Annotated in this window: 56 protein-coding genes (2 of these 56 running past the window's edge); 19 read left to right on the top strand and 37 right to left on the bottom strand. The window is 66.3% G+C overall.

All coding sequences use genetic code 11. From position 1 onward, the window contains the following. Positions 1-469, top strand: partial view of a DUF4126 domain-containing protein gene (locus tag VKF82_00865; protein ID HME80605.1) — the 3' portion only. 95 nt of this gene lie to the left of the window's left edge; 469 of the gene's 564 nt are visible here — the last part of the coding sequence; its start codon lies off the left edge, out of view; it ends in the stop codon at positions 467-469. Here the strand turns inward: VKF82_00865 and VKF82_00860 are convergent. From VKF82_00860 to ppk1, 4 genes are read right to left on the bottom strand one after another with little or no spacing between them, the layout of a single operon-like run. Next, positions 456-968, bottom strand: coding sequence for a GNAT family N-acetyltransferase (locus VKF82_00860; protein HME80604.1), 513 nt, complete (start codon positions 966-968; stop codon positions 456-458). The two genes, VKF82_00865 and VKF82_00860, sit on opposite strands and share 14 nt — an antisense overlap. After that, positions 965-1,888 carry an NUDIX hydrolase gene (locus tag VKF82_00855; protein ID HME80603.1) on the bottom strand — a complete coding sequence of 308 codons (924 nt, stop codon included), beginning with the start codon at positions 1,886-1,888 and terminating at the stop codon, positions 965-967. The genes VKF82_00860 and VKF82_00855 overlap by 4 nt, the downstream gene beginning before the upstream one ends. Continuing rightward, positions 1,885-3,369: a CYTH and CHAD domain-containing protein gene (locus tag VKF82_00850; GenBank protein ID HME80602.1), complete on the bottom strand. Its 1,485-nt coding sequence runs from the start codon at positions 3,367-3,369 to the stop codon at positions 1,885-1,887. Before VKF82_00850 ends, VKF82_00855 begins: the two co-directional genes overlap by 4 nt. Then, on the bottom strand, positions 3,362-5,416 hold the full coding sequence (gene ppk1, locus VKF82_00845) for a polyphosphate kinase 1 (protein HME80601.1): 2,055 nt from the start codon (positions 5,414-5,416) through the stop codon (positions 3,362-3,364). Before ppk1 ends, VKF82_00850 begins: the two co-directional genes overlap by 8 nt. Before the next feature lie 191 nt (positions 5,417-5,607). Here ppk1 and VKF82_00840 point away from each other — a divergent pair, with 191 nt between their 5' ends. Further along, entirely contained in the window at positions 5,608-6,354 is a 747-nt protein-coding gene (locus VKF82_00840; GenBank protein ID HME80600.1) for a hypothetical protein, read from the top strand. Positions 6,355-6,474: 120 nt separating this feature from the next. Here the strand turns inward: VKF82_00840 and VKF82_00835 are convergent, their stop codons facing one another. The 5 genes from VKF82_00835 to VKF82_00815 are packed head-to-tail and all read right to left on the bottom strand — an operon-like array spanning position 6,475 to position 9,504. Further along, positions 6,475-7,245: a hypothetical protein gene (locus VKF82_00835; protein ID HME80599.1), complete on the bottom strand. Its 771-nt coding sequence runs from the start codon at positions 7,243-7,245 to the stop codon at positions 6,475-6,477. Positions 7,246-7,255: 10 nt separating this feature from the next. Continuing rightward, the gene (locus VKF82_00830) at positions 7,256-8,032 is read right to left on the bottom strand and encodes a hypothetical protein (protein HME80598.1); all 777 of its coding nucleotides are present in this window, start codon (positions 8,030-8,032) and stop codon (positions 7,256-7,258) included. Between the two features lies 1 nt (position 8,033). After that, a complete protein-coding gene (locus VKF82_00825) occupies positions 8,034-8,960 on the bottom strand; it encodes an ABC transporter ATP-binding protein (GenBank protein ID HME80597.1) in 927 nt (308 codons plus the stop codon). Further along, complete coding sequence (locus VKF82_00820; GenBank protein HME80596.1) at positions 8,957-9,376, bottom strand: GntR family transcriptional regulator; 420 nt, start codon at positions 9,374-9,376, stop codon at positions 8,957-8,959. The genes VKF82_00825 and VKF82_00820 overlap by 4 nt, the downstream gene beginning before the upstream one ends. 5 nt (positions 9,377-9,381) lie before the next feature. Continuing rightward, positions 9,382-9,504 (bottom strand): hypothetical protein, encoded by a 123-nt coding sequence (locus tag VKF82_00815; protein HME80595.1) that lies wholly within the window; start codon positions 9,502-9,504, stop codon positions 9,382-9,384. A 138-nt stretch (positions 9,505-9,642) separates the two neighbouring features. Here VKF82_00815 and VKF82_00810 point away from each other — a divergent pair, with 138 nt between their 5' ends. Further along, on the top strand, positions 9,643-10,449 hold the full coding sequence (locus VKF82_00810; protein ID HME80594.1) for a creatininase family protein: 807 nt from the start codon (positions 9,643-9,645) through the stop codon (positions 10,447-10,449). 7 nt (positions 10,450-10,456) lie between these two features. Then, complete coding sequence (locus tag VKF82_00805; protein HME80593.1) at positions 10,457-12,094, top strand: peptide ABC transporter substrate-binding protein; 1,638 nt, start codon at positions 10,457-10,459, stop codon at positions 12,092-12,094. 4 nt (positions 12,095-12,098) lie between these two features. On the opposite strand, the gene VKF82_00800 is transcribed toward VKF82_00805, so the two are convergent. Next, complete coding sequence (locus tag VKF82_00800; protein HME80592.1) at positions 12,099-13,064, bottom strand: quinone oxidoreductase; 966 nt, start codon at positions 13,062-13,064, stop codon at positions 12,099-12,101. After that, on the bottom strand, positions 13,061-14,863 hold the full coding sequence (locus VKF82_00795) for a hypothetical protein (GenBank protein ID HME80591.1): 1,803 nt from the start codon (positions 14,861-14,863) through the stop codon (positions 13,061-13,063). The genes VKF82_00800 and VKF82_00795 overlap by 4 nt, the downstream gene beginning before the upstream one ends. Positions 14,864-14,975: 112 nt before the next feature. Between VKF82_00795 and VKF82_00790 the strand changes: the two genes are divergently transcribed. After that, complete coding sequence (locus VKF82_00790) at positions 14,976-15,392, top strand: DUF1036 domain-containing protein (protein HME80590.1); 417 nt, start codon at positions 14,976-14,978, stop codon at positions 15,390-15,392. Positions 15,393-15,474: 82 nt separating this feature from the next. Continuing rightward, positions 15,475-16,344: an aldo/keto reductase gene (locus tag VKF82_00785; GenBank protein HME80589.1), complete on the top strand. Its 870-nt coding sequence runs from the start codon at positions 15,475-15,477 to the stop codon at positions 16,342-16,344. 85 nt (positions 16,345-16,429) lie between these two features. Here the strand turns inward: VKF82_00785 and groL are convergent, their stop codons facing one another. Next, on the bottom strand, positions 16,430-18,076 hold the full coding sequence (gene groL / locus VKF82_00780; protein ID HME80588.1) for a chaperonin GroEL: 1,647 nt from the start codon (positions 18,074-18,076) through the stop codon (positions 16,430-16,432). A gap of 19 nt (positions 18,077-18,095) precedes the next feature. Next, complete coding sequence (gene groES / locus VKF82_00775) at positions 18,096-18,407, bottom strand: co-chaperone GroES (GenBank protein ID HME80587.1); 312 nt, start codon at positions 18,405-18,407, stop codon at positions 18,096-18,098. Between the two features lie 216 nt (positions 18,408-18,623). Between groES and alr the strand changes: the two genes are divergently transcribed. Genes alr through VKF82_00755 form a run of 4 tightly spaced genes read left to right on the top strand, consistent with a single transcriptional unit; the run spans position 18,624 to position 21,758 of the window. Further along, positions 18,624-19,742, top strand: a complete 1,119-nt coding sequence (gene alr, locus VKF82_00770) for an alanine racemase (GenBank protein HME80586.1) — start codon at positions 18,624-18,626, stop codon at positions 19,740-19,742. Next, positions 19,739-20,962 (top strand): sodium:proton antiporter, encoded by a 1,224-nt coding sequence (locus VKF82_00765; GenBank protein ID HME80585.1) that lies wholly within the window; start codon positions 19,739-19,741, stop codon positions 20,960-20,962. Before alr ends, VKF82_00765 begins: the two co-directional genes overlap by 4 nt. A gap of 32 nt (positions 20,963-20,994) precedes the next feature. Next, positions 20,995-21,321: a metalloregulator ArsR/SmtB family transcription factor gene (locus VKF82_00760; protein HME80584.1), complete on the top strand. Its 327-nt coding sequence runs from the start codon at positions 20,995-20,997 to the stop codon at positions 21,319-21,321. After that, positions 21,318-21,758 (top strand): SRPBCC domain-containing protein, encoded by a 441-nt coding sequence (locus tag VKF82_00755; GenBank protein ID HME80583.1) that lies wholly within the window; start codon positions 21,318-21,320, stop codon positions 21,756-21,758. The genes VKF82_00760 and VKF82_00755 overlap by 4 nt, the downstream gene beginning before the upstream one ends. Before the next feature lie 72 nt (positions 21,759-21,830). Here VKF82_00755 and VKF82_00750 read toward each other — a convergent pair whose 3' ends face one another. From VKF82_00750 to murC, 5 genes are read right to left on the bottom strand one after another with little or no spacing between them, the layout of a single operon-like run. Further along, positions 21,831-22,556 carry a zinc-ribbon domain-containing transport protein gene (locus tag VKF82_00750; GenBank protein ID HME80582.1) on the bottom strand — a complete coding sequence of 242 codons (726 nt, stop codon included), beginning with the start codon at positions 22,554-22,556 and terminating at the stop codon, positions 21,831-21,833. A 2-nt stretch (positions 22,557-22,558) separates the two neighbouring features. Continuing rightward, complete coding sequence (locus tag VKF82_00745; protein HME80581.1) at positions 22,559-23,263, bottom strand: HAD-IA family hydrolase; 705 nt, start codon at positions 23,261-23,263, stop codon at positions 22,559-22,561. Then, complete coding sequence (locus tag VKF82_00740; protein ID HME80580.1) at positions 23,260-24,189, bottom strand: D-alanine--D-alanine ligase; 930 nt, start codon at positions 24,187-24,189, stop codon at positions 23,260-23,262. Before VKF82_00740 ends, VKF82_00745 begins: the two co-directional genes overlap by 4 nt. A gap of 13 nt (positions 24,190-24,202) precedes the next feature. Further along, positions 24,203-25,099 (bottom strand): UDP-N-acetylmuramate dehydrogenase, encoded by an 897-nt coding sequence (murB, locus tag VKF82_00735; protein ID HME80579.1) that lies wholly within the window; start codon positions 25,097-25,099, stop codon positions 24,203-24,205. Next, entirely contained in the window at positions 25,100-26,518 is a 1,419-nt protein-coding gene (gene murC / locus VKF82_00730; protein ID HME80578.1) for a UDP-N-acetylmuramate--L-alanine ligase, read from the bottom strand. It abuts the gene before it with no gap. A gap of 164 nt (positions 26,519-26,682) precedes the next feature. On the opposite strand from murC, the gene VKF82_00725 reads away from it, so the two are divergent. Continuing rightward, the gene (locus VKF82_00725; GenBank protein HME80577.1) at positions 26,683-27,627 is read left to right on the top strand and encodes a hypothetical protein; all 945 of its coding nucleotides are present in this window, start codon (positions 26,683-26,685) and stop codon (positions 27,625-27,627) included. Here VKF82_00725 and VKF82_00720 read toward each other — a convergent pair. The 12 genes from VKF82_00720 to VKF82_00665 form a co-directional block, all read right to left on the bottom strand. Next, entirely contained in the window at positions 27,624-29,504 is a 1,881-nt protein-coding gene (locus tag VKF82_00720; GenBank protein ID HME80576.1) for a S9 family peptidase, read from the bottom strand. The two genes, VKF82_00725 and VKF82_00720, sit on opposite strands and share 4 nt — an antisense overlap. Before the next feature lie 13 nt (positions 29,505-29,517). Further along, the gene (locus VKF82_00715) at positions 29,518-30,708 is read right to left on the bottom strand and encodes a UDP-N-acetylglucosamine--N-acetylmuramyl-(pentapeptide) pyrophosphoryl-undecaprenol N-acetylglucosamine transferase (GenBank protein ID HME80575.1); all 1,191 of its coding nucleotides are present in this window, start codon (positions 30,706-30,708) and stop codon (positions 29,518-29,520) included. Next, complete coding sequence (ftsW, locus tag VKF82_00710; protein ID HME80574.1) at positions 30,620-31,846, bottom strand: putative lipid II flippase FtsW; 1,227 nt, start codon at positions 31,844-31,846, stop codon at positions 30,620-30,622. Before ftsW ends, VKF82_00715 begins: the two co-directional genes overlap by 89 nt. Further along, positions 31,843-33,258, bottom strand: a complete 1,416-nt coding sequence (gene murD / locus VKF82_00705) for a UDP-N-acetylmuramoyl-L-alanine--D-glutamate ligase (GenBank protein ID HME80573.1) — start codon at positions 33,256-33,258, stop codon at positions 31,843-31,845. Before murD ends, ftsW begins: the two co-directional genes overlap by 4 nt. Before the next feature lie 18 nt (positions 33,259-33,276). After that, positions 33,277-34,242: a phospho-N-acetylmuramoyl-pentapeptide-transferase gene (locus VKF82_00700; GenBank protein HME80572.1), complete on the bottom strand. Its 966-nt coding sequence runs from the start codon at positions 34,240-34,242 to the stop codon at positions 33,277-33,279. After that, a complete protein-coding gene (gene murF, locus VKF82_00695; protein HME80571.1) occupies positions 34,242-36,470 on the bottom strand; it encodes a UDP-N-acetylmuramoyl-tripeptide--D-alanyl-D-alanine ligase in 2,229 nt (742 codons plus the stop codon). The genes VKF82_00700 and murF overlap by 1 nt, the downstream gene beginning before the upstream one ends. After that, positions 36,467-37,942 carry a UDP-N-acetylmuramoyl-L-alanyl-D-glutamate--2,6-diaminopimelate ligase gene (locus VKF82_00690; protein HME80570.1) on the bottom strand — a complete coding sequence of 492 codons (1,476 nt, stop codon included), beginning with the start codon at positions 37,940-37,942 and terminating at the stop codon, positions 36,467-36,469. Before VKF82_00690 ends, murF begins: the two co-directional genes overlap by 4 nt. 8 nt (positions 37,943-37,950) lie before the next feature. After that, on the bottom strand, positions 37,951-39,762 hold the full coding sequence (locus VKF82_00685) for a penicillin-binding protein 2 (protein HME80569.1): 1,812 nt from the start codon (positions 39,760-39,762) through the stop codon (positions 37,951-37,953). A gap of 19 nt (positions 39,763-39,781) precedes the next feature. Further along, positions 39,782-40,222 (bottom strand): hypothetical protein, encoded by a 441-nt coding sequence (locus VKF82_00680; protein ID HME80568.1) that lies wholly within the window; start codon positions 40,220-40,222, stop codon positions 39,782-39,784. A 2-nt stretch (positions 40,223-40,224) separates the two neighbouring features. Next, positions 40,225-41,148 carry a 16S rRNA (cytosine(1402)-N(4))-methyltransferase RsmH gene (rsmH, locus tag VKF82_00675; protein HME80567.1) on the bottom strand — a complete coding sequence of 308 codons (924 nt, stop codon included), beginning with the start codon at positions 41,146-41,148 and terminating at the stop codon, positions 40,225-40,227. After that, on the bottom strand, positions 41,135-41,575 hold the full coding sequence (gene mraZ / locus VKF82_00670) for a division/cell wall cluster transcriptional repressor MraZ (GenBank protein ID HME80566.1): 441 nt from the start codon (positions 41,573-41,575) through the stop codon (positions 41,135-41,137). The genes rsmH and mraZ overlap by 14 nt, the downstream gene beginning before the upstream one ends. 150 nt (positions 41,576-41,725) lie before the next feature. Next, the gene (locus VKF82_00665) at positions 41,726-43,420 is read right to left on the bottom strand and encodes a redoxin domain-containing protein (protein HME80565.1); all 1,695 of its coding nucleotides are present in this window, start codon (positions 43,418-43,420) and stop codon (positions 41,726-41,728) included. Between the two features lie 149 nt (positions 43,421-43,569). Here VKF82_00665 and VKF82_00660 point away from each other — a divergent pair, with 149 nt between their 5' ends. The 4 genes from VKF82_00660 to VKF82_00645 all read left to right on the top strand — a co-directional run bounded on the left by VKF82_00660 (position 43,570) and on the right by VKF82_00645 (position 48,217). Then, positions 43,570-43,869 carry a zinc-ribbon domain containing protein gene (locus tag VKF82_00660; GenBank protein HME80564.1) on the top strand — a complete coding sequence of 100 codons (300 nt, stop codon included), beginning with the start codon at positions 43,570-43,572 and terminating at the stop codon, positions 43,867-43,869. 191 nt (positions 43,870-44,060) lie between these two features. Further along, a complete protein-coding gene (locus VKF82_00655; GenBank protein ID HME80563.1) occupies positions 44,061-44,567 on the top strand; it encodes a lytic transglycosylase domain-containing protein in 507 nt (168 codons plus the stop codon). 13 nt (positions 44,568-44,580) lie between these two features. Continuing rightward, a complete protein-coding gene (locus tag VKF82_00650) occupies positions 44,581-45,810 on the top strand; it encodes an LptF/LptG family permease (GenBank protein ID HME80562.1) in 1,230 nt (409 codons plus the stop codon). A gap of 7 nt (positions 45,811-45,817) precedes the next feature. Further along, complete coding sequence (locus tag VKF82_00645) at positions 45,818-48,217, top strand: hypothetical protein (protein HME80561.1); 2,400 nt, start codon at positions 45,818-45,820, stop codon at positions 48,215-48,217. Here VKF82_00645 and VKF82_00640 read toward each other — a convergent pair. Then, a complete protein-coding gene (locus VKF82_00640; GenBank protein HME80560.1) occupies positions 48,214-48,993 on the bottom strand; it encodes a hypothetical protein in 780 nt (259 codons plus the stop codon). The genes VKF82_00645 and VKF82_00640 overlap by 4 nt on opposite strands. Between VKF82_00640 and lnt the strand changes: the two genes are divergently transcribed. Then, the gene (gene lnt / locus VKF82_00635) at positions 48,975-50,483 is read left to right on the top strand and encodes an apolipoprotein N-acyltransferase (GenBank protein HME80559.1); all 1,509 of its coding nucleotides are present in this window, start codon (positions 48,975-48,977) and stop codon (positions 50,481-50,483) included. The two genes, VKF82_00640 and lnt, sit on opposite strands and share 19 nt — an antisense overlap. Then, positions 50,480-51,088 carry a hypothetical protein gene (locus VKF82_00630; GenBank protein ID HME80558.1) on the top strand — a complete coding sequence of 203 codons (609 nt, stop codon included), beginning with the start codon at positions 50,480-50,482 and terminating at the stop codon, positions 51,086-51,088. Before lnt ends, VKF82_00630 begins: the two co-directional genes overlap by 4 nt. Here VKF82_00630 and VKF82_00625 read toward each other — a convergent pair. Together VKF82_00625 and VKF82_00620 are read right to left on the bottom strand one after the other, a co-directional pair. Next, positions 51,042-52,136, bottom strand: coding sequence for a bifunctional phosphoglucose/phosphomannose isomerase (locus VKF82_00625; protein ID HME80557.1), 1,095 nt, complete (start codon positions 52,134-52,136; stop codon positions 51,042-51,044). The two genes, VKF82_00630 and VKF82_00625, sit on opposite strands and share 47 nt — an antisense overlap. A 73-nt stretch (positions 52,137-52,209) precedes the next feature. Beyond that, positions 52,210-52,509: a hypothetical protein gene (locus tag VKF82_00620; protein ID HME80556.1), complete on the bottom strand. Its 300-nt coding sequence runs from the start codon at positions 52,507-52,509 to the stop codon at positions 52,210-52,212. A gap of 229 nt (positions 52,510-52,738) precedes the next feature. Between VKF82_00620 and VKF82_00615 the strand changes: the two genes are divergently transcribed. Both VKF82_00615 and VKF82_00610 read left to right on the top strand, forming a co-directional pair. Further along, on the top strand, positions 52,739-53,416 hold the full coding sequence (locus VKF82_00615; GenBank protein HME80555.1) for a hypothetical protein: 678 nt from the start codon (positions 52,739-52,741) through the stop codon (positions 53,414-53,416). Continuing rightward, complete coding sequence (locus tag VKF82_00610) at positions 53,416-54,183, top strand: polysaccharide deacetylase family protein (GenBank protein ID HME80554.1); 768 nt, start codon at positions 53,416-53,418, stop codon at positions 54,181-54,183. Before VKF82_00615 ends, VKF82_00610 begins: the two co-directional genes overlap by 1 nt. Positions 54,184-54,191: 8 nt before the next feature. Here the strand turns inward: VKF82_00610 and coaE are convergent, their stop codons facing one another. The 4 genes from coaE to polA form a co-directional block, all read right to left on the bottom strand. After that, complete coding sequence (coaE, locus tag VKF82_00605; protein ID HME80553.1) at positions 54,192-54,779, bottom strand: dephospho-CoA kinase; 588 nt, start codon at positions 54,777-54,779, stop codon at positions 54,192-54,194. Between the two features lie 108 nt (positions 54,780-54,887). After that, positions 54,888-56,051: a S1 RNA-binding domain-containing protein gene (locus tag VKF82_00600; GenBank protein ID HME80552.1), complete on the bottom strand. Its 1,164-nt coding sequence runs from the start codon at positions 56,049-56,051 to the stop codon at positions 54,888-54,890. 66 nt (positions 56,052-56,117) lie between these two features. Further along, positions 56,118-56,918: a bifunctional DNA-formamidopyrimidine glycosylase/DNA-(apurinic or apyrimidinic site) lyase gene (gene mutM / locus VKF82_00595; protein ID HME80551.1), complete on the bottom strand. Its 801-nt coding sequence runs from the start codon at positions 56,916-56,918 to the stop codon at positions 56,118-56,120. A gap of 3 nt (positions 56,919-56,921) precedes the next feature. Further along, a protein-coding gene (gene polA, locus VKF82_00590; protein HME80550.1) for a DNA polymerase I crosses the window boundary here: on the bottom strand, positions 56,922-57,671 show its end. 1,998 nt of this gene lie beyond the right edge of the window; the window shows 750 of its 2,748 coding nt (coding positions 1,999-2,748); its start codon lies beyond the right edge, outside the window; the stop codon is at positions 56,922-56,924.

Here is a 57,671-nt window from a genome sequence, read left to right as displayed (position 1 = left end):
CCATTACCATCTTATCCATCCGAGCGCCGGCTTCATGTGGCTCGGCGCGGACGGCACCGTCATCGTGCTGGGCGTCTTCGCGTTGCTCGAGCTCGCGGCGGACAAGATCCCCGTGGTCGATCATGCGTTGCACGCGGTTTCGTTCGCGGCGCGACCGGTCGCGGCCGCGATCCTCGTCGGAGGCACGGTCAACACGAGCAGCCCCGGCGAGCTGGCGGGCCTGATGGCGGCCGGCGCGCTCAACGCGCTTGTCGTGCACACGTCTTCTGCCACTGCGCGCGCCGCATCATCGGCGACCACCCTTGGTCTGGCGAACCCCGCGTTGAGCGTCGTCGAGGACGTGATCGCTATCGGCGGACTGATCGTGACGTTCGCCGCTCCGATCCTTGCCGCCGTGCTCGCGCTCATCTTGGTGATCTCACTGATCGTGCTCGGACGCAGGGTCTATCGCGGCGTTACAGCCGCTTGATGAAGTGGTACTCGATGCTGTTGCTCAAGTCGTCGAGCTCGCGCGTGTCGGGCAGGCGCGCGTAGCCTAGCCGCTCGTACAGACGATGCGCGTCGAGAAAGCGCGTGTCGCTCCACAGCTCGACGAACGTAGCGCCTCTGCGAGCCGCCTCTTCTTCGACGAGCTTCACGAACGCGGTGCCCAAGCCGGCGCGCCGCACGTTCTTGGAGACGTATAAGTGTTTCAGCTCCGCGCCGGAGGGATCGTGCGCCGGAGCGATGCCGGCGCAGCCCACGACGACGCCGTCGAGTTCCGCCGACCAGAAGCGCCCGCCCAGCGCTGCGAACGCGGTCGCGATGGCCTTCAATTGCGGCATCTCGTGCTCCAGCTCGAGCACGCAGCCGGGATATTCCGAAAACGTCGCATCGATCAACGCGATGAGGCCGGCCGCATCGTCGTCGCGCGCATCGCGTATGCGCGCTTTGGAGCGGTCGAATTCATTCGACCGTGCCTGCGTCACGGGGGCGGCAAGTAGCGGCCGTACAAAAAGGTCTCGCCGTCTGACTCGAGCACCCAGGTCGAGCCCTTCTCCCAACGCAGCTCGCTCTCGGTGGCCAGCCCGTCGTTGACGAGGTTGGTCATGAGATCCGCGATGACGTCACCGTGGCTGCACAGCAGCGCCGGTCTCGAGCCCAGCGTCTTGATGAAGGCGAGCACGTCATCGGCGTCGGTGTTCTCGGCCAATTGGTCCGCGGCTTCGACGGCGAGCTTACGCGCTTTGGCGAGCGGCTCGACCGTCTCTTTGCAGCGCACGTGCGGACTGGTGATCACGCGCGCGAACGAAAAGGCGCTCAACCGCTGCACCAGCTCGTCTGCTTGTCGGCGGCCGGCTTTGGTCAGCGGCCGCTGCTCGTCCACCTCGGTCCACTCGCTGCGGTTGAGCGCCTTGGCATGACGCACGAGGTAGATCGTCGAGCTCATCTGGTTACGCAGCGACGCGCGCCCCTGGCGCTCGCCGCCGGCTTGTACGGCCGCAGCATCGATCTCGTTGGAGAGCCCGCGCAGCAAGGCGCGGTCGTGATTGTAGGTCAGCAGCGCGGAGGCTTGCCGCACCGAGACCCAGCGCAGCTCATCCACTTCGCGGCTCGGCCGGAAATGACCGGCCAGCGCTCGCATCACCCAGTAGTGGACGACCTTGGGCCGTCCGCGGTGATCCTTATACTTGGTGCTGCCGAGCGCGCGTTCGAGACGGCAACGCATGCCCGTCTCCTCCTCGACCTCGCGGATCGCGGTGTGCTCTTCGCGTTCGCCGGCCTGCAGTTTGCCTTTAGGGAACGTCCAATCGTCGTATGACGGCCGGTGGACGATGACCAGCTCGAGAGCCCCTTCGGGTTTGGAGCGAACGATGATCCCGCCGGCTGCGCGGACGACCCCGTTCACATCCACGAACGCAGCTTCTTCCTGTCGAATGCGCGCCAGGCTTCGTGCCACACGGCGCGTGCGGCGTTGGCCGCGGTCAATTCCAACGCGTTGAATTGGCCGGCCACGAACGTCAAGGGCCCGCTGGCCGCGTGCTCGCGCACCCACTGCATCGCGACCACGGCATCGTGGTGCTCGCCGAGCACTTCCTGCAACGCCGCGGCCGCGCGGGCGAAGCTGCGCGCGCGCCGGCCGATGACCGGGGTGACGGCCTCGGCCGCGTAGCGGCAGCGTTTGGCGCGGATGCGCAACTTGTGCAACTGGTCGTCGGTGGGCTGCTGGCCGAAGTCGTCCACCATCGTGCGCACGTTGCGATACAAGCTGGCGATCAGCGGCGGCAGGGTCAGCATCCCGGCCTCGGCGGCGATGGGCGCGAGCTGCGGCGCGCGAGCGGATTCCACCAGACGCTTCAGGAGTTCGATATAGCGAGGATCGTGGACCGTGGCGTTGAGCCGCTGCATGGAGGCCGCGCGCTGTGCGGCCAAAAGCGCGAGGATCTGGGCGCCGGCGTTGCGATCGCGCGGCGGCAACGCACCGGCGTGTTTGCGCAGTCGATCCATCAAGACGTCGGCGTCACGCACGGCCCCTAACTCGTCGGCGAGCCAGCCGAGCTCCTGCCGCAACGAGCCGGCCCATTCGATATCCATCAACGGCAAGAACGTGCGCAGGTGCGAACGCAGGCGACGCACGGCGACCCGCGCCTGATGGATGTCCTCGGGATCGGTGCCTAAGCGGATACCGGCGTCGTGCCGCAACAGGCGGGTCGACGCGAGTGCGAGCGCACGCCGCAAGACCGCCCCTGCGGTGGCCTCTGGCGCGAGCTCTTCGACCTCGAGCTCGGGAGGACGCCGGGCCCGCATGCCCAGCGCGCGCACGATCTTGGGCGTCGGATCTGCGGCGCCGGCTCCTGCGGCCTGGAGCCGTTCGAGGATCGCAGGCAGAAGCGTTTCTGGTGCGGCTTCCTTGAGCTCGATCTCGATCTCGCGGAAGCGGTCAGCGATCTTGCGGCCGTCGAGCACGGCGACGTCGTCTTGGACGGTTTCGGCAAGCGGCGTGCCGTCGGGCCCCTTCAAGGTGATCATCTGGCGCGTCGTGCGCAGCCGGACGATCTCGTGCACGGCGCTCTTGCGCAAGTACGCGGTCAGCAGGTCGAGCGCCGCCGGCGGTGGCGCTTGCGGTTCCCCCTGGAACACGTGCTCGCCGCGCACCAGCAGATCGCCGTTGGATTCGAGCGGACCCGGCAGTTTGACGGTCCAGCCTTGACCGATGCGGTAACGCAAGCTGCAGCCCCAACGGGTGAGGCGCAGATCGCGCGTATCGAAGTAGGTCGTCTTGAGTTTTTCGGTGACGGCATCGGCGCTGGCGACGTCGATCGTCACCAGCGCGAGGTCGGGCAGTCGAAAGGCGGCCGGCGCCCCGAGTTTGAGTTCGCGCTCAAGCACTGACGTCGACGGGCGTGTGAGCCTGCAGGCGCGCCGTCGCCAGCTCTTGCAGCCGGCGGTGCGCGTTGAGATGGAGCACGTCCGGCACCTTGTGCCAGACGCCTTCGGCGTCAAGCGTCCAGGCGAGCGCGTCGTCGGCGAGATCCACGTCGAGGATCTCTTGCAGGCGCGCTTGCAGCAGCGGATCGGTGACCGGGATGACCGCCTCGACGCGCCGGTCGAGGTTGCGCTGCATGACGTCCGCCGAGCCGATGAAATACTCCGGCCCGCGCTCGTCGCCGCCGAAGCGCATGATGCGCGAGTGCTCGAGATAGCGGCCGACGATCGAACGCACGCGTATGTTGTTCGCCGATCCGTCCGCGCCCGGCTGCAAGCAGCAGATTCCGCGCACGATCAGGTCGATCTGGGTACCCGACTGCGCTGCGCCGTACAGAGCCTGGATGATGGTCGGGTCGACCAGATTGTTCACCTTGATGATGATGCGCCCGTCGGGTGCGTCCGCTTCGCGCTTGATGAGCTCGATCAGCGCGGGCCGCAGCGTGCCCGGCGCCACCAGCAGCTTCTTGTAACGGCTCTGCTTGCTGTAGCCGGTCAGGTAATTGAACAACTCGGTGAGGTCTGCGCCGAGGTCCTGATCGCTCGAGAGGATGCCGATGTCCTCGTACAGCCGCGCAGTCGTCGGGTTGTAATTCCCGGTCCCGACGTGGCAGTACCGCTTGATGCCCGTCGCCTCTTGGCGCACGACCAGCGTGATCTTGGCGTGCGTCTTCAACCCCACGATGCCGTAGACGACGTGCACGCCGGCTTCTTCCAGCGCGCGCGCGAAATTGATGTTGGTCGCCTCATCGAAGCGAGCCGTGACCTCGACGAGCGCCACGACCTGCTTGCCCGCTTCGGCGGCGCGGATGAGCGACTTGATGATCGGGCTGTCGGGTCCGGTGCGGTACAGCGTCTGCTTGATGGCCATGACGCGCGGATCGCGGGCCGCCTGGTCCACGAACGCCTCGACCGAGGTGAGGAACGAATCGTACGGGTGGTGGACCAGCATGTCGCCTTGGCGCAAGACGCGGAACAGCCGCAGCGTCTGATCGCCGGCCACTGAGAACTGCGGCGGGGTGAGCGGCAGCCACGGCTCGTACTTGAGCGCCGGTCGATCGAGGTCGGCGATCGCCCACAGGCCGCCCAGATCCAGCGGGCCGTCGACCACGTAGACATCGGAATTGTCGAGCTCGAGCTCGCGCATCAACAGGCTGCGCACGTCATCCGACATCGCACGCGCGATCTCAAGACGCACCGCGTCCGGCGAACGCCGCCGCATGCGCAGGACGGATTCGACGGCCTCGAGCAGATCTTCGGCTTCATCTTCTTTGAGCGCGAAGTCGGCGTTGCGAGTGATGCGGAACGCGTGGCTCTCGACGATCTCCATGCCCGGGAACAGCGAGTCGAGATGTGCGGCGATTATCTGCTCGACCGGCACGAAGCGTTCGCCGTCGGGCATGCGTACGAAGCGCGGCAGCAGCGGCGGGACTTTGAGGCGGGCGATGCGCGGCTCGGCCGCGGCGGGGTCGCCCACGACGACGGCGAGATTGAGCGACAGGTTGGAGATATACGGGAACGGATGGCCGGGATCGACCGCCAGCGGGGTGAGCACCGGGAAGATCTGCTCGTAGAACATCTTGTCGAGATGCGCGCGATCGCTCTCGTTCAGTTCGGACCAGTCCGCGAACCTGATGCCCGCCTGCGCGAGCGCGGGTTTGAGCTGCTCGGCGAAGATGCGGGCGCTGCGCTCCACCAGCTGCTCGGTGCGCGGCTTGATGATGTCGAGCTGCTCGGTGATCGTCAGGCCGTCGGAGCTCGTGCCGCCGACGCCCTCACGCAGTTGCTCGTGCAGGCCGCCGATGCGGACCTGGAAGAACTCGTCGAGATTGCGGCTGAAAATAGCGAGGAAGCGCACGCGCTCGAGCAGCGGCACCGACTCGTTCTCGGCCAACGCCAAGACTCGCGCGTCGAAGTCGAGCCACGAGAGATCCCGATTGAGATACTTCATCTGGTCCTAGGCTAGCAGGGGAGGGTTAAGGTTAACTAAAGCGGGGCCTGTTTCCCGTCGCGCAGACGCAGTGCGATCCAGTCGTTCGTGGACCCAGGCTGAGCAATGGGAAGTCGCGAATTGCGCCCTCACGCAAGGGCAACCGCGTGTGCAGCCCGGGGATTTCTCGCGAGATCGCGGAGGAGACCTACATGAACAAGCTACTCATTGGTGCTTTCACCATCGCTGCGATGCTGGCGACGTCACCCGCGGGGGCAGACCAGACTCCTGCGGCTTCGGCGGCGCCTTCGACGATGCCGGCCGTCGAAGCGATGCCCGCGGTGCACCATCTCGTCTATCGGTTCGGCTGGAACACAAAAGCGACGAAAGAGGGGAACAACACCGGAACGACCACGATCGATATCGTCGGGGTTGCAAAAGATGGCGGCCTGACCGTGAATGCGACGGATAGCTGGTGGAACGCGGTTCAGCCGAAGCAGAGTTCGACCTGCGAAGTCTATGCGAACGGCACGGTCACCTGCGCGAAGCCTCCGTACGCGTTGACGATCCTTCAGGCTGCCATCCTTCCGCTTCTCGGGCAGAACTATTTCAGCGCGTTGACCTCAAGTCTGACTTCGAGCTGGAAGCAGACCTATAACATTCGGGCGACCTTCGCGCCGGGTCCCGGTATGGGGTTTGCAGGACAAGTCTACACCTGGAACTGCGCATATGCCCTAACCGGCAAGGGCACCATTCCCCAGCAGCCGCCGCTGGTCCAGATCCAGTCCGATGGCACGCTGAAACAGCAAGGCGGCCGGTACACCACCATCGATCAAAAGGCTGGGATCCTCTTCGACCCGCGCATCAAGATGCCGGTGTATGTCAGCGAGGTGCTGCGGGTCATCCCGCAACAGAGCATCAATTCGTACACCATAGAGATGAAACTGATCAGAACTTAGCCGACGCGCGGGGGCGTTGCGCCCCCATCGTCTTCGGGGATCTCCTCAAGCGCGAAGTCGACGCGCAGCACGAGCGGGCCGAGCCGCATCTCGAATTTGGTGCCGGCGAGTTGCATGCCCTTATGCCTCCAATCGCCGCCAGCGCAGCGTCGCAATGGTGACGCCGACGAACGCGATCGCGGCCAGCGCGAGCGCGTCGATTGCGACGCCGTACCCGAATGGGTACACGTGGAAGATGTGTTCGTCGAATTCCCAAAACGGGAAGTATGCGATCGGGTTCGGGATGTTGACGATCTGCCAAAGCTTGTGCAGCGGCGGTGTCAGCGGCAGCAGCCCGATGGCGAACAGACCTTGACAGACCGGCCAGAGCGGCCCGGTGACCGCGCCCTGCCAGCTGCCTTTGATGCCTGCGGTGAGCGCCTGCGTCAGGCCGAACATCGCGACAGGAAATGCCGCGAACCGCGCGAGCTTGAGCAGGGCAACGGTGTCAAACGAAGCGTGCACGGGTAACGGCCGCTCGCCGACCAGCGACACGAACAACCACCCCGCCGCGCACGACAGCACGAAGACCGCGAGTGCAGCTGTGATATCGATGGTCAGGATGCCGATCGCCTGCGCGCCGCGCGAGATCGGTTTGGTCCATGTCAGTGGAAGATGTCCATCGTTCTCGATCGACAGACTCGCGCCGAAGACCGAGCCGAAGATCGCCGCGAGGATCGCGGCGCTGTAACCGATCACGGCAAGCACGGTCGCCGGATCGGCCGCGTTGAGCCGGCGGCACTCAGGACACGCCGCGGCAAATCCGATCCAGCCCACCAGCACGAGGGCGATCAGCCCCGCGACCGCGACGATCAGTCCGTTTCGGACGCGCAATAGCTCGACGTAGAACATGTCGTCGCTCCTATGCCTGCAGCCGGCGCCATTGCGCAGCGGCGAGCGCCCAACCGCCGATCGCGATCACCGCGAGCGCGATGCCGCTGGTGAGCCCCGATAACCCGTTCGAGCCGGCACCAGTCATCAGCGAGAACTCCGCCTCGTGGTACTGGACGTATATAAGCGGGTTCACGACGTTGAGCGCCACCATGATGCCGTGCCAGATGGCGGGCAGCGGTAAGGCGTACAAGACCACAAGGACGATGGCGATCAGCCAGACGAGACCCTGTACGCGCGCGCCGCCGCGGGCGCTCGCGCTCAACGCATTCAAAAGACCGTACCAGGCCAGCGGGAACAGCAGGAAGCGCACGATGTTGACGGACACCGCGGTATTGAAGCCCCACGTGATGGGCGAATGCACGACGTCGAGAATGGCCACAAGGGTGACAAAGCCCAGCAATGTTGAGATGATCAGGGCCGCCGAGTCCACGAGCGCGATCGCGGTGGCGTACTGGGTACGGGAGTACGGTTTGGTCCACGCGAGCTCGAGGTGGCCTTCATTCTCTTTTGCGAGCGGCACGCCGAGAACCGTCGCCATGATACCGCCGGCGAGCAGCGCTGCCGTTCCGAGCAGCGCTACGAAGCTGGTGGGACCGCCCGAGGATGGCGTATCGCCGGCCTGGACGCTCACGTGACCGTGCGGCGAGAGGGCGCTGACGAGGATGACGGCGCCGAGGATCATGGCCAGTGAGATCACTAGCCACATCAGGGCCCGGCTGACGGTCACGATCTCTTTATAGTACATCCTAGTTCTCCCGGTTCAGCGTGGCCATCGCGGCGCCGGAATCGTCGCCGACGGCCGCAAGGAAGATGTCTTCGAGATTCTGATTGAGCACGCGCAGGCTCGCCGGCTTTGCGGCATCGATCAGATTGGCCACACCGTTGCCTCCGTCGCGGATGTATGCTCGCAACACGCGTCCTTGGCGCATGACGCGCCGCACGTGCGGATCGCCGTCCAGCGCGGCGATCGCCGGGGCGTCGCCGTCGAACGTCGCTTCGACGACCTTTTCACCGGCGCGCAGCTCCTCGACGTCGCCCGCCAGAAGCACTTTGCCCTTGTGCATGATCGCGACGTGGTCCGCGGCGCGCTCGACCTGTCCGATCTGGTGCGAGCTGAACAGGATCGTCGCGCCGCCGGCCGCCGCGTCGATCATCAGATCGAGCACGTGGCGCTGGTGGACGGGATCCAAGCCGCTCGACGGCTCGTCGAGCACCAGGATGTCGGGCCGGATCGAGAATGCCATCGTCAGCGCGAGCGCGCTCTGCTGGCCCTTGGAAAGCTGCTTTGCCTTCTTCTTCACGTCGAAGGCGAACAGATCCAACAGCATCTGTGCGCGCGCCGCATCGTAGCGGCGGAAGGACCGCTTGGTCATCTCGAGGTGCTCGCGGCCGGTCATCCAGCCGTACAACGCGCTCGTCTCGGGCACGTACGACATGCGCTCGAACAGCTCGGGCCGCAGCCGCTCGCCGTCGAAGCGCACCTCGCCGGCGTCCGGAAACGCCAAGCCGAGCACGCACTTGAAGGTCGTCGTCTTGCCGGCGCCGTTCGTGCCGAGCAACCCGAAGATGGATCCCCGGTTGATCGAAAACGACACGTCGTCGACGGCCAGCGTCCGGCCATAGCGCTTGCTCAGCGCGTGGACGGAGATCATCGGGGTATGTTCGGTTGTCATGATGCTGCGTTCTCCTCTGACGCATGAGTTGGATACCAGCGGTCGAGCGCTCGCTCGAACAAAACTTTCATCTCGTCGCGCGCGAGGCCCATCGATTTGCCCTCGCGGACGGCTTGCACGATTGCCTGGTCGGCGACGTCTGCGACGGCGCGCTTCGCGCCGGCGACGGTACCGGTGCCGGCGATAAACGAGCCCCGGCCGGCCATGGTTTCGATCACGCCGTCGCGCTCGAGCTCTCGATAGGCGCGGGCGACGGTGTTCGGATTGACGATGAGATCAGCTGCGAGCTGTTTGACGGTCGGCAGCTGCTCGTGCGGTGCGAGCACACCGAGCGCAACGGAGCGCTTGACCTGCTCCACGATCTGGAGGTAGATCGGCACTCCGCTGCGCGGGTCGACCGTGAAGATTGCTGGCATCGGACTTAGATCCTCGGCCCCCAACCTGGAAACACGTTGTTGGTGTTGGCGTTGGGCAGGCGAACGAACGGGTGGCTGATATCGTCGATGGTCTGGACGCCGTTGGCGTTGGTTTGGGTCGACAGCATGGTGGGTGTCCTTTCTTATTTACTGTTATACTAGTGAACTAGTACGATATGAGTATAGGTCGCCGAATAATGCTTGTCAATACCAATTTTGTCCCGCGCCTAGGGATTCTGCGCTGCGTGACCCAAACCGGCCAACCTATGGCGATTGAATATCACTACGGCTCTTTGACGTGGCCTCAGGTCAAGGAGGCGGCCGCCGCCCGCAAGGTCGCGGTCGTGCCCGTCGCCGTCCTTGAGGACCACGGGCGCCATCTTCCCATCGACACCGATCTGCTGCTGTGCAACGCCGTCTGCGAGCGCGCGGTCGCCGCGTGCGCCGACCGCGCGGTGCTCGTGCCGGCCATCAATCACGGCTACACACCGCATCACATGGACTTCCCGGGACCCATCACGATCGGCTGGCAGACCTTCATCGCCTACGGTGTGGACGTGTGCCGCAGTCTGGCTCATCACGGCTTCACGCGCATCCTCATCGTCAACGGGCACGGGAGCAACACGCCGTTCGTCGACATCATCGCGCGCCTGACGGTGGTAGAGACTGGAGCGCTGGCAGCAGCGGTCAACTACTGGAACGCGCCCGGCGTGCACGAGGTCGCCGAAGACCTGCGCGAATCGGACAAGATCGGCGGCATGAACCACGCCTGCGAGTTCGAGACCTCGATCTATCTCGCGCTGCGGCCCGACCTGGTCGACATGTCCAAAGCGGTGCGCGAGCTCTCGCACCGCCCGACCGTGAATTACTGGACCGATCTCGTGGGGGGCGACGGACCGCTCGCGATGATGGAGCACTGGAGCGCGCTTTCTGAGAGCGGCGTGATGGGCGACCCGACCGTGGCCAGCGCACAAAAAGGAGAGCGTTTGCTGGCCGCGGCTGCACGTGGTGTCGTCGAGCTCGTCGACGAGATGCGCGCGCGCCCGGATGCCAAGCGGGTGGACCATCATTAGGAATGTAGTGGCGCGATCTTTGACCGCGCTGGTCATCGTCTTGGCGTTCGCAGGCTGCACGAAGATCCAGACGGCGGTGGCACCGCGCGCAGGCGCCGGGAACGCCTGGACGATTCCGGGCACCCTGCGCATCGCCAGCCGGCAAGAGCCCGACAACCTCAATCCGATGCTCGGCACCGAAGTCATCGACAAAGATCTGTCGATGTTCTGGGGCGGCTACCTGTTCAACTGGAGCGATCGCAACGAGCTGGTGCCCGAACTCGCGGCCGAGGTCCCCACGCTCGCCAACGGCGGCGTCTCGAAGGACGGGCTGACGATCACGTATCATCTGCGGCGCGGCGTGAAGTGGCAAGACGGCGCGCCGTTTGGCGCCGACGACGTGATCTTCACTTGGACCCAGCAGCTTAACCCGGACAACCCGGTCATCAGCCGGCTTGGTTTTGACGATATCTCGCGCATCGACAAACTTGACGGCTACACGATCGCCGTGCGGCTCAAGCGCCGCTTCTCGCCGTTCGTCAACATGTTCTTCACGATGAGCAACAACCCGGTCGCGGTGCTGCCCAAGCACCTGCTCGCGAAGTATCACGACTTGACCCGCGTGGCGTTCAACCGGCAGCCGGTGGGCACCGGGCCGTTTCGCGTGGTGGAGTTCGTGCACGGTTCGCACATCACGTTCGAAGCCAACCCGCTGTACTGGCGCGGGCCGCCAAAGCTCAAACGCATCGAGTGGCAGATCGTGGGCAACGACAACACCATCCTCACGCTGCTGGAATCGCACGGCATCGATTTCTACTATCGCGCGACCGAAGGGCTGGCGCCGAGCCTTCGCAGCATTCCCGGCACGCGCGTCATCATCTATCCGTTCACGCAGTTCGCGGACATCGGCATCAACGCGTCGCATCCGCCGCTGGACGACGTGCGCGTCCGCCAAGCCCTCGCCTACGCCACCGACCGGACGGAGCTCATCGACAAGGTCAGCCACGGCATCGACGCGCTGGGCGACACCGATCAGCCGAGTTTTTTCTGGGCGCACGACGACAACGCCATGAAGTATCCGTACGATCCCACACGCGCCGCCGCGCTGCTCGATGACGCGGGCTGGAAGCGTGGCGCCGACGGCATGCGCTACAAAGAGGGAAAACCGCTGCAGCTGCAGATGACCGGGTTCACCGGTTCGTCGACGGTGAGCGGAGCGCAGGTCGTGATCCAGCAGCAATGGCGCGCGCTCGGCGTCGACATCCAGATCAAGGATTGGCCGTCAAATGAGCTCTACGCGACGCTCGCCAACGGCGGCGTCGAGCAGAGCGGGAAGTACGACGTCGCATACGAGGAGTGGGCCAACGGAATCGATCCTGATGAGTCGATATTGGTGACCTGCACGATGGCGCCGCCCGCGGGCTGGAACATCTACCATTTCTGCAGTAAGCGCCTCGACGCCGCGGAGGCCGATGCGCTCACGACGTACGATCAGGCGCGGCGCAAAGCCGACTACGCGGTCGTGCAGGAGGAGATGACGCGCGAATTGCCGTTCATCATCATCTGGTACGTACGGCGCATGGACGTCATCAACACGGACTTCCACGACTACAAGCCGGCGCACGCCGTCACGCCGTTCTGGAACACGTGGGAATGGTCGATCTGACGACTTAGGGGACGAGGATCAGTTTGCCGGTCGTCTTGCGTGCTTCGAGGTCGCGGTGCGCCTGCGCCGCGTCCGCGAGTTTGTAGACATGGCCGATGCGCACGTGCAGTTCGCCGCGCTCGATCATGCCGAACACGTCGTCAGCTCGCGTGCGCAGCTCCTCGGGCGTCGCGACATAATCGACCAACGTCGGGCGGGTCAAGAATAGCGAGCCCTTGACCAAGCGCAGCGGCTCGATCGCCGGCGCTTTGCCGCTGGACTGACCATAACTGACCATCATCCCGCGCGGGCGCAGGCAGTCTAACCCTTTCTCGAACGTCGTCTTCCCGACCGAGTCGTAGACGACGTGCACGCCGGCGTTGGAGGTCAAGCGTTTGACCTCGGTCTCGAAATCCTGGCGCGTGTAGAGGATGACCTCGTCCGCGCCGGCTTCGCGCGCGAGCGCGGCCTTCTCGTCGGTCGAGACGGTGCCGAAAACGCGCGCCCCGATGCGGTGGGCCATCTGCGTGAGCAGCAGCCCGACGCCTCCCGCCGCCGCGTGCACCAGCGCCGCGTCGCCTTTTCGAAGCGCATAGGTGGAACGAGTGAGGTAGTGCGCCGTCATGCCTTGCAGCAGGACCGCCGCTGCGGTCTGATCGTCGATATCATTCGGAACCTTGACGAGTTTGTCGACCGGCGCGACCACGTAACCGGCGTACGCACCGCGCACGTTCCAAAACGCCACGCGGTCGCCGACGCTCGCGCCGGACGTGCCCGGTGCGATCGCTTCGACCCGTCCTGCACCCTCGTTGCCCGCGATGAAGGGCAGCGTCCCGGGGTACAGGCCCATGCGCTGATAGATGTCGATGAAGTTGACGCCGATCGCGGTCATGCGCACGAGCGCCTCGTCCGGCCCCGGCGTCGGGATCGGCATGTCCTTGTGCGTGAGCGCTTCTGGACCGCCGTACGCGTTGATGACGATGGCGTTCATGTGCTTCTCCCCAGGGCGGCGCGCAATTGCGCCACCTCGCGCGCCAACGCTTCGTTCTCCTGCCGCAGCTGCTCGGCGGCCACGTGTTCGTACCCGGCCCGCGCGCCCTCGGCCAAGCCTTCTAACGCGCGGACCTCGTCGGGATCGAGATCCTCGCCGCTGGCGTGCGCGCCATAGAGCGCCACCGCGACGAGCGCGTTGTGGATGACGACTGGCACGGCGAGCACTGGGCTGGCGGCATCCGATGGCAGGTCAGGCCGCTGCCAACGCAAATCGAAGATGCGCACCGGCGTCATCTCCGACTCCAGCACGAGCACGAGACGGTCTTCGTCGTCGAGCTTCAAGGCAGTGCCGGGGCCCCAGCCGGTCGCCGATCGGCGGACGTAGCCCGCGCCATCGTCGGCCTTGCGGAACACGGCGGCCGATGCGAGCGTGAGAGCGCCGACCGGTTCGCTTTGCAGCAAGTCGTCGACCGTGTCGATCGAGCTCGCGTTGGGCAGCGCCTTGCCGACGCGCCGCAGTCGCTCTACGGCCTCGTGGCGCTGGCGGAAGAAGACGCGTTCGGTGAAGTTCTCCAAGCGCTTGTCGAGAACGGCTAGATAATAGCTGAGGAGCACCGCGACGACGATTTCGACCGCCGTCGCGAGCTTGCTCGCGAGCAAGACCTGTCCGACGAGGTAATCGATAAGCGAGAAGATCAGCACGATGAGCGCTGTCAGGATGCCATATGTCAACGCGCGGTTGATCACAAAGCGCACGTCGAACATCCGGTGGCGGATGACCGCATAGGCGACTGCAAGCGGCAGCGCCACGCTGAACAGCAGCAGCAGCGACTGCCCGACGACGGGAACCTCGAAGGGCGCATTGCTGTAGACCAGCACGTCAGCCGTGAAGATGCCGACCACGCCGGCCAGCAACCCGATGACCACCCATATGATGCGCTGACGGACCTCGCCTGGCGACCTTGCATACGTATCCAGCAGCGCGGCCACAGCCAGCGCGAGGATCGCGCCGCGCAGCGCTAAGCTCAAGGTCTGCACGGTCTCGGCTTTCAGACCGAGCGCGAGGTTCGCGTAGTCGGGGTACACCGTCAGCGCCGCACAGACGACGAAGAGGTACGGGATGCTCCGCTCCAGCCAGCGGCGCCACCCCTCCCTGTCATCGTTGGCAAAATGCAAGCCGAACATCAGCAGACCGACCACGCCGCCGCTGATGAAGATGTCGTCGAGCACGGTTGTCGCTATGTTCGACGCCGCCGACGGATAGCGCGACAGGCTGACGAAGAACGTCTGCGGATTCAAGCCGACGCAGAAGAGATAGAAGCCCCACGTCGCCGGTCCTGGCCGCAACAGCACGAGCGACGCACCGATGACAAGAAACGCCAGAGTCGCGAGGCGGCGCAAGACGAGGGCCAGCTGATACGGCCGGGGGTATGCCAGCGGCGCGGACGTCAGCGCGATCGCGCTCGGCCCTGAGGCGCGCGCGATCCACAGCGTGATGGTGGTCCCGACCGGGACGTTCGACTTGGCCGGCAGCACAAGGTTGCGAGCCTCCTTCGAGGTGAGATGGAGGTCGATAAGGTCGCCCTGCAGCAAGCCCGCTCGGGCGGCAGGCAAGTCAGCGGTGACGCCTTTGATGCGACCGTCGTAGTCGGCACGCATACCAAACGTCCCGGGCGGGTGTACCAGGTAGGCGAGATTCGCCAACGACATGCCGATAACCCAACTAGCGAGCAGGGCGACCGCACCGAAGCGTGCGATCGTTCCAACCGCAGAGGGCCGTTGCGTTGCAGCGTCCATATCGTGAACGTCCGCTTCGCTGGCGAGCCGGGTCGGCACTCTCGCCGCGGTGTAACAAGCGGTCGGGTACGCTGGTCGTACGGCTAGCACGCAGTAAAGGAGAGGCTGCTCGATGAGGAAATACGCGCTGTTCTTCGCGGCCGCGCTGGCATTGACGGTGGCCGCAGCGCTGCACCCGGTGCCCGCGCAAGCGAGCTTCAAGGTCTGCAATGATTATAAGGAGCACATCAGCTCGGCGGTCGCCTACTACTCGGCGGAGTACGACTACTTCATCTCCGAGGGCTGGTGGTCGCTCGATCCCGGCCAGTGCAAGACGGCGATGGCCGGCGATCTCAAAGTGAAGTACGTCTACGTGTACGCGATGAACGACAACAATTCGTGGGAGTGGGGCGGCGACTACAAGATGTGCGTCAACCCCGATGACCCGTTCACGCTCTACAACGCGCAGAACAAATGCCCGTTCGTCTACAAGAGCTTCCGCGAGGTGGACACGGGCGAATCCAACACGTTCACCTACACGTTCAAATGAATCGGGCCCGGCTCTCCGGGCAATCTCAGCTTTGACGCAGCGCGAACGAACCGGGGTCCTCCGCAGGGACCCCGGTTTTCGCTTGCAGAACGCGACCGCGTTGCGCACCAGCACGTTCGGTCCGCTCAAAACAAACGTTCCGGTCATCGGCCAGGGGACGTGGCAGATGCACGCCGCCGGTGCGCGCGCCGCAGGGGCGGTCAATGCGCTTGCGTTGGGCATCGAGCTCGGCATGACCCATATCGATACCGCCGAGATGTACGGCGACGGGCGCGCCGAGGAGATCGTCGGCGATGCGATCGCCGGCAAACCGCGTAAAGACCTATTCGTCGTCTCCAAGGTCCTGCCGCAGAACGCAAGCTACGACGGCACGCTGCGGGCGTGCCGCCGGTCGCTGAAGCGGCTGCGCACCGACTACCTCGACGTCTATCTGCTCCATTGGCGCGGGCGCCACCCATTGGAAGAGACGATGTCCGCCTTCGAGCGCCTCGTCGACGAGGGCCTGATCCGGGCGCTCGGCGTGAGCAATTTCGATGTCGACGATATGGAAGAGGCGCGCGCGGCGCTGACCCGTCATCCGCTGGCCTGCAACCAGGTGCTGTATCACCTCGAGGAGCGCAGCATCGAGCATCGGGTGCTCCCGTACTGCCAATCGAACGACATCGCGCTGGTCGCATACAGCCCGTTCGGGCATGGCGATTTCGGAACCGGCTCGTCGAAGGGCGCGCAGGCGCTTGCTGCGATCGGGCAGCGCCACGGCGCCACCCCGCGCCAAGTGGCGCTCGCGTTTCTCACGCGCCATCCCGATTCGTTCACGATCCCCAAAGCCGAGCGCCAAGATCACGTCCGCGAGAACGCGGGCGCCGGCGACCTGACGCTCACACGCGACGATATCGCGGCGATCGATGCGGCGTTTCCGCTCGGCCGCAACGCCGGGTTGCCTACGCTCTGATGTTCATAGGCGGGATAGAAAACGGCCCGGCGGTGATCCGCCGGGCCTTTCTTGTCGTGTGGAGCGGTCGAATGTATTCGACCGTCTACATCATGTCGTAACCGCCCATGCCGCCGCCGCCGCCAGGCATCGAGCCGTTCTTCTTCTCCTCGGGCTTCTCGGAGATGAGCGTCTCGGTGGTGAGCAGCAGCGCGCCGATCGAGGCGGCGTTCTCAAGCGCGGAGCGCGTGACCTTGAGCGGGTCCACGATGCCGAACTTGAACATGTCGCCGTACTCGCCGGTCATGGCGTCAAAGCCCTCGTCGGCCTTGAGCGTCTTGACCTTTTGGACGACGACCGAACCCTCGAAGCCCGCGTTCTCGGCGATCTGCCGCAGCGGATCCTCGAGCGCGCGACGGATGATGTTCATTCCGACCGCCTCATCGCTGGCCTGGCCGTTGCCGCCCTTGAGCCCGTCGAGCGCCTTGATCGCGTGCACGAGCGACGCGCCGCCGCCAGCCAGCATGCCCTCTTCCACGGCCGCGCGGGCGGTGGAGACGGCATCCTCCATGCGATGCTTCTTCTCTTTGAGCTCGGTCTCGGTGGCTGCGCCGACCTGGATGACTGCGACGCCGCCCGACAGCTTGGCGAGCCGCTCTTGCAGCTTCTCGCGGTCGAAGTCGGAGTCGGTGTCTTCGATCTGACGCTTGATCTGCTCGATGCGTCCTTTGATCTCTTCCTTCTTGCCCGCGCCGTCGATGACCGTGGTCTCGTCCTTGGTCACTTTGACCGTGCGCGCCTTGCCGAGCTCGTTGATCGTGACCTTGTCGAGCTTGAGGCCGAGCTCTTCGGAGATGACGGTGCCGCCGGTGAGCACGGCGATGTCCTTGAGCATCTCCTTGCGGCGGTCGCCGAAGCCCGGCGCCTTGACCGCGACGCACGTGAACGTGCCGCGCAGCTTGTTCACCACCAGCGTCGCGAGCGCTTCGCCCTCGACGTCTTCGGCGATGATGAGCAGCGGCTTTTGGACCTGCACCACTTTTTCGAGCAGCGGCAGGATGTCAGCGATCGCCGAGATCTTGCGCTCGGTGATCAGGATGTAGGGTTCGCTCAAGCCCGCTTCCATGCGCTCGGGATCGGTGACCATGTACGGCGAGATGTAACCTTTGTCGAACTGCATGCCTTCCTTCAGCTCGAGCTCGGTCTTGGTCGAACGCGATTCCTCGACCGTGATCACGCCGTCTTTGCCGACCTTCTCCATCGCCTCGGCGATGACCGCGCCGATGGCTTTGTCCTTGGCCGAGATGGTCGCGACTTGCTGGATGTCCTCGTTGGTCTTCACTTGGCGCGCCATCTTCTTGAGCGCCTCGACGGCCGTCTCGACCGCCTTCTCGATGCCGGCCTTGATGCCCAGCGGGTTCGAGCCGGCCGCGACATTGCGCAGACCTTCGCGGATGATCGCCTGCGCGAGCACCGTCGCCGTGGTCGTGCCGTCGCCGGCGATGTCGTTGGTCTTGGACGCGACTTCCTTGACAAGCTGAGCGCCCATGTTCTCGAAGTGGTTGGGCAGCTCGATCTCTTTGGCGATGGTCACGCCGTCGTTGGTGATCGTCGGCGAGCCGAACTTCTTGTCCAGCACGACGTACCGGCCTTTCGGGCCGAGCGTCACCTTCACGGCGTCGGCGAGAGCGTTCGCGCCGCGCTCGAGGGCGCGCCGAGCGTTCTCGTCAAACAGCAGTTCTTTAGCAGCCATGATGTTTTCGTGTTTCTCCTTAGCGCTTCACAACAGCGAGAACGTCTTTCTCACTGACGATGAGGTAGTCTTTACCGTCGAGCTTGATCTCTGAGCCCGAATACTTCGAATAGATCACGCGATCGTTGATCTTCAGGTCCATCGGGATGACGTCGCCCTTATCGGTGCGGCGCCCCGGTCCGACGAACATCACGATGCCTTCTTGCGGCTTTTCCTTGACGGTGTCAGGCAGGATCACGCCGCCGGCAGACGCTTGCGCCTGTTCGACGGCTTCGATGACGACGCGGTCGCCAAGCGGTTTAAGTTCGAGTTTCGACGCAGTAGCGGGCACGGGATGACCTCCTGCAGACGTGGGCTGGGTCCGGATGGATGCCGGCGCGAACCCCAAGCGGGGCGTGTGCACGCCGGCGTGAAACTCTGGACCTCTAGGATACGCCCCGGACGGGGCTGTTCTGTTGAATTAGCAGTCTTAGCACTTGAGTGCTAACCCCAGTATAGCGGGAGGTTCAGGCTTTGACAAGTGGTTCCTGCCCCTACGGCGGCGCCCGTGCCTGAGGCCGCTTCCTGGGTCGAAATCGACCTTGCGACCCTTGTCGCGAACGCCCGCGCGCTTGCCGCCAAGGCCGCCCCGGCCATCCTCTGCGCGGTGGTCAAATCCAACGCCTACGGGCACGGGTTAGTGCCGGTGGCGGCGGCGCTCGCGGGGTCAGGTATCGCGGGCCTCCGGCTGGCGGTGTTCGCGGCCGGCGAGGCGTTCGCGCTGCGCGCGGCAGGCATCGAGCTGCCGATCCTCGTGGTCGGTCCGGTGGCGGACGCCGACCTTGCACGAGCGGCGCAGCAGCGGCTCGAGCTCGCGCTGCTCGACGAGCGCATGATGGAGCCGTTCGCCCGGGCGCGGGTCGCGGCACACCTGAAGGTCGACACCGGCACCAGCCGCTTCGGCGTTCCTTACGATCGCGCGGCGGATGTGCTCGCACGCTGCGCGCAGCTCGGCGTGGACGTCGTAGGCATCTACTCGCACCTTGCGAGCGCTGAAGACATCGACACCGCGTTCGCCACACAGCAGGTGAAGAGACTCTCCGATGTAACGGTCGAATTTATTCGACCGTCGGACGGTCGAACAGGTTCGACCGCTCCAGCACCGCTGCTGCACATCGCGGCCTCCGCGGCGGCGATGATGTGGCCGCAAAGCCGGCTCGACATGGTGCGCTGCGGTATCGCCGTGTACGGGGCGTGGCCGTCGGCTGAGGTGGAAGCGGTGATGGCTGGGCTCGATCCAAGCTTCACGCTGCGTCCGGCGCTGCGCTGGTTCGCGCCGATCGCGCAAGTGCGCGAGGTGCCCGCGGGCGAGAGCGTCGGATATAGCCGGACGTTCGTCGCCGCGCGCGACTCGCACATCGCGGTGCTGCCGGTCGGCTACGCCGACGGCCTGCCGCGCGCCGCCGGAGGCGGGCGCATGCGCGTGCGCATCGGCGATGCCCGCGCGCCGATCGCCGGTCGCGTCGCCATGAACGCGTGCATGATCGACGTCAGTGACGTGAGACCGCGGCCTCAGCCCGGCGACCGCGTCGAGTTCGAGATCGAGGCGCTCGCCAAAGCGGCGAACACGATCAACTACGAGATCCTGGCGCGACTGCCGGCGCATCTGGAGCGCCGCTATACGTGATCGCCGGACACGGCTTGCAGCTCGCACTGCTGCTCGGCATCGTCGTCAACATCACGATCGTGACGCGGCGCCTGCGCATACCCTACACGGTCGGTCTTGTGATCGCCGGCCTGGTGGGCGTGCTGCTGCCGGCGCACCAGATGCTGTCGCTCACGCCCGAGCTTGTGCTGTTCGTGTTTCTTCCGCCGCTGCTGTTCGCCGCCGGGCTTGGCATCAGCGTGCCGGACCTTCGGGAGAATTGGATTCCCATCACGTTGCTGGCGACCATCGGCGTGCTGCTCGGCATCGCGATCTCGTACGTCATGCTCCATTTCGGCGCCGGATTTTCGACGCGCGACGCAGTGCTCTTCGGCGCGATGGTCGCGGCCACGGATCCGGTCGCGGTCATCGCTATATTCAAGACGCTGCGCGTCAACCAAGGGCTGGCCTCCATCGTGGAGGGCGAAAGCATGTTCAACGACGGCACATCGGTCGTCATGTTCAGCGCGTTGCTGGCTGCCACAGCGGGCACGGGATCGTCGATCGATTTCGGCGTCGCGCTCGGCCAGTTCGTCCTCGTGACGGCGGGCGGCTTGCTCGTCGGGCTCGGTTTCGGCGGTCTCGCCCTGTTCGCGATCCGCTGGATCCGGGAAGATCCACTGCACGTGGCGGTCATCAGCGTGGCCGCGGCGTACGGCTCGTATTTCGTGGCTGACGATCTGCACGTCTCGGGCATTTTCGCCGTGATTTCAGCGGCGCTCGTGTTGGCGGGCGCGCGAGGCCTGGGGGCGCTGCCGGTCGCAGAGCGCGAGATCGTGACGAACTTCTGGTCGGTGGTCGCATTCATGGCCGAGACGCTGCTCTTCTTGCTCATCGGAACGTCGATCGACCTCGGCGCGCTCGTCGCCGCATGGCCGTATGCGATCTGGGCGATCGCAGCGGTCCTCATCGGGCGGCCGGTGATCGTCTACGGCCTCGCGCCGGTGTCCGCGCTGCTCGGGCGGCCGCTGCCGCAGTCCTGGCTCCACGCGATCACGCTGTCCGGCATGCGCGGCGCGCTTTCGATGGCCTTGGTGCTGAGCTTGCCGGCGGGCTTCCCGGATCGCGCCCTCCTCGTCCCGATGGTGTTCTCGGTCGTGCTGTTCACCATCATCGTGCAGGGCATCGCGCTGGAACCGTTGCTCAAGCGGCTTAGCCTGATGGCACCGGACCCCGCGACCGCCTCTGCGGAACAGGCTTGACGGAGCGCTGCGTTAGTGGTATCTTACCGTTAGTGCAAACTTACGAACGAATCCTCGATGCACTCGGCGACGCGACGCGGCGCGCGATCCTCGATATGCTGAGGTCTGGCGCGCGCCCCGTCGGGGAGCTCGCGAAACGCTTGCCGGTGAGCCGGCCGGCGGTCTCGCAACACCTCAAGATCCTCAAGAAGGCTGGGCTCGTGACGGACAGGCGCAATGGCACGCAACGGCTCTATCGGCTCGACGCCGATGGGTTGGCCGGACTGCGCGCGTATTTGGACTACTTCTGGAGCGCGGCCCTTGGCAACCTCAAAGCGGTCGCCGAAAGCGACCACCGCACCCGCAGGAGAAAGCAATGATCAAGAACGACACGCAGCAATTCGTGGTGGATCAGACGGTTCGCGTCGAAGCTCCGCAAGAAGCAGTGTTCGAATTGGTGAGCGACCCGAAGCAGATGAAGCGCTGGCAGCCCATCCACTTTTTCGAAGCGCGCCTCGGCGGCAAGTACAAGTTCGCAAAGGGTGAGTGGTCCGCCGTGGGTGAGATCGTCGAGTTCGATCCGCCGCGCTCGGTGGCGTACACGTGGGATTGGGAGAACAAGCCGATCGGCGCGCGCACGGTCGTCAAGATCGAGCTGACAAAAGACGGCACGGGCACGCTCGTCCGCCTCACGCACACGGGCTTTGTCGATGCCGAGTGGGCGCAGGACCATGGCAAGGGCTGGGGCTACTACCTGGGCCGGCTCAAGACCGTCGCCGAGGGTGGCGATCCCGGTCCCGACAGCGCACCGATGTAGTCATAAGACGCAGCCGGTTTGGACATGGTAAGGCGCACCGGGAGACCGGTGCGCCTTCGTGTGCGCCTTGGCTTAGGTGTAGGGAGACGCGCTAAGCCGGTCGATCTGCCAGTACGATCCCGTACCGGTCAGCGGCGTGTTGCAGTACGGGCACACCGCGACGCCTGGGTCAACGGGCGCGCCGCAGGACGGACAGTGCGATGGCGCGCCGGCGCCGACGGCTTTCGGAGTCGTCGTCCCCGCCGGGCGCACGAACACCGCGAACTCGGTGAACAAGGCAGGCTGGGTGGATCCGTCGGTGACGACGCGGTTCGCTTCGTCCTGGCTGTAACGGGTCGCCTGGCCGGTGAACCTGACCGTGATAAGCTGTTGCAGCCCATCGACCGACACCTTGAACGTCATCGGGGAATCCAATTTCACGCCGCTCACGTGGCGCACGATTCCGGCGCTTTGCCACTGCGTCACGCACTGCGCGAGCTGATCCGTGAAATGTGCCGTCGCGCGATCGCCGAGCTCCGAGGGATTCATGTCGTTCTCGGCTTGCAGTGCTGCAAGGTACGTCTTGGTCGCCTGCTCGAGAAACGCGACTTCTGAGAAATCCGGATCGATCGTGGACAGCGAGGCGATCTGCGCTTTGGCCTGCTGCCACATGGGGGTGGACGGCGCCGATGGGGTCGCCGCGTCGGTGGCAGCGCCGAACGCATCGGGCGGGACGTCTATGCTATCGCTCGTCCATGCACGTACGGTCTCGCTTGCATTGCCGCTGACCAGCCAGGCTAGGAAATTGAGCAGTCCCATCTCTACATCGCTTCGTCGACGGCGGCGCCGCGCGCGTCATCGCGGTGCCAGCTTTCTAGTATATCGGCCGCTTCTTCGGGGGTGCGCGCGTACGCGTCCGGTTCCCACTGCGCGAACGTTTCTGCCGGGACCGGGCGCCACAGCGCGGCCACGGCACGCACACCCGCGCCGCGCGCGGCCTCGATATCGAGCGGCGTGTCGCCCACGTATGCGCATTCCGCGCCTTCGGCGTCGAACGCCGCCAGCGCGTAGATGAGCGGTTCGCTCTCAGGCTTGTGCCGCAAGGTATCTTCCTTGGCGACTACTACTTCGAACGGCCGGTCAAGGTGACATAGGGTCAGGCCCCGCAGCGCCGTGTCCCTCAATTTAGACGTCACCACGCCGAGCCGTAGTCCCGCGTTCTTGAGCCGGTGGACCAAACGGGCGACCCCGGCCATCTGCCGCACGCTTGCGTCGTGCCGCTCGAGGTTGTGCGCGATGTAGGTTTTCATAGCGCGCTCGAGGTCGTCGCCGTCGAAATAGCGGCGCAGCGTATCGCGCAGCGGCATGCCCAGATCCGCCTTGATCTGGTCGTGCGACATCACCCGCCCAAGCTTGCGATAGGTGTGGTCGAACGAGGCGACGATAAGCTCGGTGCTGTCTATCAAAGTCCCATCAAGATCGAACAGCACGACCCGCAGCCGCGGCAGCGCTCGGCGCGACGTCACGATGCGCGCACCCCGCCGCGCGACAGCGCGGCCTGGACGAGCCGCTCGATGAGCGCCGCGTACCCGATTCCGGCTGCGGCAGCGGCCTCGGGGAAGAGGCTGAGGGGCGTCAATCCCGGCAGCGTGTTGCACTCCAACACATACATCGAATTGGTGACCGACATCAAGACGTCGACGCGCGAGTAGTCGCGACAGCCCAGCGCGCGATGCAGGCGAAGGGCGTGCTCCTGCATGCGCTGCGCCAGATGCTCGGCGATGGTCGCGGGCACGACGTGCGTGCTCGCGCCGGCCGTGTACTTGGCGTGATAGGTGTAGAAGTCGTCGTGCGGCGTGATCTCGACGACCGGCAGTGCGCGCTCGTCCAGGACCGCGACGGTGAATTCGCGGCCCTCGATGTACTCTTCGACGAGGATCGCCGTGCCGAAGCTGCTCGCCTCGCAGACGGCGTCCGCCCACTGCTCCGCGAAATGCACGATACTGACGCCCACTGCAGAACCTTGCGCCGCCGGCTTGACGACGCAGGGCAGGCCCGGCATGTCAGGAATGCGGTCGGCCTCGCCGGCCGCGACGTCCAACCGAACCCCTCGAGGCACCGGGATGTCGAGCGTGCGGGCGAGCGCCTTGGTGATCCACTTGTCCATCGCGATCGCGCTAGCACGCACGCCGGATCCCTGATATGGGATGCGCAGCCAGTCGAGGATCGCCTGGAGTGTGCCGTCTTCGCCGGTGCCGCCGTGCAGCGCATTGAACACGGCGTCGGGGCGAGCCTCCCGCAGTGCGTCGGCGAGGCGCTCGTCGAAATCCAGCTGCACGGTGGGATACATCAGCTCATCCAACGCCGCCACGACGCCGGCACCGGTCTGCCGGCTGATCTCGCGTTCCGCCGAGTCACCGCCCATCACGACCGCGATCTTGGGCCGCGTCATCGTCGTCGTGCGTCTACCCTCCGAGAAGATGTACTTCCAGTTCCAGTTCCACCCCGTGCTTGGCCTTGACCGCCTCGCGCACGCGCTCGATCAGCGCCAGCACGTCTGCATACGTCGCGCCGCCGCGGTTGACGATGAAGTTCGCGTGCTTGTCCGACACCTCTGCGCCGCCCCAATGCCAGCCCTTGCACCCGGTCGTCTCGATGAGCCGGGCGGCGTAGTCGCCTGGCGGGTTGCGGAAAATGCTGCCGGCGTTCGGCAGCTCGAGCGGCTGCGTGGAATTGCGCTTGGCGATGCGCCGCTTGAGCTCGGCCTGCACCGCCGCGGGGTCGCCGGGCTGCAGCTCGAGCTCGGCCGCGGTGACGACCGCGCGCCGGTCCAGCGACGAACGCCGATACGAGAACTCCGGCGTGGTGAACGTCTGCAGCGGTTCGCCCGCGATGAGCACTTCGACGCGCTTGATGACGTCGCCGATCTCGACGTCGGTGCCGGCGTTCATGCGCACCGCGCCGCCGACGGTGCCGGGAATGCCGACCAGGCCCTCAGCGCCGCTCAGCCCGGCCAGCGCGGCCTCGCGGCACAGCGACACGATCGGCGTCGCGCCGCCGGCGCGCACGCGCGTGCCGCTGATGCTCACTTTGGTGAAGTCGCCGATGAGCCGTACGACGAGGCCGGGGTAGCCCTCGTCGGGCACGAGCAGGTTGCTGCCGAAGCCGATGATGGTCCACGGGATCGACTGCTGCTCGCACAGGCTCAACACGGCGGCGAGGTTGACGACGCCGCCGATCTCGGCGTACGCGGCGGCCGAACCGCCGACTTTCATCGAGGTCTTGGGAGCGAGCGGGGCGTCGAATTCGATGTGCTTGCCGAGCATGCTCGTGAGCGAGGCGCGCTGTTCCGGCGTGAACACCTAACGCGAACCGATCCCGACGTCGGCCACCGAGAGCGTGGCGGCGAGCTCGTGGGCGACGCCGCCGATGTCGCCGGCGCCGAGCGTCAGCGCAAGATCACCGCGCCCGAGCGTGCGCTGCAGATAGGCGAGGACGTCGGCCGTCTTGGGCAGGTACGTGACCTTTTTGGCCGCGTCGAGATCGCGCACGCATTCGACGATCGACTCGGCGCGTACGCCCGGCAGCGGCACTTCGCCCGCGGCGTAGATGTCCGTCACGATGATCTCGTCCGCGCCGAGCAGAGCATGCGCGAAATCGCGGAACAGATATGCCGTGCGGCTGTAGCGATGCGGCTGGAACGCGACGACGATGTGGCCGGCCCAATACGCGCGCGCGGCGGCGATCGTCTCTTGGACCGCGGTCGGATGGTGCGCATAATCGTCGACGATCTTGAGGGCTTCGTCATCGTAGAGGATCTGGAAGCGGCGTGCGACGCCGCGGAAGCGGGCCAGCGCCTGCGCGATGAGCTCGAACGGCACGCCGAACTCCAGGCCGACCGCGATCGCGCACAGCGCGTTGTGGACGTTGATGCGGCCGGGCACGCGCAAGCGCACTTCTCCCAGCGGTTCGCCGCGCTGGTGCACCGTGAAGGCCGAGCCGAAGTCCGCCAGGCGCACATCGTCCGCGCGCACCGCGGCGGCGGCGTCAAAGCCGGCCGTGATCACCTTCGGGTCGCCGAGCAGCTTGGGCGATTCGTAGAAGCGCCGGATCAATTCGGTGACTGCGGGGCAGTCGGCTGAAGCGACGATGCTGCCCGACGCCGGCACGCGGTTGATGAAGAGCGAGAACGTGTCGATGAGGTGTCCGAGGTCGCGGTAGTAGCCGAGATGGTCGTTCTCGATGTTCGTCACGACGGCGCACGTCGGCGTGAGGCGCAAGAACGACGCGTCGCTCTCGTCAGCCTCGGCGACGACGACGTCGCCGCTGCCCAAGCGCGCGTTGGCGCCAAGATCGTTGACCTCGCCGCCGATGAGCACCGTGGATTCGAAACCGCCGGCGTCGAGCACGAGCGAGATCATCGACGTCGTGGTCGTCTTGCCGTGCGTGCCCGAGACCGCGACGGCGCGCTTGTCCGCCATGATCTGCGCCAGCATCTCCGCGCGCTGCAGCACCGGCACACGCGCGCGCTGCGCGGCGATGACTTCGGGGTTGTCCTGGGGGATCGCTGAAGAGATCACGACGGCGTCGGCGCCTTTGATATTGCCCGAGCCGTGTCCGAGATAAACGCGGGCGCCGAGCGCGCGCAGCTTCTCCAGCGTGCCGGTCGTCTTGAGATCCGAACCGGAGACCGTCAGGCCCATGGCGAGCAGCACTCGCGCGATCGCGCTCATGCCGACGCCGCCGATGCCGACGAAGTGGACGTGACGGTACGATATCATCCGGACTGTTGATTTAGGTGTCCCGACATTCGGCCCCTGTGTGAGCAGGCGCAACTCGACATTCTTAACGCGGCGCACGCGACACCAGGACTCGTATACCCGGCAGGGAACGGCGGCGTGCAACCTTATCGATCTGCCGCTGCCGACCACATGAGGAGTGACCTGTGAAGCGCCTATGTCTGTTGGCCGGACTGGCCGCACTCGCATCGGCCGGCTGCTCGGCCGCCTCCGTCAACCCGCCGCCGCCTGCGGCGGCTCACAACGTCTACGTCAGCAATTTTGCGAACTCGGGGTCTCAGATCGCGATTGTGGGCCTTCCGGCCACCGTCAGCTCTGTCCCGACCATCGTCGCTCCGGCTGGGCTGCATGCCGTGACCGCGCTGGCGTTCGACGGTTCGGGCAACCTATGGGCGGTCAACGATTTTTCGACGGCTGCCGTGAACGGCTACAGCCTGCCGCTTTCAAACGCCAGCACGCCGTTTGCCACGATCAATATCCCGGGTGCCAAGAATCCGGTCGCGCTCGCCTTCGACAGCTCTGGGAATCTCTGGGTCGCTGATGGTGGGACCAACCTGGTGTTGAAGTTCACACCGCCGTTCAGCGGTTCGGTGACACCGGCGCCGGCGGTCGTCATCAGCAGCGTCACGGCGCCGTCCGGCCTCGCGTTCGATAGCGCGGGAAACCTCTATGTGTCCAAGGGGATCCTCGGTTTGGGCGCCATCGAGATATTCAATCCGCCGTTTTCGACAGGCCAGCTGCCGACCGCCGCACCGCTCACCGGCTCGAGCCAACCGGGCGCGTTGGTCTTCGATGCTGCCGGCAATCTCTACACCTTGAACACCAATGGCAATATCGACCGCTTCACCGCGCCCACTGCGGGCGGCGGCCCGATCAGCGTCGAGCAAACCGGTTCGAATACGCTGATCACGAATGCGGGCGCGCTTGCGTTCGATTCAAACGGGAACCTCTACGCCACCAACATCCAGAGCCCACAACTGTACCTCTTCTCAAACGCTGCCGCCACGTTTAGCGGCAATATGCCGGTACCGATGCTCCTGACCCTTACCGGCTTCGGCGTGAACGGCACGGGCGGCGTCGCGATCCACTAAGGCTGGCCCGGGCCGATGTAGCGGTCGAGAAAGACGGCGATCTGGGTGTAGGCGACGATGCGGTTGGCATCGCGCGCGATGCCGTGGCCCTCGTCTGGGAAGACCGTCAGCTCGACCGGCACGCCTTTGGCCCTGAGCGCGTCGGCCATCTGTTGCCCTTCGGCCGCCGGCACGCGCGGATCGTTCGCGCCCATGAAGATGATGAGCGGCGCCACGACGCTGTCGATGTGATTGAGCGGTGAGATCGACTCGAGGAAGTCGCGGTCCTGCGCGAGCGAGCCATAGACGCCCTCGCGGTTGGCGCGGCGGTACGAACTCGTGTGCTCCAAGAATGTGACAAAATCGGAGATGCCCACGATGTCGACGCCGGCGGCCCAATCGTCCGGGAACTCGGTCAATCCGGCGAGCACCATGTAGCCGCCGTAGGAGCCGCCATAGAGCGCGATGCGTTTGGGATCCGCGCCGCCGTGGGCGATGAGCCAGTCGTGCGCCGCGTGCAGATCTTTCACCGAGTCTTGCCGTTTGCGCACGTCCGCGAGATGCAGATACGTATTGCCGTAACCGCTGCTGCCGCGCACGTTGGGGACCAATACCGCATAACCGCGCGCGATGAAGTACTGCGTGATGGGATTGAAGACGGGGCGCGCCTGCGCCTCGGGTCCACCGTGGACGTCGACGATCACCGGCAGGGGGCCGCTCGCGTTCTTCGGCTTGTAGTACCACGCAGGGATCGATCGCCCGTCAAAGGATGGAAACGAGACGAGGCTCGGCTGCACGAACGTGCTCGGCGCGATGCCCGCCAGTTTCGGCGCGGTCACCTGGCGCGCGCGCTTGTTCAGAAAACTGTAGACCCAGATGGCGCCCGGGTTGGCCGGGCCCGAGAACTCGAACGCCAGCTCGTCGCCCTTAGCAGAGAACGTCGGCGCGGCCGCGACGCCCGGCGGGAGCGCCGGCGTCGCGAGCGTCTTGCCGGTCGCCACATCCGCGATGATTAGCTCGCCGTATCCATCGCGGTTGCGCACGTATGCCATCTTCGTGCCGTCGCGCGAGATGGTCAGCGAGTCGACATCGTACGGCCCATCGTCGAGAAAGCTGATGTGCTTACCGCCGGCGATGTCGATCACCGCGCGCCCGCGGTACTCGCGTCCGCCGTAGTCGCTGACGCAGTAGAGCTTGGTGTCGTCGCTCGAGAAGTGACAGCTTTCGAAATCCGCGTTGCCGCTGTGCGCGGTGAGCAGCCGCGCGAGATACGCGTCGCGCCGCAGGTCGATGAGCAGCAGGTCGTTGTCGAAGTTGTCCCTGCGAATGCTGACCAGCAAGCTGTTGCCATCGTGCGACCATGCGACCGGCCGGTTATCGCTGTCTTGCTGCAGCACCCGGCTGGGCTGTGCGCCGTGCGCGAGCGCCAGCGTGTAGACGTCGAAGAATTCGCGGTCGCGTTCATTCGATGCGAAGGCGACCCTCTTGCCGTCGAACGAGAAGCCGCCGAAGTTGTGCTGGATGCCCGCGTCAGCCGTGAGCGATTCTAGCCGTGCGCCGCTTGGATCGGTCGCGATCAGATTCCAGTTCTCGTCGCCGCCGCGATCGCGTCCGAAGATGATGAGATTCGGATCGACGGGCGACCAGGCTTTGAAGTCCGCCCGCTCCGGTCCGCTCGTGACCTCTGTGGGCTCGCCGCCGGCGATCGGCGCCATCCATACCTGCGACACGCCTGATCCGGCGAAGCTGAACGCCACAAGCGAACCGTCGGGAGAGAGCGAAGGCCCGGTCTGCCCTTTGATCTGGAGATAGGTGGCCACGTCGGCGGGCGCCACCGCGGCGGCGACGGGCAGTGTCAGCACCATGGCGACGAATAGATTGAACAGTCCGTGCGTCACGGCGTGACCTTTCTCAGGCGGGAGCCGGCGTCTTGCCGATCTGGCCCTTGATGATGCGCTCGACCATCGTCTGCAGCGCGCGCGGGTGAGCCAGCGATGCCGCGCCGAACCGCATGGCGCTCAGCTTCTCGGGCGTCAGCACTTGCAGCAGCGCCCAGTAGAGCGCGTCGGCGTCGAGCTTTTTGTCTTCGATCACCAGCGCGGCGTTGTGCCGTTCGAACACCGCGGCGTTCTTGCGCTGGTGGTCGTCCGCCGCGTGCGGGTACGGGATCAAGATGGACGGCAGCCCGACCACTGCAAGCTCGGCCAATGTCGAAGCGCCCGCGCGGCACACGGCGATGTCCGCCGCCGCGTAGGCAAGCTCCATCTTGTCGAGATAGGGGACGAGCTGGTAACGGTTGGCGTTGCTCTCGACTTTGCGTTCGGCCGCCATCCATTCGTGATCGCGCTCGCCGGCGATGTGCAGCACTTGGAGGCCCGGTGGCAGACGCCGGCGCGCGACCATGCCGCTGGTAGCGACGTTGATGCTGCGCGCACCCTGGCTGCCGCCGAAGATGATGGCTGTCGCCAGCTTCGGATCCAGGCCGAGACTGCGCCGCGCTTCGACCTGCGTCGGGCGCGCGTAGATCTCCGGCCGCACGGGGATGCCTGTCGCCACGAATTTTCGGCCGAAAAACGCGGCGGTCTCCTCGAACGCGCCCCACACCTCGTCCGCCGCAGCGGCCATGAAGCGATTGGCGCGTCCAGGCTCGACGTTGGGCTCGAGCAGCACGATCTTGGCGCCGCGCAGGCCGCCCGACGCCCGCAGCGTCGCAGCGGCCATCACCACCGGCACGCTCGCGTAGCCGCCCGTGGCGATGATGACCTGCGGATTGAACTTGCGCACGATCGGCAGCGCTTCGCCGGTGCCGATCACGTTGGCGGCGACGCCGCCTGCGGCCGCGGCGAATGACGTGCGCGAGAGCGGACGGCTGCGCACGTATGCGGCCGCGACGTTCGCGCGCGCGACGATCTGCGTCTCCATGCCGCCGCGGGTGCCGACGAAAAGCAGTGCGTGCGCGTCATTCGGGAACGCGAGGCGCGGTTCGCCGTCGTCCGGAGCGCAGACCCCTGGGTCAGCGGGCGCGCCGGAGAGCGCTTGCGCTAGTGACAGCGCGGGGTAGAGGTGACCCCCCGTGCCGCCGCCGGTGAGCAGGATGCGCACTGCGTGGTTCCCTCATGCGTTCTTCGGCGGCTTGCGCCGCTCGCGACCGACCGCGCGAGATGCTGGCCAAGAGGCCCACACCGAACAAGCTCATGACCAGCGACGTGCCGCCGTAGCTGATGAACGGCAGCGGCACGCCGGTGACCGGCCACGTCGACGTCACGACGCCGATGTTGATGAACGCTTGGAGCGCGATGGACGCCGTGATGCCGACCGCGAGGAAGAAGCCGAAGCGGTCTTCGGCTTTCATGGCGATGCGCAACCCGCGGTAGGCGAACAACAAGAACAGCACGAGCACGGTCGCCGCGCCGATGAAGCCGAGCTCTTCGCCGAGCACGGAGTAGATGAAGTCCGTGTACTGTTCCGGCAAGTAGCCGAACTTCTGCCGGCTCGCGCCCAAACCGACGCCGAAGATGCCGCCTGAGCCCAAGCCATACAGCGACTGCAAGATGTGATACCCGGTGCCTTGGGGATCGGCGTTGGGATCAAGGAATGCGGTGAAGCGCGCGCGCCGGTACGGGCTCGCGTAGACGAATGCGAGCAGCGCCGGCACGGCGACGGCGATGCCGATGGCGAGGTGGCTCAAGCGCGCTCCGGCGGCGAACAGCATGAAGAACGCTATCATCAAGAAGAGCGTCGCCGTGCCGAGGTCCGGTTGGCGCAATACGAGCATGAAGCATACGCCCACCCAGAACAGTGCCGGAAAGCCGATCGTGCTGAAGTCGCGTGCGCTGTCCTCGCGGTCCGCGAGCAGCTTGGCCAAGAAGACGATGAGCGCCAGCTTCGCGAACTCTGACGGCTCGAACGAGAGCGGGCCGAACTCGTACCAGCGCCGCGCGCCGCCCTCCATCGCGCCGAAATGCGGGAACAGCACGCCGACGAGCAGGACGACGGCAACTCCCAACAGCCATGGAGCGGCGCGGCGCAAGACGCCGTAATCGAGTTTCATACCGATCCAGCAGGCCAGGCCGCCGAGCGCGACCCAGACCAGCTCGCGCTTGAAGAAATGCGCCGCGTCGTGGTAGCGCGTGATCCCCACGACCGACGAGGCGGAGAACACCATGATCGCGCCGATCGCGGTGAGCAGCGCGGCGACGATGAGCAGGGTCGCGTCGGGCGCGCGCCGCGCTGAAGTCACGATGCGTTCGCCGTCGCGCCGCTGCGCGAGCGCACCGCCGCTGCGAAGACATCGCCGCGCTGCTCAGCGCTGTCGAACATGTCGAACGAAGCGCAACCTGGTGAGAGCAGGACGACGTCGCCGCGCGTCGCGACTTCCGCCGCGGCCGCCACGGCGGCGTCCATCGAGGCGGCATAGACGATCGGCCCTTTTTCCATGAGCGCGCCGATCTCGCGCGCGCTTTCGCCGATCAGCACGACGAGCTTGGCTCGCGCTGAGGCGGCTTTGGCCAGCGCGCTGAAGTCCGTCCGCTTGCTGCGGCCGCCCGCGATGAGTATCAGCGGTTCGTCGAACGCGGCCAGCGCCTTGACGACGGCGTCCGGGTTGCTCGCCTTGCTGTCGTCGACCCAGCGCACGCCGCCCGAAACGCCGACCGTCTGCAGGCGGTGGGGGAGCGTTTCGAAGCTGCGCAGCGCGGCCACGAATGCGTCGTCGGACGTGCCGATCTGGGTGCCGCGCAAGAGCGCCAGCGACGCGGCGAGATACGCGGCCATCGCGTTGGCGACGTTATGGGCGCCCTTGATCTTCAGTTCCGATGCGGCGATGACCGGCACGTACTTGGCCGCCTCGTTCGAGCGGCCGCGGCGCACGATCCAGCCGCCTTTGACCACCACGTCGGCGGCATCTGCTCCGAGGCCCGAGAACCACGCGTCGCCGCAGCGCAGGCGCCTGACCGGTCCGTCGCGCAGTTCGCGCACCGCGGCATCGTCCGCGTTGCCGACGAACCAATCGGTCTCGATCTGGTTCGCGAAGAGCCTGAATTTGGCTTCGCGATACTCATCCATCGAAGGATAGCGATCCAGATGATCGGGCGAGATGTTGAGCAGCACGCTGACGCGCGGGTGGAACGTGCTGATGCCTTCGAGTTGGAAGCTCGAGACCTCGGCGACGAGCCACTCGCCGGCCTGGGCGAGCGCGGCTTCGCGGATCAGCGGGTTGCCGATGTTGCCGCCGGTGCGGGCGGACACGCCGGCAGCGCGCAGCAAGTGCGCGGTCAAAGCGGTCGTGGTCGACTTCCCTTTGCTGCCGGTGATCGCGATGATCGGCGCCTGGGCGATGCGGTACGCCGCCTCGATCTCCGAAATGACGGGCACGCCCGCGCGTTGGACTTCTAGAACGGCCGGGTTGTTAAGCGGTACGCCAGGGGAAAGGATCGCGACGGTCGCGCCGTCGGCTGCCGCGGCGAGCGCGTCTTTGCCCGCGAGCTCGACGCCGAGCTTGGCGAGATCGTCGCGCTGCGCGGCGAGTTGCTCGAGCGGTTTGTCGTCGTAGGCGGCGACGTGAAGGCCGCGGTCGCGCAGCACGGCCGCGGTCGCCATGCCGCTGCGGCCGACGCCGATGACCAGCGCGCGGTCGCCCTCTACGAGCTTCACTACCTCATCGTTCGGCATTTACAGCGCGAGGCCTCGCGCGCCGATCAAGAGGAACACGAGCGCGACGAACGTCGCGCAGAACGACGCCGCGATGAACGCGCCGGTCACTCGGCCTTCGGGCCAACCGGACATCTCGAAATGATGATGCAGCGGCGTCATCTTGAAGACTCGCCGGCCTGTGGACTTGAAGCTGATCACCTGCACGATCACGGAGAGCGCCTCGAGCACGAAGACGATCCCGATGAGCGGCAACACGAGCAGGAAGTTATATTCGATCGCGAGCCCGCCCAGCAGCGCGCCTAAAGCGAGCGCGCCGGTGTCGCCCATGAAGATGCGCGCGGGATGGCGGTTGAAGTACAAGAATCCGGCGCAGCTGCCGACCACCGCTGCTGCGATGGTCCCGGCGAAGAGGAAGCTCATGAGCATGAGCGGCGGTATCGCTGCGCCGGCGGCGAGCCCGTCCAGGCCATCGGTCAGGTTCACCGCGTTGGCGGCGCCGACGATCGCACACACCGCGAGAAGGGCCCACAGCCATGGCGGCAGCGCCACGTATCCGGTGAACCAGACGGCGGCGAATTGGTGCGCCTGCCACGCCCAGGCGGTAAAGCACGCGGCGACGATGAGCAACAGCGCGAACTTGGCCCGCGCCCGCAGTCCGAGCGGGCGGCGCCGCACGAGCTTAAGGTAATCATCTGCGAAGCCGATCGCCCCGGCCGCGATGACGAGCAAGACGACCGGCCAGCGCCACACGGCGTCGATCGGCGGAATGAACGCGCCGGCCAGTGCTGCAGCGATGAAGGCGATGCCGCCCATCGTCGGCGTGCCGCGTTTGACGGCGTGCGACGCGGGACCGTCTTCGTAGATCTGCTGTCCGAGCTCGCGCCGGCGCTGCCACGAGATGAGCGCTGGGATGATCGCGGCGGCCAGGAGCGCGCCGACGGCGAACGCGACGAGCAGGAAGACGGACGTGCTGTCCGCCGGCATCAGAGCAGCAGCGGCGAAGCCGCGGGCGAGCTCGGGGTGGGCCGATACTTGAGCACGACGATCGGCGTCTGCTGATCGCTGTTGCCATGGGGGTTGTCGCGCAGGCAGGCGCGCACCGCGTCGCGGTTCACGGCTGCGCTTGCGCCAAGCACTTCGACCTTGTGCAGGTCGTTGGCGTCGACGATGGCGACGTGGGCGCCGCACGCGGGGGCGATCTGCTCGGCGACGGCCTGCGGATCTTGCGGGCCCAGCACGATATGCCGTTCGTATGGCGGCATCGTGCCCGTGTAGCCGTCGATCTCGGCGACGGCCGGGCCGAGGATGCGATAGAAGTCCCCGCGCCTGCCGACCAGCCTGCCGGCCGCCCCTGCGACGGCCGCTGCCACCACTTTGGCGGCGCCGACGTGCTCGATCACCAGCTGCATCGATTCGGGCTGATTCATCGTCGCATACGATCCGGCGCGATCGGCGAGCATGCGCGCGAGCCGGCCCGGCCGGATCGACTCCGCCGGAATCGAGCGTCCTTGCGCGATCGCGACGGCGGTCTCCGAGATGCACGCGACGTCGTCGCCGTCCGCGATGCCGCGCACGCACTGCGCGACGAGCGCGGCGAGGTCATCCCCGGGCTTGACCAAAGGCGTGCGCACCGGCAGCGCGACGATGCGCGCGGGCAGCTCAGGAGCGCGCACATCGAACGTCTTCGCGTGCCAGAGCGGCACGTCTGCAGCACCTGCGCCGAGAACGCCGGAGAGCTTCGGGACAATCTCCCTCCCCGACTCGGCTTCGGCGGCTCTCGCCGCCTCAGACGTCTCGGCTTTCGGTGCTGCAGACGTGCCGCTCTCGGGGGCGAGCAGAACGTCCAGTATCTCCTCCATGCGCTGGATGCGAGAGCCCTTCAACAGCACGGCATCGCGTTCGCGCAGCTGAGCGCGAAGCGTTTGTGCGATCTCGGCATTGGTCACATAGGTGTGCACGGCCGTCGGCGCCATGCCGGCCTCGAGCGCGCCGAGCGCGATCGCCTGCGCGTGGTCGCCACCGCAGTAGAGAGCGTCCATCCCGTTCTGCGCGGCGGCCGCGCCGGTCCGCGCATGTCCGGTGGGTGCACTTTCACCGAGCTCGGCCATGCTGCCCAACACGGCGATGTGGCGTTGAGCGGGCAATGACGCGAACGCGCGCAGCGCGTGGCGCATCGAGGTCGGGCTTGCGTTGTACGCGTCGTAGACCGCGATCGCGCCGCTGGGCAACGCGTGCTGCTCGAATCGGCCCGGCGGCAAGCGCAGATCGCCGAAGCCGTCGATCGCCTCCTCGAAGCGCAAGCCGCACTGCAGCCCGGCGGCGGCGGCGAGCAGCGCGTCGCGCAGATGGTGCTCGCCGATCAGGTGCCAGGCAGCGAAGGCGTGCGAAGCGCCGAGCGAGAGCGGCACGCGGCCGTCGCGCGGTTCACCGGCCTCGAGCGTCAGACCCGGCATGTCCGGCTCGCCGCACAGCCGCACCCACAGCGCGCGTTCGGCGATGCCCGTTTCGATGGCAAGACGGCGCGTCCACTCGTCGGCCGCATTGCACACCGCTCGAGCGCCCGCGCCGAAGATGGCGAACTTGGTGCGTGCGAGCTCTTCGCGACTCGTGAAGAATTCGAGATGCGCCTCTCCGACGTTGACCAACACGCCGACATCGGGCGCCGCGATTTCGACAAGCTGCGTGATCTCGCCCGGGTGGCGCGCGCCGAACTCCGCGATCGCGACGTCCACGCCGTCGCCGATGGCGTAGCAGAGCTTTGCCACCCCCAGTTCGTTGTTCTCGTTCTGGGGTGTGGCGATGACGCGGCGAAAACGGCCGATGAGCTGCGCCGCGAACGCCTTGGTGGTCGTCTTGCCGACGCTGCCCGTGATGGCGACCACGAGCGTCCGCGCCGCCATGCGTCGTGCCGCTGCGGCGCCGCGCAGGTACGCGGCCTTGGCGTCGTCCACGGCCACCACCACGACGTCGCAGCCGGCCGGTACCGCCTCGAGGCGGTCGACGACCAGCGCCGCTGCTCCGGCGGCGCGCGCAGCCCCTATATAATGATGGCCATCGAAGCTCTCCCCGCGCAGGGCCACGAAGGTCTCGCCGGGGCGCAGCGTGCGCGAGTCGGTGCTGGGGACGAAGGGCGTGTCTGCCTCGAGCCGCGCAGTGCCGGCCAGCCTGCCGCCCGACGCTTCAAGGAAGCGCGACAGCGTCAACCTGCTCATGCGCCGGCCTTGCGGATGGCGGCCTCGGCCATGCTCACATCCGAGAACGGCACGCGATCGCCGCGGATGAGCTGATACGATTCGTGGCCCTTGCCGGCGATCACGACGACGTCGCCTGGCTCGGCCTCTGCGATGGCGCTCTCGATGGCGCGCGCCCGGTCGGGCTCGACGCTATAGCTGGCGCCGGCGCCTTCCATGCCGGCAAGCACGTCGTCGATGATGCGCTTGGGATCTTCAAAGCGCGGGTTGTCGGTCGTCAGCACGACGTGATCGGCGAGCTCGCGCGCGATGCGCCCCATCACCGGACGCTTGAGCGGGTCGCGGTCGCCGCCGCAGCCGAACACGCACACCACGCGGTGCTCGGTGAGCGCGCGCGCCGCGCGCAAGACGTTGCGCAAGCCGTCGGGGGTGTGCGCGTAGTCCACATAGACGCCGATGCGCTCGGCGGGCACCTGCGTCATCCGGCCGGGCACAGCGCTGACCGCGAGCAGCCCTTGCGCGATCGCTTCGACGTCGAAGTCAAGCGCGCTCGCGCATGCGATCGCGGTCATGGCGTTGGCGACGTTGAACGGCCCGGGCAGTCGCATCATGAACGGCGCGGGGCGCAATGCGGGCACCGAAAAGCGCGAGCCGTCGGCGAATAGCTCGACGTTGACCGCACGCAGCGCGGCATCCGGATTGTCCACCGCGTAGCTCAGCGCGGCGGGCAGCTCGGCGGCGAGGCGCCTGCCTTCAGCATCGTCGAGATTGATGACGCACATCCCATGCGGCTTCACCTCGTTGCGCCGTGCCAGCTCGAACAGGCGCCGCTTCGTGTTGGCGTAGGTCTCGAAGCTGCCGTGGAAATCGAGATGGTCGTGCGTGATGTTGGTCAGCGCGGCCACGTCGAACTCCACGTCGTCGACGCGATGCATGGCGAGCGCGTGACTGGAGACCTCGAGCACCGCTCCGTTCGCTCCCGCCGCGCGAAAGCGCGCGAGCAGCGCCTGCAGATCGTGCGCGTAGGGCGTCGTATGCGCCAGATCGACGGAGAATTTGTCGCCCAAGCGCGCACCTAACGTTCCGATCAGGCCGAACGAGCGGCCGGCGGCCGCGGCGATCGCCTCGAAGATGTGCGTCGTCGTCGTCTTGCCGTTCGTGCCGGTGACCCCGACGCACGTGAGCGCGTTGGCGGGGCGGCCCCACAGCTCGGCCGCGATCGGCGAAAGGGCCGCGAGCACGGACGGGACCACGACCAGCGGCGCGCTGCCGATCTCGACGTCATGCTCGGCCAGCACGGCGGCCGCGCCGGAGGCTACCGCCTCAGCCGCATGCACGTGCCCGTCGGCGTGCAATCCGCGCAGGCACGCGAACAGGCCGCCGCGCTCGACGCGCCGCGAGTCGATGCTGATCGAGGTGATGAGGACGTCGGGATCGCCGCTCACGCGCGCGTCGCTCACGCCGGCGAGCAGACGCCGGAGCAGCGTCGGCATCGGATTCGTCATTGATGTATAGGAGTCGTATTCCTCCGAGCGGTGGCGGGCGCCTCGCGGCGCACGGGCGCGGGGCTCGGAGGCGGCGCGGTGTCGGCCAGGTCGCCGTCAGTGCGCTTGGGCAGGATGCCCTCGCGCCAGAGCACGCGCAGCGCCAGCTCGCGGAACGCCGGCGCCGCGACGATGCCGCCGTAGTACGCGCCGCGCGGACGCTCGACGTTGACGAGCACGACGTACTGCGGCTTGTCCGCTGGCACGATGCCGATGAACGACGCGATGTATTCGCCCTGCTGATACTCGCCGTGCGCGACGATCTGCGCCGTGCCGGTCTTGCCGGCCACCGCGTAGCCGGCGATCTGGGCGTTCGTGCCGGTACCTTGTCTGACGACGTTGCGCAGCATCGCGAGCAGCGCCGCGGCGGTCTGCGGGCGCATGACCCGGCGCACGGCTTGCGGCTGATACACGCGCACGACGTGCCCGTCGGGATCGAGCACTTCGTGCGCGATCAGGGGGCGCATGAGAAGGCCGCCGTTGGCGATCGCGGCATACGCCCGCGCAAGGGCGAGCGCCGTGACCGAGACGCCCTGGCCGAAGGCGATGGTGGCTTCGCGCGAACCGTACCAATGGTCGGGCGTGTCGATGATGCCGGGGCTCTCGCCAGGCAGGTCGACGCCGCTGACCTCGTCGAGCCCGAAGCGCTTGATGTACTCGCCCATCGTCTGTTTGCCCACGCGCAGCGCCACTTCCGCGGCGCCGACGTTGTGCGAGAACGTGACGATGTCCGAAAGCGTTTCGCGCGCGTGTCCGGATGACATCAGGCCGTCATCGGCGTTGTGGATGACGTAGCCGCCGATATCGATGACGTTCTCGGCGGGAAAAGTGTCGTCGAGCCCGACGCGGCCGGAGTCGATGGCCGCGGTCGCCGTGATCAGCTTGAACGTCGATCCAGGCTCGAAGGGATCGGTGATCGCGCGGTCCTTGTACGACTCCTGCGGAAACGCGGCGTAGCGGTTTGGATCGAAGTTCGGCCAATTGGCGAGCGCGAGGATCTCGCCGGTGCCGGCGCGCAAGACGATCGCGCTGGCGCTGCGCGCGCTGTATCTGGTCGCCGTCTTGGCCAGCACGTCCTCCGCCGCCAGTTGCAGCGAGCGGTCGATCGTCAGCACGACGGTGTCGCCGGTGACGGCCTCTTGCACGACGCGTCGTCCGAAGGGGATCGGCCGCAGCTGGCTGTCCGTCTCCTCGACGACCTGGCCGGGTTTGCCCGCGAGCACATCGTTGAACGACACTTCGATTCCGGCGAGACCTTGATTGTCGATGCCGGTGAAACCGATGACCGTCGAGCCGATGCGGCCCTGCGGGTCGATGCGCAGGCCCGTCGGCTCGTCGTTCGTGCCGATGCCGGGCAGCGCGAGACCGTCGATGCGTTCGCCAAGCGCCTTGGGGCGCATGCGGTCGAGGTAGATGAAGGTCGTGTGTTCCGACAGTTCGCGCTCGAGCAGCGGAGCGGGCTGGTGAAGCAGCGGAGCGAGCGTGAGCGCCACAGCGTGCGTGTCCGTCACGTCGGGCGGTTGCGCGAAGACCTGCACCGCCGGCGACGTGCCCGCGAAGACCGCGCCGAAGCGATCCACGATCCGGCCGCGCCGCCCGCTGACCGGATATTCCGCGCGGTGCTGGTCGACCGCGATGGACGCGAGTGCGGCCCCGTCGCGCACTTGTACCTTATAGAGTCGTGCCGCCAGCAGACCGGTGACGAGGAAGAACACCCAGAAGATGAAGATGGCGCGCGCGCGAAGGCGGCTTCGTTCTTTATCCTTCACGCGGCGAGCCGGCGCGCCGCTAGCGCGCGAAGAACAAGCGCGTGAAGCTCGCGATTCCGGCGGCGAAGGCCGTGGTCGTGGGCTTGCTGCTTGGAGCGGGCAATCTGATCACCGCGACGCGCGCGGGCTCTTTCATATGCAGCGCGGCGGCAGCGGCCTCGAGCCGTGCGACGGATTGGGCCTGCGCCACGCGCTGGCGCAGCGCGTCGTCCGTCTGCACCAGCTGTGCCTGCAGCGTTTGATCGGCGTTGAGGCGATAGGTCTGAGCCGCGAGCTCCGCGGTGAGGCCGACGTAGCCGAAGATCAGGATCAACGGCACCATCGCGATGGCGACGATACGCGCGCTCGACATCGTCTTGCGGCGCGCGGCGCGAGCTCCGGCGGCGCGTGTGCGCGCGCTGCGCGGCGCCGGCGCCAAGCGCCGGTCGAATTCGAGCTTGTAGGCGTGCGCGGCGGGCATCGCTACGCGCTCCTCGGCAGATTCTCAGAGGTGCGTTGCGCGGCGCGCAGCTTCGCGCTGCGGCTGCGCGGATTGGCCGCGATCTCGGTCTGCGTCGGGGACAGCGGTTTGCGCGTCAGGATCTCCGCGACGCCCGCGCGCCGCCACGCGGCGAATTGATGTTTGACGACGCGATCCTCGCCGGAATGGAAACTGATGACGGCGATCCGGCCGCCCGGCTGGACGCACGCGATCGCATCTTCAAGGCTCGCCGACAGGCTGTCAAGATCTTCATTGACCGCCATGCGCAACGCCAAGAACGTGCGCGTCGCCGGGTGGATGCCGCGGCGGTGCGCGCCCCGCGGTTGCGCGGCCAAGACGGCTGCGACCAGATCGGACGTCGTGCGCAGCGGCGAGCGCTCGCGCCGCCTGACGATCTGGCGCGCGATACGGCGCGCGTTGCGCTCGTCTCCGAATTCGAAGATGATATCCGCGATCTCGCCTTCTTTTGCGGTCGCGAGCAATTGCGCGGCGGTCGCGGCGTCGGACGTCGGATCCAGACGCATGTCGAGCTCGCCCTCGCCTGCGAATGCGAATCCGCGCGCCGCATCGGCCAGCTGCAACGACGAGAGGCCGAGGTCGTAGACGATGCCGTTCACGCTGCCCACTCCAAGCGAGGCGAGCACCTCGGCGAGCTGCGCGAAATTTGCATGGACCGGCGTGAGGCGTTGTCGATAGCGCTGCGCGAGCGTTCGCGCGCGCTCAAAGGCTTGCGGATCGGCGTCGAGCGCGATGACGCGCGCTCCCGAAATCTGAGCGAGGATGGCCTGCGTGAATCCGCCGGCGCCGAAGGTGCAGTCGACAAGAACCGGACTTTCGACATCTGCCGGCACGAGCAGCGCGAGCGCCTCATCGAGCATGACCGGCACATGGCTAGTAGAGTCCAAGCTCGGTCATCAGATCGGCCATCCGCTCGGGCGCCGCGCTGGCCTTGCGCCAATTGCCCGCCGCCCACATCTCGATGCGCGTCAGCGCACCGACCAGCACCGCATCGCGCTCGAGCGCAGCGTACTCGCGCAGCGCAGGCGGGATGAGAAGCCGACCCTGGGCATCCAGCGTGACCTCCTCGGTGTGCGCGAACAGATGCCGGACGAAGGCGCGGTACTGCGCGTCCTTGCGCGGCGCGGCTTCCAGCTTGGCGCAGAAATCCGACCAGGCCGATTCCGGGTACATCGCCAGGCACGGCTCGGGCGGGGCGATCGTCAGCACGAAGTGATCGCCCAGGCGCGCGCGAAAACGGGCCGGGATGGTCAAACGACCCTTCTCGTCCAGAGAATGTTCGAACTGTCCCGTAAACTTCGGGAGAGCGCTCATAATAGAGGTCCCAAGCCCCACGGTATGCCACTTTGCCCCACTATACCCCACTTATCGGTAGTTTGTAAAGTGGGACACACCTGTTCGGGCCTCTGAGAATGCGCAAGAGCCGCGCACGAGCGCGGCTCCTATGGTTCGCGACGTCTTTTCTTAAGAAGCGAGGACCGTGATGTTCGCCTTCGCTGCGCGGCCGTCGACGTTGACATCCATTTGATCCACGCCGCCGGGCGCTAGCGTCATGCGCCATGACCCCTGCACCGGGCCGAGCGGCACCACTTGGAGCTCGACGCGGCGCGTCGAGTTCGGGCCGAGCGACACGTCGCTCTTATATGGATCGCAGACCTTGTCGTAGCAGAACGACAGCACCCACTTCTTGGGCACGTTGACGGCTGCGAGGTGCACCATGCGCGTCTGCGGCGCTGCGTTGCGCACCGTCACCCACAGCTTGGCGGGCGCAGTGCCGTTGGTCGCCACGTTGTCCGACCCCGAGATCGCGACATAGACCGGCTGCGGCGAGAGCGCGGCCAGCTGTTCGTCCGCCTGCTGGGCGACGATCGTGCCCGGCGCCATGATGGACGAGGTCGCCAGCGAGAGTGTGGCGTCGTCATCTTTGCCGGCCATGATCTGCGTGCGTCCGGTCTTGAGGAAGACGCGGCCCACTTCGTAGGCGGCACGCTTCTTCAAAGGATGATTCGCGTAATCCAAAGTCGCCAGCACGAGGGCGTTGTGCTCCGCCGCCAGCGCATCGTCGTACTGCTTCAGGGAGTTCAGCGCCGACGCCAGCGTGAGCCAGCTCTCCGGATCCTTCGGCGCGATCTCGGTCTCCGTCTCCGCCGCCGCGCGCGCCGTCGCGTAATCGCGCTGCTCGTACGCGGCGAGATAGATGCCGTCGTACGCCTTGGGGTCTTTGGGCGCATAGACGGCGGCCTGCTTGTAGTAGCTCTCCGCCTGCGCAAAGCGTTCTTCGTCTTCAGCTTTTTGTCCGAGCAGCAGCGCCGCTTGCTCGAGGTCCGACTGCGTCGACTTGGCCGACGGCTGGAGCTGAGCCCGCAGCTGATACGCTTGCGCGAGCACCGCCCCGAGGGCATCGCGTTGCTGGGCGCTCAGCCAGAAGTTGATCGCCGACTGGTCGTCAGAGCTCTGCAGATCGTCGAGCTTCTTGTTCGCGGCGACGCCGGCGGCGATCGCCTGCCCGGCAGCGTCCACAGCGGCTGCCTTGTCGTGCGCGGCGGCAGCGGTCCTCGCGTGCGAGAGGTCGGCGCTGACGAGCTGCGATCCATCCGCGGCGGCGGCGGCGAAACGCCGGCCGAGCGCCGACTCGTTCGCGATGCGGCCGGCGAGCGCATCGTTGAGCGCGCTCGCAAGAACCGTGCCCGAGAGCTGATCGACTTGGCGGTACAGGATGCGTCCGTCGCGGCCTACGACGTAGGTGGTCGGAATCGCGCGCACATCGTAGGCGTCATTGACTTTGCCGTCGCGGTCGAGCACAAGCGTGTAGCCGACGCCCTTGGCGCCGGCGAACTCCGAGACGAGCTCGGGCGACTCTTTGACGTCGATGCCAACGAAGGTGACGCCGCGCGGCGTATAGCTGCCGGCGATGCTCACGAGATCGGGCGTCTCGGCGCGACATGGCGGGCACCAGGTCGCGAAAAAGTTCAGCACGACGACCTTGCCGCGCAGATCCGACAGCCGCAAGGGCTTGCCGGCCGTGGTCTGCAGCGAGAAATCGGGTGCAAGCGATCCGACGGCCGGAGCGGCCGCCAATGCGGCATAGGTCTGGAGCAAGCCGGCCGCCGCGGCGGCAATGGCCCCGGCGATAAGAACAGAAGCTTTGGGAAGGCGCATAGCGCTGGTTGTTACGCGCGCGCTTCTATCATGGCCTGCACGGTTGCTTTTCGGTGAGGAGTTGTGCTAGAGTTTTTGCACTGTTTCGTGGCCCTCATCAAGGCCTCGGACATTTTCGCGTTTCCAGATGGTGGAACTGAGAGCGTTAAGTGGCACTGCAAGACCGCACGCTGACCTGCCGCGACTGTGGTTCCGAATTTATCTTCACGGTGGGCGAGCAAGAATTCTACGCACAAAAAGGCTTCGAGCACGAACCAGCCCGTTGCCCGAACTGCAGGCAGGCGCGCAAACGCGATCGCTCCGCCGCGAGCGGAGAGCGCACGATGTACGACGCGATCTGTTCTCAATGCGGCGTGGCGACGCAAGTCCCGTTCTCGCCCCGAGCCGATAAGCCGGTGTATTGCCAGGACTGTTACAAGACGGTCGCCGGCCGCCGCGCCAGGACATAGGAGCGACCCACCCAGCCTGCGCGTCGCACTCCTTCGCAACTGCCCGTTGGCGGGGTCGGCTGCTTGTTTGTCCGCGCGCCGATGAGAGGTTCGTTAAGCCGCCAGACGGTGCCGATACGTATAGATGTAGAGCCTCCGGCCGCGTTGAACGGGCCCCGGAGAGAATGGCGAAAAGGAGCTTTACGACGTTGGTGGACGCCCAGCGCGCCTTTTGGCGTACGGCGCCGGTCATCGCTGCGGCGGTCCTTGCGGGCTGCAGCGGCGGGGGCTTCTTGCCGTTCGGCGAGGGCCCGCACAGCATGGCGCAGCAGCGGCTCGACCGCATCGTCAGCCAGCAGGCCAAGGCCAACCATGTGGACCCCAACCTCGTCAAGGCCGTCATCCGGGTGGAATCGGGCGGCGACCCGTCGGCCGTTTCGACCGCGGGAGCGATGGGGCTCATGCAGCTCATGCCGGGCACTGCGCGCGCGTACGGCGTCGCCGATCCGTGGGATCCCGAGCAGAACGTGGCCGGCGGCGCCAAACACTTGAGCGATCTGCTGCGCGAGTACAACGGCAACGTCTCGTTGGCGCTCGCCGCATACAACGCAGGTTCGGGCGCGGTCGCGCGCTACAAGGGCATCCCGCCGTACGCCGAGACCGACGCATACGTCAGCAGCGTGCTCTCACTGTACCACGCGCCGGCAGCGCACAAGTAGGTACGGGCGCCTGATGTTCGGCGCCTTCGGCCGGCCGATCTCGCGATCCACGACGCTGGGCCCGCCGGCCGCACCGGCCGCGGAGCCGCCGTCCGGCGAACGCCTGGACTGGCTATCCGTCGGGCACGGAACGCCGCAGCCGGCCCGCCGGCTCGGCTCGAGCTACTTCTCCCTCTCGATCCTCGACCAATATCTGACGCGCGAACTGCTCGCGCCCTTCGGCTTCGCGATCGCCGCGTTCACGCTCTTCATGCTCATCAATTCGCTGTTCTTGGCGGCCGAATACGTCATCAACAAAGGCGTGCCGGCGATCCTCATCGCCAAATATCTCGCGCTCCAACTGCCCGCCCTGATGTACCTCATCTTGCCGTTCTCGTGCCTGTTCGGCATCTTGTTAGGCATCGGCCGGCTCTCCGCCGACAACGAGATCGCCGCCATGCGCACGAGCGGCATCAGCCTGCAGCGCATCGCGCTGCCATGCTATGTGCTGGGCGTCATCATGACGTTCATCGCCTTCGGCATCAACGAAGAGATCGCGCCGCGTTCGCAGGCCAAGTCGGTCGAGCTGTTCCGCCAGATCGCGTTTCACTCGACGCAAGCGATCATCCAACCCTATCAGTTCTTCCGCACGACCGACGGCCAACATGTGATCTACATCCAATCGGTCGATTCGGGCACGGGCGTCATGCACAACGTGCAGGTGTTCAACATCGGCGCCGGCTACTGGCCCGAGACGCTGACCGCACGCGTCGGCCACCAGGTCGGCGGCAAGCTGGTGTTGGAGGACGGGGTGGTGACGACGACCGGTTTTCAGGGCACGGTGTCGCAGGTGAAGCACTTCGACCGGCTCGAGTTCCCGTTGGGCGACACCAGTCTGCTGTACTCGCCGCAAAGCGCGTTCGAGACCAACTCGCGCGAGCTGCGGCTGCAGATCCAGAACCTGCGCACCGGCGGCCAGGACGTCACGCAGCTGGAGATGTCGCTGCAGCAGAAATACGCGATGCCCGCCGCCTGCTTGATCGGCGTGCTCATCGCACTGCCCATGGGCATCCGCTTCGGCAAACGGGGCCGGGGCGTGGCGGCGATCTTCGCCATCGTCATCCTGCTCGGGTACTATCTGATCATGGCCGCCACGAATGCGCTCGGCAAGAGCGGCGCCATGCCGCCGGTGCTCGCCGCGTGGGCGCCCAACATCATCATGGGCTCCGCGGGCCTCGTGCTGCTCCTGCTCGAGGAACGATAATCCGCCTTTGCGCGAACGACGCAGCCGCACGTGGGGAGTCGCCGCCGCAGCCCTCGCTGCGGCGCTGTTCGTGGCCGCGGCCGGCGGCCATGCGAACGCGGACTCAGGCGACCAGAATTCCATAAGCTCGACCCCGTCACCGTCGCCCGTGCCATCTGCGGCTGCCGGCAGTGCCATGCCGATGCCGATGATCACGCCGCCCACCGCACCACCGCAGACGCCGGCGAGCAATCCCACAGGTCCGCCCGATCCGGACTCGTACCCCGTGCTCATCCGTCCGGTGCAGCCGGCTCCGCATGTTTCGGGCGCGCCGGCGGTGAGCGAGACCGCTGCGCCGCCGTCGCCGCCGCCCGGGTTCGGCCGGCTCACCGCCGACCGTCTCTACGGCAAGGCGAACGGAGACATGGACGCCGACGGCCACGTGCTGATCGTCTCTGGCGATTCAAGCATCACCGCTGACCGCGCGCACTACGACGCCGCGACGCGCACCGTGCGCGCCATCGGCAACGTCCACTACGTCGCCGCCAACGGCGACAACGCGACCGCGCAGGCGCTCGACTATGACGTGGGCCGCGATCGCGTCATCATGGACGGGGTCGAGGGGCAAAGCTCGGCGGTCGCCTTTCAATCCGAGCGGATCCACGGGTTCGTCTATTACAAAGGCCAGCGCATCACGATCGACCACAACGGCCACGCGGTGCTCGAGCGCGGGTGGGTGACGACCTGCGACCTGCACCACGTCGCGTACCACATCACCGGCAAAGAGATCGAGCTGCGGCCCAACGACCGGCTCATCGCGCATAGCCCGGCGCTCTACCTGGGCAAGTATCTCGTCGCCGGGCTTGGCATCCTCGTCGTGCCGCTGACGCAAGAAGGCCAACGGCGCCCGAGCGCGATCGCACCGCGCATCGGCTACAACTCCATCTACGGCTTTTTCCTGAAGAACTATATCAATTTCTACTCGAGCCAATATTTCTACGGCACGTACCATATCGATTTCTACCAGAAAGCGGGCATCGGGCTGGGTGTCGATCTGTATTTCGCGCGCCGCGACGGCTCGGGATCGGGCGAGTTCACGATCTACGACCTGCACAGCAATAACTATCAATTCCAGAACACGGGCGTGCGCAACTCGCTGAATTCAGGGCTGACCTACCAGCGCATCTTCTCGCACCACGTCACGCTGTCGGCGAACGCGAGCTACGTGAGCCAGTCGCTGCTCAACACGATTCCGCCGACGCTGTCCGCCAACGTCAACGTCGTGCACAACGGCGCGCGCAGCACGACCAGCTACGGCGGCACGGCGACCACCACCGGGCCGAGCAGCTCGGTGGGCGGGCTCATCAACCACAGCATCGCGTTCTCGCCGGCGTTTTCGGAGAACGTCTCGCTGCAGCTCCAGTACAACAACTCGGTCTTCGCGGCCGGCACGCCGTTCGAATCCAACTCGTATTCGCGCTCGGTGCTCTTCCAGCAGGACACGCGCTACGCCGCGCGCGCGTTCGACGCCGACCTGCTCGTCTCGACCAACCACGGCCAGACGAGCAATACGACCTCGGCCGGTGAGACCACGCAGCCCGTCATCGGGCTGCAAAAGGTGCCGGAGCTCACCATCCGCAGCCGCCCCTTCTCGATCAGCAACCTGCGCCTGCCGCTGCAGCTCACGCTGATCGACGGCGTGTACGACGACGGCTATGACAAGATCACGACTGCGCGCTACGATCTCAACGGACAAGCCGGCACGGCGCTCTACCGGATCGGCGACAGCGCCACCGCGTCCGGACTGGTCGGCATCCGCCAGGACATCTACGGTACCGGCGACGAGCGCGGCGCGATCACCGAGCAGTTCTCGCTGCAGAAATTCTTCGGGCGCCACGCAGACGACACGCTTGCCTATCAGGAGCAGAGCGTGCGCGGCTACACGCCGATGCCGGCCTACGACCTGCTCGTCGGATACGACCAGATCAACGAGACGCTCAACATCTACAACGCGAGCGCGTACCATTTCACGGCGACGACGAACTACGACTTCAAGAACAAGTTCATCGGCTCGATCAACTATCAGATGACGGTCAACCCGTCACCCTATGCGAACGTGCTGCTCGGCGAGTCGTACGATCCCCACGGCACCGGCTACGGCCCGCTCGCCATCACGCTGTCGACGCCGCTCGGGCGCAACGACTACCTGCAGTTCCTCGGCAACTACGACTTCAAGCTGCACGGGCTGCAAGGCCAGAACTACTTTCTGACCCACACGGTCAACGATTGCTATCAGATCCGGCTCGCGTACCGGCAGGCGCTGCACGAGCTCGACATCTCGTTCGTGCTGCTGGCGTTCCCGACCCAAACCGTGAACTTCGGGCTGACCGGCAGCTCGATCTTGCCGCAGAGCTTCGGGTCGCCCTAGCCGGGGGTGACGATGATCTGGCCGCCGGCGATGAACAGATTCGGATTAGCCGGGCCGGACTTGGTCGGCGGCGACGTGAGCTGGTTGAAATACGTCGCGGATTTGGTCAGATCGACCGGCAGATCGTAACCGCTGGTCAACAGGCTACAGCAGCCGAGCTGGTCTTGCGGCACGTGCGTGGGGCTATTGTCGGTCGTGATGTAGTTGACGTGCAGCAGCACTGCCGCGGGCGAGCTGACGGTCGGCGGCTGCGTGCCGTTGGGGTTGGAGCGGATCGAGAGCGCCGCGATGGGCAGCGTGATGGAGAGCGTGTTGTTCACGCCCGTGCCGGTCGACAGGCTCGGGTTGAAGATGAACTGGTTGGTCGTCAAGATGATGGGCACGAAAGTGACGATGCCGCCGGTGCCAAGCGCCTTGTACGCGTAGTTGAAGCCGTTGGGCGCCGCCGTCGTGTCGAAGCCGTAGACGAACTCCTGATCCCAATGGGTGAACGAACCGGCCTGCGCCTCGGCCACCGTCGGCATGCCGGCCGGCTCGCCGGGATTGACGCTCGTGCCGTCCGCGGTCACCGCGTTGACCGCGATGATGTAATCACCTTGCGCCGGGGTGATCGCGCCGGCGACGATCAACTGGAATTGGATCGTGCCGCCGACGACGCTGATCGGCGGCGGCGTGAGGGGGCCTCGCCCGCACGCTCCCAGCAATGCGGCGACGAGCAGGGCGGACGCGGCGCGCGCGAGCGCGAACGATGAGCGTCGTGGCAGGTCGGAATTCATTCTTTCTTCGTCTGCTGGTGGCGATCGCATGCCCGCTGCTCGCGGCGCTGGCGTTTCCGAAAACGGACCTGTGGCCGCTGGCGTTCGTCGCCTTCGCCCCCCTGTTCTGGCTCTGGTCCGAGTCGTCCTGGAAAGCGGCGCTCGGCTGGTGCGTGCTTTCGTGCACGATTTTCTACGCGATCGTGGACCAGTGGATGATCTTCTCGCTCGGCGACGAGATCGGCGCGGCTCGCTTCGTCGCGCTCGGGCTGCTGTCGGTCATCGAGAGCTTGTTCATGGCCGTCGGCGCGGTCGCGATCGCGCTCGTCGCGCGCGGGCGCTTCGGCGCGCCGATGATCTTCGCGGCGCCAGCCGCCTGGCTGATCATGGAGTCGGTGCGCACGAATGGTGAGGCCAGCATGCCGTTCGCGCAGCTCGGCGCCATCGCGCCGCACGTCGCGTGGCTGTTGCCGCTCGCAGCGTACGCGGGGATCTACGGATTGACCGCGATCATCGCGCTGGCCAACGGCGCGGTCGCGGGCCTGCTCTTCGGCGATCGGACCACGCGCGTGGTCGCCGTCGCCGCGCTCGGCTGCCTGGTCGTGCTCGTGGCCATCGGTGACGCGCTGCGCGAAGGCGTCGCAGTGCCGCCGGCCGGCACGAAGATCGCGATCGTGCAAGGCAACGTCTCGCAGCGCGTCAAGTGGTCGCCTGCGCGCTTTGCGCAGACGATCTCCACGTATTCCACGCTCACGCGCCGCGCCGCCGCCGGCGGGTCGCGCATCGTGGTGTGGCCGGAGACCGCGGTCACCGACTACCCGCTCGAGAAGCCCGAGATCCTGGGCCAGCTGCAATACCTCGTGCGCGAGCAGCACGTGTGGCTGCTTGCCGGAACCGTCGACGCGCCGCAGCGCGGCGAGACCTACAACGTCATCATCACGCTCGATCCGCAGGGCCAGCTGCACGACGTCTATCGCAAGCACATCTTGGTGCCGTTCGCCGAGTACCTGCCCTTCGACTCGATCTTCCGCAGCTTGCCAGGCTTCGACCAAGCATCGAACTTCGCCCACGGCCCCGGTGCCGGGCTGTTGACCGTCGAAGGCAATCGTTTCGGCGCGCTTATCTGCTTCGAGTCGGCGTACTCATCGTACGCGCGCCAGACCGCGCTCTTGGGCGCGACCTCGCTGCTCATCATCACCGACGACGCGTGGTTCGGTCCGACCTCAGGCCCGCTTATCCACGCGGACCTGGCGGCCATCGACGCGGTCGAGACGGGCCGCTGGGTGGTGCGCGGGGCCGACACCGGCATCTCGCAATTCATCGACCCGAAAGGCCGCGTCGTCGCGCAGCTGGCACTCGATACCGCGGGCGTGCTCAGCGCGAACATCGGGGCACCGGTCGACACCCCGTACGTGCGCTACGGCGCGGGCTGGCTTGCCGGGCTTGCGCTGGTCGCCTTGCTGATAGCAGCGGTCTCGCCTCCGGCCGTGACGAAAGCGCGCCGCATATGATCCATTTCTTCTACGCCCTCATCGAGGCCGCGTACCGCCGCTGGCCGCTGTGGGCGGGCATCGCCGGCGCCGCCTTCGCGCTGACGATCGTAGGTTTCTTGGTCGCGGGGCTGATGACGCCCGATCTCGTGCCTGCGACCGGCACTTCGAAGATCGTCATCAACCGCATCGCCGGACAAGGGCTGCGCGAGGGCAAGACGAGCTGGCACTTCGCCGCCGAGCGCGCCGAGTTCAGCGTCGACGGCACCGTGCAGACCTACCACAACGCGACTGCGACCTACTACCTGCGCGGCCACCCGATGTACAAGATCACCGCCGGCGAGGTCACCGTCGATACTCGCAGCCTCAACTATTCCGCCGACCAGGGCGTGCACGTGTGGTCGATCGGACTGCCGGAGAACCAGCATTTCATCACGCAGGCGCTGGTCTGGAACAACTCGACGCAGATCCTCAACTGCCCCGGTGACACCGACGTGCTCTATCAGGGAGTGGAGACGCGCACCAACCGGCTCTCGGCGAATCTCGTGACGGGGATGATCTCGACCGGCCAGTCGATCGCTAAGGTCGGGCCGCCTTCGCCAGCTCCGACTTCAGCCAGTCGATGACTACGACCGGCGTGGGATCCTCTCCGTAGGCGTACGCCAGGTAGCAAGACGCGAAATCGCCGAGGTAGACGAGCGACATCGCTCGCGCGAGCCGGCTTTCGCCCGAGCACCACATCTCGGCCACGCACGCCGCGCGTTTCTCGACGATCGTCTTGGTCAACGCGGCGCGCCGGCGGATGCGGTCGGGCTCGCGGTCGTCGCGCAAGAACACGACCGCCAGCTCGCGTTCCGGTCGTTCCTGTGCTGGCCGGCGAGGGCCGTCATGGCCGCTCCATCCCACGATCTCGTTGTGGTCGATCTCCGGCAGAACGCCTGATGCGGCGAACGCTTTTGCGTTTTCGTTGATCTGCGTCTTCCAGCGGTAGGCGACGACCCCGCGCTCGCCTTGCGAGCCGTAGATGACAGGGATGCAGCCGCGCCATTGCATCGCCAACTGCTTTGCGCGGTTGTCCGCTTGGACGACGTCGGGAGCGCACTCATCGCGCACACGCTCGAGGATCGCGACCATCTCGTCAAGGTCGGCGAGCAGATCCGCCGGCATGAGTCCGAGGCGCGCTGCCGCGACGACGAGCGGCACGAATGAATAGCCGAGCGCCGCGCGCGGCTGCAAGCCCCCCGGGATGAGGATCGCCGGCACGCCGTCTTTCGCGCAGCGCGCCGCCAGCTCGCCGCCGGTGGTGACAGCCAGCAACGCGGCGCGTGCTTTGCGAGCGGCGGCGTAGGCCGAAAGCGTCTCTTCGGTGTTGCCCGAGTAGCTGGCGGCGATGACGAGCGAGTCGGCGCCGACGAACTCCGGCAGGTGGTAGTCGCGCGACACCTCGACGGGCATGCGCAGCACGTCTTCGAAGATCGAGCGCAGCAGATCGCCGCCGATCGCCGAGCCGCCCATGCCTGCCACGACGGCGTTGGCGAACACGCGTCCTTGCAGCGGCTCAAGGGCCGCACTCGAGGCGATCTCCCTGGCACGCACGCATTGATCGGGCAGCGAGAGGATCGCGCCCATCATGTTCTCTGGATCGGCCTTCGTGAGATCGATGGCGTCGAGCATCGCGTGCCCCCGTCCTTGGAAAGGGAAACGGCGCGGAGACGCATCCGTCCCCGCGCCGCGCTTCGACCCTCTCTTAGGAGGCCGCCTTCTTCGCCTCTTCGATCAGGCGCTTGACCTTTTGGCCGCCCTTGTGCCCGATCGCCTCATAGAAGCCGGTTCCATACTTGTCCTTGACTGCGTTGCCGCCTTTTTGGCCGATGCTGCCGTAGAAACCGGCACCGTGCCGCTCCTTGGTGCGCTCGCCGCCCTTGCGCCCGATCTCCTCGTAGAATGAGGGTCCGTACTTTTTGCGCACCGCGTCGCCGCCCTTTTTGCCGGCCTCACGCACCGTCATCGCGGGGCTGCGGCCTTCTTGGTCTGTTGTTTCTTCCATCTCACCTTCGCCTCGGTTTGGCGGCAGACGTCGCTTGCGCACCTCGATAAGCGGCTGCCTACTCGTCGTGGAAACGTACGGGGCATGCGAAACGTGCCATGGCGTCCCGAGGGCCTCGCGGTCCTCACCGGGAATTAATCCGCGTCAGGTCGGGTCTCTTGACCCGGCGCTGATTGCGCGTGACAAGGATGCGGGAGACGAATCGCTTGACTGAACCGTTAATCCTGACGTGAGGATCTTCTGCGCCGGTGCGTTAGCAGCCGGCGTTCTTTGCGGCGCATTGACCCCTGCCTCGGCCGCCGGTCACTCCGGCGCCGGGGACCCGCCGAGCGCGTCCATCCGCGTCGTACACGCCGGCGCCAACGCCGTGCCTCTCAGTTCGGTCGGACGCGCGCTTGCCGCCTCGCAGTCGGCAGGACTCGCGACGCGTGAATCGGTCATCGAGCGAGGCGTCGCGCCCGGAACCACGCCCTACGGAGAGCGGCCCTGGATCGAAGGCTACGACCCGGCGCGCGAGGACGAGCTGTTCCGCGCCACCTATGCGCTGCTGCCCACGCATAACATCCTCAAGATCTACGTCTCAGACGCCGGGGACTACGATGCCGCGGGCATTCGCTTCTCCGCGCGCGTCCCCCATACGATGCGCGATATCGAGGCGTCCGAGATGGAGCACGAGGCGGCGTTGTTGGTCCGCACGGCGTTCGACCGCTTCCCCGGCCTGCAGGCGCTCGACATCTGGGCCACGATTCCCGTCGACAAGAGCGAGCTGACCAGCGTCGAGAACACCGTGTTCTCCATTTCAGCCGATCGCGCCACGTATTCCGCGATCCGCACCCGCGGACTGTCCGATGAAGCGTTCTTGTCAGCGTTCGGACGCGTATGGCTGGCGCCGCAGGTGCCGCGCTGATGCGCCGCACTGCGATCGTCGCGTTCGCTATGGCGGCCGGCGCGGCGATGACGATGCTCGCTTCGGCGCCGGCAGCGGCCGTCGACAGCCCGATCGCGGGCGCCGATAGGCTGCCAGCGAACGAGCAGCCGCACCCCGCCGGGATGGCGCCGGACGGCCGCGTCTGGTTCGTGCCGATGCAGCGCAAAGAGATCGCGCTGACGTTCGACGACGGGCCCTATCCCTTCTATACGCCGCTGCTGCTGCACCAGCTCGAGTCTGACGGCACTCACGCCACTTTCTTCCTGGTCGGGCGCACCATGCAAGAGTACCCGCAGCTGGTCGAGCGCATCGTCTCCTCTGGCGACGAGATCGGCAACCACACGTTCAACCATTTCACGCTGCCGGGTTTGTCCGACGACGAGATCGCGGATCAGATCACGACCTGCGGCTCGCTCATCGAGACCTATACCGGCGGCACGCCGACGCTGTTCCGGCCTCCGCACGGCCACTACGACACCCGCGTCGTCGAGATCGCGCGCAAGCTCGGCTATCGCGTGATCCTGTGGAGCGACGCTCCTGACGATGCGAAAGCGGACGCCACCGAAGAGCCGGTGCCGGTCATCGTGGAACGGGTGATCGCGCATGCCAAACCGGGCGGCATCGTGCTCCTGCACAGCGGCCAGTACAACACCATCGTCGCGCTGCCCGAGATCATCGCGGATCTGCGCGCGTCAGGCTACACGTTCGTCACCGTGACGCAGCTGCTCGCGGATCAGGATCAGTAAGACCGGACCTACGCGCCCGCGAACCGGTGCCAGACCGCGTCGACCTGACGCGTGAGGCGGTCGATATCGCCGTCGTTGTTGATCACATAGCGAGCGCGGCGCGCGTATTCGTCGTCGGCGAGTTGCGCGCTCATGCGGGCGGCGACCGCCTCTTCATTCATCTGATCGCGCTGGGCGACGCGCGAGCGGCGCATGTCGGGGTCGGCGATGACCGCGACGGTCGTATCGCATACCTCATCGAAACCTGACTCGAATAGCAACGGCACGACGACGATCACGATCGCGCCGGTGGGCTGTTCTTGAAGGCGTGCGACCGCGCGCTCGCGGATCGCCGGATGCGTCAGGCGGTTGAGGAGTTCGCGTTTGCGAGGATCGGCGAACACGATCCGGGCCATCGCTTCGCGGTCGAGCCGGCCGTCTGGCGTCAAGACGCCGGGGCCGAATTCATAATGGATCGCGTCGAGCACGGCGCTCGGCGGCTCCACAACCTCGCGCGCGATCGCGTCCGTATCGATGATGTTCGCACCGTGGGCCGCGAACATACCGGCAACAGTGGACTTACCGGACCCGATCCCCCCTGTCAGTCCGACGACCATGGGCGGATATTACAGGACGACCCGCGCGGCCCCCCTTTTGCAACCGAAAAGCGCGCCCATCGGGCGCGCTCATCATGTCGATCGTGGGGATCTTTCGTGCGTCGTCGTCTATGTAGCCGCGTCAGCCGTCTCTTCGGCCGCGGCCGGCGGCTCCGCCGCTTCGTTCTCGTCGCTTGCTTGCACGTCGCTCGCGTCGGCGTCGTCCGACTCGGCTTTGTTCACGCTCGCGTTGATGCGCCGCGACGCGGCGTTGATCGACAGCAGCTTGACGTTGAGCTGCTCGCCGACCGCCACCGGTTTGGCCGGATCGAATTCGGACTTCGGCACCATCCCGGTGACGCCGGGCAGCACTTCGACCAGCAAGTAGTTCGACGTGGCCTTGATGAGCGTCGCTGGCACGATCTGGCCTTCGCTGAGCTGATCGGGAACCGTCTTCCACGGATCCTCGAGCGAGTGCTTGAGCGACAGGCTCACCTTGCGCGCTTCCGAGTCGAACTTCATGATCTCGACCTGGACCTTGTCGCCGATCTGCACCGCCTCGCTGGGGTGCTTGATGCGCGACCATGACAGCTCGCTGTTGTGGATCAGGCCGTCGACGCCGCCCAAGTCGACGAACGCGCCGAAGTCCGCCAAGCGGACGACCGTGCCTTCGCGGATCTGCCCAGGCTGCAGGGTCGACAGCAGCTCTTGCTTCTTCTGATTGAGCTCTTCTTCGAGCACGACGCGCTGGCTCAAGACCACGCGCCGGCGCTTGTGATCGAGATCGATCACCTTGAGGCGCAGCACTTTGCCGACCATCTCTTCGAGATTGCCGACCGGATGCCGGCGGATCTGCGACGCAGGCACGAATCCGCGCATGCCGAGGTCGACGAGCACGCCGCCCTTGACGACTTGGGTCACGGTCGCCGTGATCGCCTCGTTGTTCTCGTGCGCTTCGAGCACGCGCTCCCACGTCTTGAGCGCGCGCGCACGGCGCTCCGACAGGTACATCGCGCCGTCGCCATCGCCGTCGATGCGGTGCACGAGCACCTCGAGCGTGCCGCCGACCTTCAGATCGGCGATGCGCATGCCGGGCGAGAGCTCGCGCGCCGTCACGATGCCTTCGGATTTCCCGCCGATGTCGACGAGCAGTTCGTCGTGCGTCTTGGCGACGATCACGCCGGTGAGCACTTGGCCCTCATCGAGCGTCCGCAGACTTGCTTCATACAGCTGCTGCTCGAGCGCGAATTCGTCTTGCTCCGTCGTTTGCGGGTCCGCCGGTATATCAGTCATTAACAAAAGTTAACCTATCCCTCTTCCGAGTTATTTCGTCTTGGATGTCGCGTGGAACGAACTGGATCAGTGCTGGCACACGGGGCAGAAAAACGTCCCTCGTTGCGCGAGGACAACCCGCCTGATCGCCGTCTTGCAGCGGCGACACGGCAAACCACCACGCCCGTAGACAGCGAGTTTCTTCTGAAACCCCCCCGGCATTCCTGCACCGTCGACGTAGTCGTCGACGCTGGAACCCCGATGGAATATGGCATTGCGCAACACTTTGCGCAGGCTCGACAACAACGCTGCGGCGTGCGCGAGGGTGAGGCGACCCGCAGGCTTGCTCGGGCGGATGCGGGCGCGATACAGCGCTTCGCACGCGTAGATGTTGCCGACACCGGAGAGGCGGCGCTGATCGAGCAGCCACGTCTTGATCGCGGTGCGCCGGCCGCGCAGCAGCTCGCGCAAGCGCACGGGCGTGAGCGCCGGGTCGAACGGGTCGATGCCGACGCCGAGCGTGTCCTGCGGGTCGCCCTCGAACAGCCGCCAGCGGCCGAACTTGCGCGCGTCGGAGAAGACGAGCGCGCCGCCGTCTTCGAAGCGCAGCGTGAGGCGCGTGTGCGGCAGCTCGGCCGGCGGATCCGCGATGAGCCTGCCGGTCATGCGCAGATGCACGGCGGCGTGGCGGCCGCTGCTCAGATCGAACAGCACGTACTTGCCCAGCCTGCGCACGGCTGCGATGGTCTCGCCTTTGAGCGCGCGCGCCGCAAGGCCGCGCGGGTCGACCGTGCGCGGCCACCGGACGTCGACGCTCTTGATCGTGCGTCCGCTCACGCTGCGCGCGAGACCGCGCGCGATGGTCTCGACTTCGGGAAGCTCGGGCATGGTCTAGTCGTCGGCCGCTTCGGCTTCGCCCCAGGTCGGGCCGACCTTGAAGTCCACCGTCAGCGGCACGCTCAGCTCAATCGCGTGCTCCATCGCCTCTTTCACGAGCGCGCGCACGGCCGGCACGTTCGCGCTCGGCACGTCGAGGATCAACTCGTCGTGGACCTGCAGCGCGAGGCGCGCGCCGAGATCGCGCCGCGCAAGCTCGCCGGCCACGCGGATCATCGCGATCTTGATGAGGTCGGCGGCGCTGCCTTGGAGCGGAGCGTTGATCGCCATTCGTTCGGCGGCCGCGCGCAGACCGTAGTTGCGCGAGCGCAGGTCAGGCAGGTAGCGGCGCCGGCCCATGAGCGTGGTGACGTATCCCTCTTCGCGCGCGCGCTCGAGCGCGCCGTCGATGTATTCGCGCACGCGGGGGAAGCGGGTGAAGTACGCGCCGATGAACTCGCGCGCTTCCTCGCGCGAGAAGCCCACGCTTTGCGCGAGGCCGAACTCGCCTTGGCCGTAGAGGATGCCGAAGTTGACCGCCTTGGCGCGCCGGCGCATCTCCGCGTCGACCTTCTCGTCAACGCCGATATCGAACACGGCGCGCGCCGCGAACTCGTGGATGTCCTCACCGCGCGCGAACGCGTCGATGAGATTCGGGTCTTGCGACACGTGCGCGAACAGGCGCAGCTCGATCTGCGAATAGTCGGCCGCCAGCAACAGGTCGCCGGGTGTCGGCGCGAGGAATGCGCGCCGGATCTCTCGTCC

Source organism: Candidatus Eremiobacteraceae bacterium (assembly GCA_035314825.1).
In the GTDB taxonomy this organism is placed as follows: Bacteria; Vulcanimicrobiota; Vulcanimicrobiia; order Eremiobacterales; family Eremiobacteraceae; genus JAFAHD01.
This window is presented reverse-complemented; position numbering and strand designations above follow the sequence as displayed.

Coding starts and splice junctions, on each gene's coding strand:
- VKF82_00830 (HME80598.1), bottom strand. CDS start 8,032: ATGTACTATAAAGAGATCGTGACCGTCAGCCGGGCCCTGATGTGGCTA.
- ppk1 (HME80601.1), bottom strand. CDS start 5,416: ATGAAGTATCTCAATCGGGATCTCTCGTGGCTCGACTTCGACGCGCGA.
- VKF82_00820 (HME80596.1), bottom strand. CDS start 9,376: ATGCCAGCAATCTTCACGGTCGACCCGCGCAGCGGAGTGCCGATCTAC.
- VKF82_00620 (HME80556.1), bottom strand. CDS start 52,509: ATGGAAGAAACAACAGACCAAGAAGGCCGCAGCCCCGCGATGACGGTG.
- VKF82_00700 (HME80572.1), bottom strand. CDS start 34,242: ATGCCGGCGGACAGCACGTCCGTCTTCCTGCTCGTCGCGTTCGCCGTC.
- VKF82_00755 (HME80583.1), top strand. CDS start 21,318: ATGATCAAGAACGACACGCAGCAATTCGTGGTGGATCAGACGGTTCGC.
- VKF82_00740 (HME80580.1), bottom strand. CDS start 24,189: ATGACGCGGCCCAAGATCGCGGTCGTGATGGGCGGTGACTCGGCGGAA.
- coaE (HME80553.1), bottom strand. CDS start 54,779: ATGGTCGTCGGACTGACAGGGGGGATCGGGTCCGGTAAGTCCACTGTT.
- VKF82_00750 (HME80582.1), bottom strand. CDS start 22,556: ATGGGACTGCTCAATTTCCTAGCCTGGCTGGTCAGCGGCAATGCAAGC.
- VKF82_00630 (HME80558.1), top strand. CDS start 50,480: ATGATCCATTTCTTCTACGCCCTCATCGAGGCCGCGTACCGCCGCTGG.
- mraZ (HME80566.1), bottom strand. CDS start 41,575: ATGAGCGCTCTCCCGAAGTTTACGGGACAGTTCGAACATTCTCTGGAC.
- mutM (HME80551.1), bottom strand. CDS start 56,918: ATGCCCGAGCTTCCCGAAGTCGAGACCATCGCGCGCGGTCTCGCGCGC.
- VKF82_00815 (HME80595.1), bottom strand. CDS start 9,504: ATGCTGTCGACCCAAACCAACGCCAACGGCGTCCAGACCATCGACGAT.
- VKF82_00825 (HME80597.1), bottom strand. CDS start 8,960: ATGACAACCGAACATACCCCGATGATCTCCGTCCACGCGCTGAGCAAG.
- VKF82_00840 (HME80600.1), top strand. CDS start 5,608: ATGAACAAGCTACTCATTGGTGCTTTCACCATCGCTGCGATGCTGGCG.
- VKF82_00690 (HME80570.1), bottom strand. CDS start 37,942: ATGCCGACGCTGCTCCGGCGTCTGCTCGCCGGCGTGAGCGACGCGCGC.
- VKF82_00650 (HME80562.1), top strand. CDS start 44,581: ATGTTCGGCGCCTTCGGCCGGCCGATCTCGCGATCCACGACGCTGGGC.
- murF (HME80571.1), bottom strand. CDS start 36,470: ATGAGCAGGTTGACGCTGTCGCGCTTCCTTGAAGCGTCGGGCGGCAGG.
- VKF82_00835 (HME80599.1), bottom strand. CDS start 7,245: ATGTTCTACGTCGAGCTATTGCGCGTCCGAAACGGACTGATCGTCGCG.
- VKF82_00640 (HME80560.1), bottom strand. CDS start 48,993: ATGAATTCCGACCTGCCACGACGCTCATCGTTCGCGCTCGCGCGCGCC.
- VKF82_00600 (HME80552.1), bottom strand. CDS start 56,051: ATGACTGATATACCGGCGGACCCGCAAACGACGGAGCAAGACGAATTC.
- VKF82_00790 (HME80590.1), top strand. CDS start 14,976: ATGAGGAAATACGCGCTGTTCTTCGCGGCCGCGCTGGCATTGACGGTG.
- VKF82_00625 (HME80557.1), bottom strand. CDS start 52,136: ATGCTCGACGCCATCGATCTCACGAAGGCCGATCCAGAGAACATGATG.
- VKF82_00810 (HME80594.1), top strand. CDS start 9,643: ATGGCGATTGAATATCACTACGGCTCTTTGACGTGGCCTCAGGTCAAG.
- murC (HME80578.1), bottom strand. CDS start 26,518: ATGATATCGTACCGTCACGTCCACTTCGTCGGCATCGGCGGCGTCGGC.
- VKF82_00680 (HME80568.1), bottom strand. CDS start 40,222: ATGCCCGCCGCGCACGCCTACAAGCTCGAATTCGACCGGCGCTTGGCG.
- VKF82_00610 (HME80554.1), top strand. CDS start 53,416: ATGCGCCGCACTGCGATCGTCGCGTTCGCTATGGCGGCCGGCGCGGCG.
- VKF82_00800 (HME80592.1), bottom strand. CDS start 13,064: ATGAACGCCATCGTCATCAACGCGTACGGCGGTCCAGAAGCGCTCACG.
- groL (HME80588.1), bottom strand. CDS start 18,076: ATGGCTGCTAAAGAACTGCTGTTTGACGAGAACGCTCGGCGCGCCCTC.
- VKF82_00665 (HME80565.1), bottom strand. CDS start 43,420: ATGCGCCTTCCCAAAGCTTCTGTTCTTATCGCCGGGGCCATTGCCGCC.
- VKF82_00795 (HME80591.1), bottom strand. CDS start 14,863: ATGGACGCTGCAACGCAACGGCCCTCTGCGGTTGGAACGATCGCACGC.